Annotated in this window: 50 protein-coding genes (2 of these 50 cut by a window edge); 20 read left to right on the top strand and 30 right to left on the bottom strand. The window is 64.6% G+C overall.

What is annotated here, in order from left to right; genetic code table 11:
• The 14 genes from IVA81_RS02835 to IVA81_RS02770 form a co-directional block, all read right to left on the bottom strand.
• Positions 1 to 1,053, bottom strand: the 5' portion of a protein-coding gene (locus IVA81_RS02835) for a LuxR C-terminal-related transcriptional regulator (RefSeq protein ID WP_247311941.1). The gene continues 126 nt to the left of window position 1, outside the view; 1,053 of the gene's 1,179 nt are visible here — the first part of the coding sequence; its start codon is at positions 1,051 to 1,053; the stop codon falls past the left edge of the window.
• A 443-nt stretch (positions 1,054 to 1,496) separates the two neighbouring features.
• A complete protein-coding gene (locus tag IVA81_RS02830) occupies positions 1,497 to 3,806 on the bottom strand; it encodes a TonB-dependent receptor (protein ID WP_247311938.1) in 2,310 nt (769 codons plus the stop codon).
• Positions 3,787 to 4,866 carry a HoxN/HupN/NixA family nickel/cobalt transporter gene (locus IVA81_RS02825; protein ID WP_247311936.1) on the bottom strand — a complete coding sequence of 360 codons (1,080 nt, stop codon included), beginning with the start codon at positions 4,864 to 4,866 and terminating at the stop codon, positions 3,787 to 3,789. The genes IVA81_RS02830 and IVA81_RS02825 overlap by 20 nt, the downstream gene beginning before the upstream one ends.
• 261 nt (positions 4,867 to 5,127) lie before the next feature.
• Positions 5,128 to 7,419: a TonB-dependent siderophore receptor gene (locus IVA81_RS02820; RefSeq protein ID WP_247311933.1), complete on the bottom strand. Its 2,292-nt coding sequence runs from the start codon at positions 7,417 to 7,419 to the stop codon at positions 5,128 to 5,130.
• Between the two features lie 200 nt (positions 7,420 to 7,619).
• Positions 7,620 to 8,771: an acyl-CoA dehydrogenase family protein gene (locus IVA81_RS02815; protein ID WP_247311931.1), complete on the bottom strand. Its 1,152-nt coding sequence runs from the start codon at positions 8,769 to 8,771 to the stop codon at positions 7,620 to 7,622.
• A 31-nt stretch (positions 8,772 to 8,802) separates the two neighbouring features.
• On the bottom strand, positions 8,803 to 10,302 hold the full coding sequence (locus IVA81_RS02810; protein ID WP_247311928.1) for a tripartite tricarboxylate transporter permease: 1,500 nt from the start codon (positions 10,300 to 10,302) through the stop codon (positions 8,803 to 8,805).
• Positions 10,303 to 10,314: 12 nt separating this feature from the next.
• Positions 10,315 to 10,782: a tripartite tricarboxylate transporter TctB family protein gene (locus IVA81_RS02805; RefSeq protein WP_247311926.1), complete on the bottom strand. Its 468-nt coding sequence runs from the start codon at positions 10,780 to 10,782 to the stop codon at positions 10,315 to 10,317.
• Entirely contained in the window at positions 10,779 to 11,591 is an 813-nt protein-coding gene (locus IVA81_RS02800; protein ID WP_247311925.1) for a carboxymuconolactone decarboxylase family protein, read from the bottom strand. The genes IVA81_RS02805 and IVA81_RS02800 overlap by 4 nt, the downstream gene beginning before the upstream one ends.
• 13 nt (positions 11,592 to 11,604) lie before the next feature.
• Entirely contained in the window at positions 11,605 to 12,378 is a 774-nt protein-coding gene (locus tag IVA81_RS02795; RefSeq protein WP_247311921.1) for a glucose 1-dehydrogenase, read from the bottom strand.
• A 10-nt stretch (positions 12,379 to 12,388) separates the two neighbouring features.
• Entirely contained in the window at positions 12,389 to 13,414 is a 1,026-nt protein-coding gene (locus tag IVA81_RS02790) for an acyl-CoA dehydrogenase family protein (protein ID WP_247311918.1), read from the bottom strand.
• Positions 13,414 to 14,625, bottom strand: coding sequence for an acyl-CoA dehydrogenase (locus tag IVA81_RS02785; RefSeq protein ID WP_247311915.1), 1,212 nt, complete (start codon positions 14,623 to 14,625; stop codon positions 13,414 to 13,416). Before IVA81_RS02785 ends, IVA81_RS02790 begins: the two co-directional genes overlap by 1 nt.
• A 57-nt stretch (positions 14,626 to 14,682) precedes the next feature.
• Positions 14,683 to 15,900, bottom strand: coding sequence for an ABC transporter substrate-binding protein (locus IVA81_RS02780; RefSeq protein WP_247311912.1), 1,218 nt, complete (start codon positions 15,898 to 15,900; stop codon positions 14,683 to 14,685).
• A 64-nt stretch (positions 15,901 to 15,964) separates the two neighbouring features.
• Positions 15,965 to 18,097, bottom strand: a complete 2,133-nt coding sequence (locus IVA81_RS02775; protein ID WP_247311908.1) for an acetate--CoA ligase family protein — start codon at positions 18,095 to 18,097, stop codon at positions 15,965 to 15,967.
• 1 nt (position 18,098) lies between these two features.
• On the bottom strand, positions 18,099 to 18,869 hold the full coding sequence (locus IVA81_RS02770) for an enoyl-CoA hydratase/isomerase family protein (protein WP_247311905.1): 771 nt from the start codon (positions 18,867 to 18,869) through the stop codon (positions 18,099 to 18,101).
• 179 nt (positions 18,870 to 19,048) lie between these two features.
• Here IVA81_RS02770 and IVA81_RS02765 point away from each other — a divergent pair, with 179 nt between their 5' ends.
• The gene (locus IVA81_RS02765; protein WP_247311902.1) at positions 19,049 to 20,029 is read left to right on the top strand and encodes a tripartite tricarboxylate transporter substrate binding protein; all 981 of its coding nucleotides are present in this window, start codon (positions 19,049 to 19,051) and stop codon (positions 20,027 to 20,029) included.
• 21 nt (positions 20,030 to 20,050) lie between these two features.
• Here IVA81_RS02765 and IVA81_RS02760 read toward each other — a convergent pair whose 3' ends face one another.
• A complete protein-coding gene (locus IVA81_RS02760; RefSeq protein ID WP_247311899.1) occupies positions 20,051 to 20,725 on the bottom strand; it encodes a TetR/AcrR family transcriptional regulator in 675 nt (224 codons plus the stop codon).
• 108 nt (positions 20,726 to 20,833) lie between these two features.
• On the opposite strand from IVA81_RS02760, the gene IVA81_RS02755 reads away from it, so the two are divergent.
• Complete coding sequence (locus IVA81_RS02755; RefSeq protein WP_247311896.1) at positions 20,834 to 21,718, top strand: SMP-30/gluconolactonase/LRE family protein; 885 nt, start codon at positions 20,834 to 20,836, stop codon at positions 21,716 to 21,718.
• Between the two features lie 12 nt (positions 21,719 to 21,730).
• Here IVA81_RS02755 and IVA81_RS02750 read toward each other — a convergent pair whose 3' ends face one another.
• On the bottom strand, positions 21,731 to 22,645 hold the full coding sequence (locus IVA81_RS02750) for a LysR family transcriptional regulator (RefSeq protein WP_247311893.1): 915 nt from the start codon (positions 22,643 to 22,645) through the stop codon (positions 21,731 to 21,733).
• Positions 22,646 to 22,768: 123 nt separating this feature from the next.
• Here IVA81_RS02750 and IVA81_RS02745 point away from each other — a divergent pair, with 123 nt between their 5' ends.
• The 3 genes from IVA81_RS02745 to IVA81_RS02735 are packed head-to-tail and all read left to right on the top strand — an operon-like array spanning position 22,769 to position 24,746.
• Complete coding sequence (locus tag IVA81_RS02745) at positions 22,769 to 23,860, top strand: LLM class flavin-dependent oxidoreductase (protein WP_247311891.1); 1,092 nt, start codon at positions 22,769 to 22,771, stop codon at positions 23,858 to 23,860.
• Positions 23,861 to 23,912: 52 nt separating this feature from the next.
• Positions 23,913 to 24,407, top strand: a complete 495-nt coding sequence (locus IVA81_RS02740; protein WP_247311889.1) for a flavin reductase family protein — start codon at positions 23,913 to 23,915, stop codon at positions 24,405 to 24,407.
• A gap of 39 nt (positions 24,408 to 24,446) precedes the next feature.
• Positions 24,447 to 24,746, top strand: coding sequence for a hypothetical protein (locus IVA81_RS02735; RefSeq protein ID WP_247311887.1), 300 nt, complete (start codon positions 24,447 to 24,449; stop codon positions 24,744 to 24,746).
• A gap of 40 nt (positions 24,747 to 24,786) precedes the next feature.
• Here the strand turns inward: IVA81_RS02735 and IVA81_RS02730 are convergent, their stop codons facing one another.
• Entirely contained in the window at positions 24,787 to 25,782 is a 996-nt protein-coding gene (locus IVA81_RS02730; protein ID WP_247311884.1) for a tripartite tricarboxylate transporter substrate binding protein, read from the bottom strand.
• 224 nt (positions 25,783 to 26,006) lie between these two features.
• Here IVA81_RS02730 and IVA81_RS02725 point away from each other — a divergent pair, with 224 nt between their 5' ends.
• Positions 26,007 to 27,143 (top strand): GNAT family N-acetyltransferase, encoded by a 1,137-nt coding sequence (locus IVA81_RS02725; RefSeq protein WP_247311881.1) that lies wholly within the window; start codon positions 26,007 to 26,009, stop codon positions 27,141 to 27,143.
• Positions 27,144 to 27,170: 27 nt separating this feature from the next.
• On the opposite strand, the gene IVA81_RS02720 is transcribed toward IVA81_RS02725, so the two are convergent.
• The gene (locus IVA81_RS02720; RefSeq protein WP_247311878.1) at positions 27,171 to 28,394 is read right to left on the bottom strand and encodes an NAD(P)/FAD-dependent oxidoreductase; all 1,224 of its coding nucleotides are present in this window, start codon (positions 28,392 to 28,394) and stop codon (positions 27,171 to 27,173) included.
• A gap of 434 nt (positions 28,395 to 28,828) precedes the next feature.
• Here IVA81_RS02720 and IVA81_RS02715 point away from each other — a divergent pair, with 434 nt between their 5' ends.
• From IVA81_RS02715 to IVA81_RS02705, 3 genes are all read left to right on the top strand, one after another.
• Entirely contained in the window at positions 28,829 to 30,175 is a 1,347-nt protein-coding gene (locus IVA81_RS02715) for a polysaccharide biosynthesis C-terminal domain-containing protein (RefSeq protein ID WP_247311873.1), read from the top strand.
• Between the two features lie 239 nt (positions 30,176 to 30,414).
• Positions 30,415 to 31,590, top strand: coding sequence for a glycosyltransferase family 4 protein (locus IVA81_RS02710; protein WP_247311871.1), 1,176 nt, complete (start codon positions 30,415 to 30,417; stop codon positions 31,588 to 31,590).
• Positions 31,591 to 31,619: 29 nt separating this feature from the next.
• The gene (locus IVA81_RS02705; RefSeq protein WP_247311868.1) at positions 31,620 to 33,155 is read left to right on the top strand and encodes a hypothetical protein; all 1,536 of its coding nucleotides are present in this window, start codon (positions 31,620 to 31,622) and stop codon (positions 33,153 to 33,155) included.
• Here IVA81_RS02705 and IVA81_RS02700 read toward each other — a convergent pair.
• From IVA81_RS02700 to IVA81_RS02670, 7 genes are all read right to left on the bottom strand, one after another.
• Entirely contained in the window at positions 33,138 to 34,856 is a 1,719-nt protein-coding gene (locus tag IVA81_RS02700) for an FAD-dependent oxidoreductase (protein WP_247311865.1), read from the bottom strand. The two genes, IVA81_RS02705 and IVA81_RS02700, sit on opposite strands and share 18 nt — an antisense overlap.
• 67 nt (positions 34,857 to 34,923) lie before the next feature.
• The gene (locus IVA81_RS02695) at positions 34,924 to 35,403 is read right to left on the bottom strand and encodes a MarR family transcriptional regulator (protein ID WP_247311863.1); all 480 of its coding nucleotides are present in this window, start codon (positions 35,401 to 35,403) and stop codon (positions 34,924 to 34,926) included.
• A 159-nt stretch (positions 35,404 to 35,562) separates the two neighbouring features.
• A complete protein-coding gene (locus IVA81_RS02690) occupies positions 35,563 to 36,510 on the bottom strand; it encodes an ABC transporter substrate-binding protein (protein WP_247311860.1) in 948 nt (315 codons plus the stop codon).
• Between the two features lie 101 nt (positions 36,511 to 36,611).
• Complete coding sequence (locus IVA81_RS02685; protein ID WP_247311856.1) at positions 36,612 to 37,655, bottom strand: ribose ABC transporter permease; 1,044 nt, start codon at positions 37,653 to 37,655, stop codon at positions 36,612 to 36,614.
• Positions 37,648 to 39,171 carry a sugar ABC transporter ATP-binding protein gene (locus tag IVA81_RS02680; RefSeq protein WP_247311853.1) on the bottom strand — a complete coding sequence of 508 codons (1,524 nt, stop codon included), beginning with the start codon at positions 39,169 to 39,171 and terminating at the stop codon, positions 37,648 to 37,650. The genes IVA81_RS02685 and IVA81_RS02680 overlap by 8 nt, the downstream gene beginning before the upstream one ends.
• 130 nt (positions 39,172 to 39,301) lie before the next feature.
• Positions 39,302 to 40,747 carry a xylulokinase gene (gene xylB, locus IVA81_RS02675; RefSeq protein ID WP_247311851.1) on the bottom strand — a complete coding sequence of 482 codons (1,446 nt, stop codon included), beginning with the start codon at positions 40,745 to 40,747 and terminating at the stop codon, positions 39,302 to 39,304.
• Between the two features lie 12 nt (positions 40,748 to 40,759).
• Positions 40,760 to 41,683 (bottom strand): LysR family transcriptional regulator, encoded by a 924-nt coding sequence (locus IVA81_RS02670; protein ID WP_247311849.1) that lies wholly within the window; start codon positions 41,681 to 41,683, stop codon positions 40,760 to 40,762.
• Positions 41,684 to 41,790: 107 nt separating this feature from the next.
• On the opposite strand from IVA81_RS02670, the gene IVA81_RS02665 reads away from it, so the two are divergent.
• The 11 genes from IVA81_RS02665 to IVA81_RS02615 all read left to right on the top strand — a co-directional run bounded on the left by IVA81_RS02665 (position 41,791) and on the right by IVA81_RS02615 (position 52,671).
• A complete protein-coding gene (locus IVA81_RS02665; protein WP_212288609.1) occupies positions 41,791 to 42,114 on the top strand; it encodes a Dabb family protein in 324 nt (107 codons plus the stop codon).
• Positions 42,111 to 43,190 carry a maleylacetate reductase gene (locus tag IVA81_RS02660; protein WP_247311845.1) on the top strand — a complete coding sequence of 360 codons (1,080 nt, stop codon included), beginning with the start codon at positions 42,111 to 42,113 and terminating at the stop codon, positions 43,188 to 43,190. The genes IVA81_RS02665 and IVA81_RS02660 overlap by 4 nt, the downstream gene beginning before the upstream one ends.
• A 4-nt stretch (positions 43,191 to 43,194) precedes the next feature.
• On the top strand, positions 43,195 to 44,568 hold the full coding sequence (locus IVA81_RS02655; RefSeq protein WP_247311842.1) for an amidohydrolase family protein: 1,374 nt from the start codon (positions 43,195 to 43,197) through the stop codon (positions 44,566 to 44,568).
• Between the two features lie 20 nt (positions 44,569 to 44,588).
• The gene (locus IVA81_RS02650; protein WP_247311839.1) at positions 44,589 to 45,491 is read left to right on the top strand and encodes an NAD(P)-dependent oxidoreductase; all 903 of its coding nucleotides are present in this window, start codon (positions 44,589 to 44,591) and stop codon (positions 45,489 to 45,491) included.
• A 14-nt stretch (positions 45,492 to 45,505) separates the two neighbouring features.
• Positions 45,506 to 46,390 (top strand): intradiol ring-cleavage dioxygenase, encoded by an 885-nt coding sequence (locus IVA81_RS02645; RefSeq protein WP_247311835.1) that lies wholly within the window; start codon positions 45,506 to 45,508, stop codon positions 46,388 to 46,390.
• Positions 46,391 to 46,448: 58 nt separating this feature from the next.
• Complete coding sequence (locus IVA81_RS02640; RefSeq protein WP_247311832.1) at positions 46,449 to 47,843, top strand: FAD-linked oxidase C-terminal domain-containing protein; 1,395 nt, start codon at positions 46,449 to 46,451, stop codon at positions 47,841 to 47,843.
• A 10-nt stretch (positions 47,844 to 47,853) separates the two neighbouring features.
• Positions 47,854 to 49,377, top strand: coding sequence for a sugar ABC transporter ATP-binding protein (locus IVA81_RS02635; protein WP_247311829.1), 1,524 nt, complete (start codon positions 47,854 to 47,856; stop codon positions 49,375 to 49,377).
• The gene (locus IVA81_RS02630; protein ID WP_247311826.1) at positions 49,370 to 50,320 is read left to right on the top strand and encodes an ABC transporter permease; all 951 of its coding nucleotides are present in this window, start codon (positions 49,370 to 49,372) and stop codon (positions 50,318 to 50,320) included. The genes IVA81_RS02635 and IVA81_RS02630 overlap by 8 nt, the downstream gene beginning before the upstream one ends.
• Positions 50,317 to 51,294: an ABC transporter permease gene (locus tag IVA81_RS02625; RefSeq protein ID WP_247311823.1), complete on the top strand. Its 978-nt coding sequence runs from the start codon at positions 50,317 to 50,319 to the stop codon at positions 51,292 to 51,294. Before IVA81_RS02630 ends, IVA81_RS02625 begins: the two co-directional genes overlap by 4 nt.
• Positions 51,295 to 51,336: 42 nt before the next feature.
• On the top strand, positions 51,337 to 52,311 hold the full coding sequence (locus tag IVA81_RS02620; protein ID WP_247311820.1) for a sugar ABC transporter substrate-binding protein: 975 nt from the start codon (positions 51,337 to 51,339) through the stop codon (positions 52,309 to 52,311).
• 72 nt (positions 52,312 to 52,383) lie between these two features.
• Positions 52,384 to 52,671 carry a YciI family protein gene (locus tag IVA81_RS02615; RefSeq protein ID WP_247311817.1) on the top strand — a complete coding sequence of 96 codons (288 nt, stop codon included), beginning with the start codon at positions 52,384 to 52,386 and terminating at the stop codon, positions 52,669 to 52,671.
• 233 nt (positions 52,672 to 52,904) lie between these two features.
• Here the strand turns inward: IVA81_RS02615 and IVA81_RS02610 are convergent, their stop codons facing one another.
• The 5 genes in view from IVA81_RS02610 to IVA81_RS02590 are tightly spaced (at most 19 nt apart) and all read right to left on the bottom strand, a layout consistent with a single transcriptional unit that may run on beyond the window.
• Entirely contained in the window at positions 52,905 to 53,897 is a 993-nt protein-coding gene (locus IVA81_RS02610) for an oligopeptide/dipeptide ABC transporter ATP-binding protein (RefSeq protein WP_247311814.1), read from the bottom strand.
• The gene (locus tag IVA81_RS02605; protein WP_247311811.1) at positions 53,894 to 54,883 is read right to left on the bottom strand and encodes an ABC transporter ATP-binding protein; all 990 of its coding nucleotides are present in this window, start codon (positions 54,881 to 54,883) and stop codon (positions 53,894 to 53,896) included. The genes IVA81_RS02610 and IVA81_RS02605 overlap by 4 nt, the downstream gene beginning before the upstream one ends.
• A 19-nt stretch (positions 54,884 to 54,902) precedes the next feature.
• A complete protein-coding gene (locus IVA81_RS02600; RefSeq protein ID WP_247311809.1) occupies positions 54,903 to 55,826 on the bottom strand; it encodes an ABC transporter permease in 924 nt (307 codons plus the stop codon).
• On the bottom strand, positions 55,823 to 56,764 hold the full coding sequence (locus IVA81_RS02595; RefSeq protein ID WP_247311806.1) for an ABC transporter permease: 942 nt from the start codon (positions 56,762 to 56,764) through the stop codon (positions 55,823 to 55,825). The genes IVA81_RS02600 and IVA81_RS02595 overlap by 4 nt, the downstream gene beginning before the upstream one ends.
• A 17-nt stretch (positions 56,765 to 56,781) precedes the next feature.
• Positions 56,782 to 57,671, bottom strand: the 3' portion of a protein-coding gene (locus tag IVA81_RS02590) for an ABC transporter substrate-binding protein (protein WP_247311803.1). It continues 712 nt past the right edge of the window; the window shows 890 of its 1,602 coding nt (coding positions 713-1,602); its start codon lies off the right edge, out of view; the stop codon is at positions 56,782 to 56,784.

Here is a 57,671-nt window from a genome sequence, read left to right as displayed (position 1 = left end):
AGTGGCTATCTCCGGAACGCCGCCTACCTCGACGATCGCAAGCAGAACGCGAAGCTCGGTCGGCGTCAGTTTGAACGCGTTGCCGATCATCTGCGATGCGAATGGCAGCGCAAGCGACGCCTTTCGGACGAACAAGGCGGCAACGGCGGTACGGACCACGCCGGCGCGGCGGCGCGCACCTGACGTCAGAGGCAGCACATGGGCGACATAGCGTTCGCCGTCGCTGCCGGTCAGCGGCATGGCGATCCCCCTCGTGCCAAGCGCGGCGTCACCCTGCCCGGCGCTCGCAAAGACGTCCCGCAAGGCCCGGTCGACCTGCGCGTCACGCGCGACGAGCCGGCCGCCGACGGAATTCAGGACGGCAGATGTGGCGAGAATCGCGGTGCCGGCGGCATTTGCGTGAATGAGACGGCCGCCCCCATCGACGAGAAACATGCCCGCATCGAGCCCGTCCAGCGTATCGACAAACGTTGCGACCTCTGCCGCCCTGAACTCGAACATCCTGCCGATCAATACCGCACGTCGGATATGCGGGGCGATCAGCTTCATTTGCCGCCGCGCGTGCTCGTCGGCAATGCCATTTTCCCGATGACGAAAGACGCCGAATATCGCCGCGCTGACCGTCGTTCTCTCGACGACGGCGCTGAGAAAGTCGATCAAGCCTTGAGGTTCGGCCCACTGGCGATAGATCCCGGTCTGGGTGAGCTCGTCGAGCGGGATCAGATCTGCGGTCGCAATCGGCTCTTCGATGTCTCCCTGAAAATGCGCCGCTGCGGCCGGATAGATTTCGCCGAACAGCTCCACCGGTAGCGGCCTCTGAAATCCGAAGCTATGGGGAATGGCGGCGTGCTGAACGCCGACATCCTTGCAGAAAAGCCCGCCGGCGGTGCCACCGACGAACCGGGCGATCCTGGCGATCGCATCCTCCCACCGAGAAGGGTCGATCGCGGCGTCGTAGACGACGCCGATCAGATCGCTGAGCTCTCGCTGATCACTGAGATTGACTGGCAAGGACAGTGTCGGACCCGATCGCTGGTTTGGCACATGCTTCATGGGGTATCCCGAACGTGGTCACCGCATGCTCCGGAGCCTTCCAACCCTATCATCGTCTGCTCCTCTCAAGCCATATCGGCCGTTCATACTCATTTGGCGCGGAACTTCGGTCATCCTCCATTCGGAGGATGACTGTTGCTTGGCAGGTCGTCCGTGACGGGACGATTTGGATCATTCATGACAAGCCGGTCAGTCACCCGCTCCCGGGATGAGCGATGCGATGGGCGGCCGGCCGCCAACGCGTGCCGGCCTTCCCAACTACCACCTGCGAAGCAACTCCGCCTCCTGCAAACCTAGGAGGCAACCGCGCGCGACCATTCCTGTCGCGGCCGGCGAGACATTTCGTCAGATGTGGCCGATGTGTTCCTTTGTCGATTCCCGGACCGTTGTCCGATATCCGGAACAGGATTTTCGCGGCGCGATAGCGCACCAGCTCGGCAAACCTAGAACGCCCCGGCGATCGTGAGCCGGAACGTCAGCGGCTCCACGGGATGCAGCACGTAGTCCATCACGCCGTTCTGGCAGACTGCCGTGGGCGCGGTACCCGATGTGCAGAGGTTGTAGAGCGTGTCGGTCTTGAGCAGCGACCCATAGGCATAGGTGATCTGGTTCGCCCTTGTGTTGAAGAGGTTGAGCACGTCGAGCTGAAGGCGCCAGCCATTGTCGATGCGGTAGCCAACGCGGCCGTTGAAGATGCTGATCGCAGAGGAGCGGAACGCGTTATCCTCCGTCAGTGGGCTCGACGCCAGATAGCGCCAGCGCAAGGTTCCGAACCAGCCGGTCTTCTCGCCCAGCGTGACGCCGACTGACGTCACCATCGCCGGCGCGTTCGGAATGTAGTTGCCGGGCGCATTGCCTACTTGCGCCTCCGGATAGCCGGCGAGCGAGGCATAGACCTCCGCCTGCTCGCTGTCATAGCCGCGGAAGCGCGCATGGGTCATTGCGAGATCGGCGTCAATGTCGATCCAGGACCTGGGCCGGTAATGGTTGGTCCATTCAAAGCCGTAGCGGCGGCTGGCGCGGGTCGCCGACGTGTCGCCGGCGTCGCCGGCGAACAGGATCTCGGAATCCTGATCCAGCATGAAGACGCTGAGCGAGGTGTCGAGGCCGGGAACGATCCTGCTGCGAACACCGACTTCGGCGCCCCTGGTGCGGACCAGGAGTGGCGACGGCGTGAGTCTGGTGGCGGGATCGACGGGGTCTTCCGTCGTGGTCGCTCCGCGCGCATCGTTGGAGTGCATGCCGTAGCCGGCGCCGAGGAAGAGCTCGGTCTGGTTGAACGGACCAAGCACCATCCTGAATTTCGGGCTACCGAGCGCGGCATCCGCGCGGCCGGAATTGTTGGCGTTGAACCGCGACGTGACGTCGGCGGCATAATAATCGCCGCGCCATCCCACCGTCGTCCTGAGCCAGTCCGTCCAACGCACGGTGTTTTCGGCATAGACGCCGACGCTGCCCTCGCCGGCCTTGTCGCTGCGAATGTTGGAAAGAAAGTCGCGCCGGAACGTGTTGGTGAGCGCGAGATCGATCGCATCATAGCGCGACTGCAGGCCGAAGGTGGTTTGCACCGGCAGGCCGGCCAACGAACCGTTCAGCGTGCGCGAGATGTTGGCGCCGGCCATCAGGCGATCGTCGTGCTGGTGGAATTGGTCGCCGAGCACGGGATCGCTGAGGAAGTAGGTGAAATTGTTGAAGAGGTCGAGCTGGCTTTTCACGACATAGGCGTTGGCTTTCCACGAGCCGAGATCGTCGCTCTGCGCGATGCGGCCAGAAAGCGCAAAGCGGTTGGTATTGCCGCCGTCGCTCGGGTCTTCCGAACCGAACCGGTCAAGCAGGCCGCCGGTGATCGCGCGCTGCGGCACCTGGTCGGTCGAATTCCATCTGTTCGCATAGGCCATGCCGGTAACGGACACGCCGTCGGTCGCGGTGCCCTGGCTATAGCGCACGAGGCCGTTGAGCTTTCGCACATTGTCAGGATTGTCCCACGGGCCGTTGTAGGTGCCGATCTCGCCGGCCACGAGCAGTGCGCCGTCACCAACCTTCGCGGAATCCATGCCGAGCAGGCGGCGGTAGCCGAAGCTGCCGGCGCTCGCTTGCGCTATTCCCCTGGTGCGGTCGATCAGGCCGATATGGATGCTTCCGGCCGAGGCGAAATCGCCCTCCTCGGCGAAGTACGGGCCCTTGCGCACATCCACTGCGGCGATGGTTTCCGGGATCAGCCAGTTGAGATCGGCATATCCCTGGCCGTGCGCGTGGGTGCGCATGTTGACCGGGACGCCGTCGACGGTGATGGCAAGGTCGGTGCCATGGTCGAGATTATAGCCGCGCAAGAAATATTGGTTGGCTTTGCCCTCGCCGGAATGCTGCGTCACGATGAGACCGGGCACGGCTTCGAGCGCTTCGCCCGGCCGCGTGAACGGGCGTGCATTGAGCTCTTCGCCGGAGATCGTGATCTCGCTCGCCATGCCGGGCTGGCCCTTCGCACCCGAGGCGACGCTGCGCACATCCGGTGCCTGCGTTGCGGCTGGATACGCTGGGATGCGGTGCGCGGCCGGGAGCGGCTTGGTTGAGCGGCGCGATGCGACCGGCTTCTTGCGCGCCGCAGTCTCGCCGCCGACCTGGATCGGCGGCAGCTCGCGTAAGGTGTCACTGCTCTGCGCGAAGGCGCGGCCGTCATTTGCGAGCAGCACCAGGGCCGACAGTGCCGTCAGCGCGCCGCCGCCACGACAGGGCTCACGCCGCTTCGGTCGCATCGGCGTATTCCAAAGCTTTCGTCTCGGCCCGGCGCCGTCCGTCCGCGAAGACGCGGCGATAGAGCACGACCGAGACGAGCCAGGCGATTGCGAACAGCGCGATCACGGCGAAGCCGACATTGGCGAGCGACTCGTTGAGACCGTCGATCAGCGTCCACACGCCCCCGGACAGGCCGAGCCGGTCGGCGGCCAACCCGAGCGCCTCGATGCCGCCGATCAACAGCGCGACTGCCACGGAGGCGCCGGTGATCGTGAGGTTGTACCAGAGCTTTCGCAGGGGATCGACGAACGCCCATCGATAGGCACTGACCATCAGCGCGGAGTCGGCGGTGTCGACCAGCGCCATGCCGGAGGCGAACAGCGCGGGGAAAACCAGGATATCTGCAACCGATGCGCCACGCGCGGCTTCGGTTGCGGAGATGCTGAGCAGGCCGATCTCGGTCGCGGTGTCGAAGCCCAGTCCAAACAGGAAGCCGAGCGGAAACATGTGCCATGGTTTTGTGACCAGGCGGAACAACGGTCCGAGCAGTCGCGCGAAGACGCCGCGATTGGCGAGCAGCCTCTCGAGGCCTTCGGCGTCGTGAACGCCCTGCTCCCGTGCAGCGCGAAACGTCCGCCACAGGGCGACGAAGATGACGAGGTTGATGGCCGCGATCACGAGCAGGAACAGGGCCGACACCGACGTGCCGATGAGGCCGCCGATCTCCTTGAGCAGGCTGTCGCCGCCAAGGCTCACCACGCCGAGCGCGAGCAATATGGTCGCGACGATGACGACGGTGGAATGGCCGAGCGCAAAATAGAGGCCGACGCTGTGCGGCGCGCCGCCCGTCTGCATCAATTTGCGCACGACGTTGTCGATGGCGGCGATGTGGTCGGCATCGACGGCGTGGCGCAGACCGAACACCCAGGCCAGCAGCGCAGTCGCCAGCACCGTCGGCCGGTCGCCGAACAGCGCGAAGGCCCAGGCCCATGAGGCAATGTTGGCGGCAATAAGCCCCCCGAACAGCACCAGCGTTCCGGATTCGATCGCTCGTAAAGTCCGCCTCACCGCCTGCTCCATCCACTCCATCCCGCAGTATGATGTTTATCAAGAACCCTCATACTGGCAAGAGCAAGAGCCGCGCCGCTTTCGACCTTACGGCCGAAAAGCACACCGAAACGGAATTCACCTCATTGATTTAATGGAAGATTTTTCGTCCGGCGCTCATAGCGCCGGAGCGGGCTGCTTTGCTTCTATTGGCAAGCAACTATCCGCTTTGACGACCAACCTGACCGGTCTGCACACGACGGTCAGGGACATGCCTGCTGCAGGCTGCAGCAATTACATATCCACGGTCATCGACAGCAGATAGGTGCGTGGGGCTCCCAGGAAGAACGTTCCGAACGAAGCCACGCTGGACCAGTAGCTCTCGCCGGTCACATTCTGGATGTTTGCGCGGAAAACCGTCTTCTTGCCGTTGATCGCCGTGGTGTAACGGGCGCCGAGATCGAGCCGCGTCCAGTCCGGGATCGGCTGCTTGTTCGCGCTGTCGACGAACTGCCTGCCGGTGTAGATGACGGCGCCATTCAAGGTGAGATCTCTCATCCACGGCAGGTCCCACTCCGCCCCGATATTGGCCTGAATGTTCGGAACGCCGATGGGCGTGTTGCCCAGATTGGCCGCAACCGCGGTCTTCGTCAGGGTGCCATCCAGCAGTGAGATGCCTCCGAGGAGACGAACATCCGGCGTGAGTTCGCCGGAGACGTTGAACTCGAGCCCGCGGACCCGTTGCTCGGCGGTCGCCGCGAACCGCCCGGCGGACAGCTCGCCACTCGCCTTCGATATTTCGAAGGCACTGAAGGTGGTTGCGATGCGGCCGAAGTCCACCTTGATGCCGGCTTCGTACTGCTTGGCGACGTAGGGCTGCAGCACTTCGCCGAAATTGGACGCGGTCTGAGGAGCCACGTCGCCCCGGGCGAGGCCTTCGACATAGTTCGCGTACAAGGAGACATTGTCGAGGGGACGGACGACGAGGCCGACCACCGGCGTGACGGCGCTCTTGTCATAGGACGACGTCAGCGTGCCGACGTTGGAGGCATAGTTGTTCGCCTCGATGCCCTGGCGCCGGACACCCAAGGTCAACAGGATGCGCTCATCGAGCACGGACATGGTGTCGGCAATCGAAAGCCCCGTGAGCTGACTGTCCGAGAGTCGGGGGCGGTCGCTGATCTCGTTGGCAAACTGAGTTGGCGCGACGGTCGGATTGTAGATGTTCGAGGTGACCAGGCTGCCATTGGTCAGCCGCCGGTACAGCGCGTCATGGTAGACCGAGGCCTGGAAGGCAAGGGCATGGTGGACGAAGCCGGTATCGAAGCGGGCGCGGAGGCCGCCATCATATGTGGTTCGGTCAATGCTCAGCCCGAAGAACTGAGGCGTAGAGGTCGTGTTGCCGTTCGCGTTGACGATGGTCGGAAGACCGAAGAATCGCTCGACATTGGTCTTGGAGCCACCGACGTCCGCAAACAGCGTAACCTGGTCGCTGAGATCGTATTCGGTCCGCAGCAACGCCGATTTGTCGGTGATGTGCGACCATTCCCAGGGCTGCGTCACGTTCAACCGGCCGTCCGGTGCCTTCGGCACCTGCAGGCCGGGAGCCATGAGAAACGGACGTGACGGAGCATCGAACCGATCGGTTTGCGCGATGAGATAGAGCCAGGACCTGAATCGCTCGCCCTGATAGTCGAGCGCCAGCGATCCGACACCTGTCGTTTCGGATTGGCGATCGATCGGCGTGTCGCCGTCGCGGAGGCTTCCGCTGGCCCGTACGCCCCATTGCTTGCCGTCGCCGTAGCGCCTCGCCACGTCCCAGTGACCGCCGAAGCGTGCAACCGAGCCGTAGCTTGCGGTCAGGCGGGTCAAATCCTCTTCCGCACGCTTGGGCACGACATTGATGACGCCACCGACGCCGCCGTTGGGCGCCATGCCGGAGAGCGCGGCCGAGGGACCCTTGAGCACCTCGATGCGCTCGACGTAGTCCGTAAAGATGCGATATGTCGGCGCGATTCCGTAAAGACCCTCGAAGGCGAATTCACCGTTGTTGCCTTCGTTGATCGGGAATCCACGAATGGTGAAAGAGTCCACGATACCGCCCGTCGGGTGTGAACTTCGCACGGACGGATCGAGAATTAGGGCATCCGCACCCGTTGCCGCCTGCCGATCCCGAATGAACTTGTCCGTGTAGCTCGTCACGTTGAACGGTGACTTCATGGTGTCGGTATTTCCGAGCAGCCCCAGCCGCGCGCCTCGAGCGACCTCACCGCCCGCATAGGCGGGAGCGACACCCGATTGCGGTCGCACGGCCGCGGTTTCGACTTGCGGGGCGCCACGCGCCGGGGCGCGACGCGAATTCGATCGGGCTCGGACATCGTTTCGCTTGGTCGGCGCACGGCGGGCCGACTGTTGCGCCGGAGCATCGACGGTCACAGGTGGAATGGAACTGCCGCCTTGTGACGTTTGGGATCGAGCCGGCGATTCAAACCACGCGAGCAACGCCACTCCACCCAGCAGCGCCGCACCAAAGCGCGCTACCGTCTCAATTCCACCCATACGTCGCATTTCCAGAAAGCCCCTCATCGATGGCACTCTCTAGAAAGGCGCTATGATGACGGCAACGAAAATGCGTGCGCTGCGATTTAGAATGTCTCGATCATCGATGACCGCAGTGGAAAACGTATCTGGAATGATTCCAAGGATGCTTTGCGATCGCGCAGAAATGACGAGGCGCGGTTGAATCTGCGACAGCACGTCACTTGCAAAATGCCGAGCGAGCGAGGTTACGTATCTCTCGTCGCGAGACGGGCGATGTTGAGCTGGTGAATCTGGCTGGTGCCCTCATAGAGGCGGAACAGCCGCACGTCTCTGTACCAGCGCTCGATCGAGGAGTGATCGGCGATGTAGCCGGCGCCGCCGAACATCTGCACGCAGCGGTCGGCCACGCGACCGCACATTTCCGTTGCGAAATATTTGCACATCGACGCTTCGAGCGCGACGTCTTCGCCGCGGTCGCGCTTGCGCGCTGTTTCGAGGATCATCGATTGCGCCGCGAAGATCTCGGTGCGGCAGTCGGCGATCATCGCCTGCACCAGCTGGTGGTTAGCAACCGGCTCGCCGAACTGAACGCGGCTGCTGGTATGGCGGATGGCCATGTCGCGCATCCGGATCGCGGGTCCCGTCGACAGCGCGGCCAGATGTACGCGCTGCTTGTTCAACACCTTCATGATGGTCTTGAAGCCTGCGCCTTCGCGGCCGCCGATCAGATTGGCCGCAGGCACCCGGCACTGGTTGAAATAGACCGCGCTGACCGGCGAGCCCGCCTGCCCCATCTTGCGATAGGGCGCGCCGGTGGCAAGGCCCACGCTGCCGCGCTCGACGATGAAGGCCGAGACGCCCGCCGCTCCCTTCGAATGCGGATCGGTGCGCGCCGTGACGGTGAAGACGTCGGCCAGGGGCGCGTTGGTGATGAAGCATTTCTCGCCGTCGAGAATATAGCAATCGCCGTCGCGGCGGGCGGTGGTCCGCACGTTCGAGGCCTCCGAGCCGGCATCGGGCTCGGTCACGGCCAGGCAGCCGGTCCACTCGCCGCTGGCAAGGCGCGGCAGATAGGTCTGCTTCTGCTCCTCCGTGCCGTCGGCAACGATTCCCTCCGAGCCGATGCCGGTGTTGGTGCCGACGCGGGCGCGAAAGGCGACCGAACATTGCGACAGCTCGAACGCCGCCAGAACGAGCTCCTCCGTGGTGAGCCCGGCCCCGCCATAGGCTTCGGGAATGCTCCAGCCGAAGAATCCATCGGCCCGCATGGTGGCGACGATGTCCTCGGGGATTTCATCGCAGCTTTCGACACGCGTCTCGGCGGGAATGGCGATGTCGCGGACAAACCGGCGAACCCGCTCCAGCAAGGCCTCGAAGGCGGCAGGTTCACGAATCATGGGTGGCACCTTCCGATGCGTCTCATGCATCTCATTCCTGGAGCGCCTCCTCGCGCCGCGCGCGGATCGTGGGCAGCATGATCAGGAGGACCGCGATGGCGGCTGCGGCGAGCAGGCTCGCCGACAGCGGCGAAGTCAGCAGCGCGGTGACGTCGCCGCGCGACAGCACCATGGCGCGGCGGAAGTTCTCCTCGATGGCCGGTCCCAGAACCAGGCCGAGCAGCAGCGGCGCCGCTGGCAATTGCAGCTTGATCAGAACGTAGCCGAACACGCAGAACAAGGCGGCTTCGTACACCTCGAACGTCCCGCTGTTGATGGAATAGACGCCAATGGAGCAGAACACCATGATCGCGGGGAACAGATAGCGGTAGGGAATGGTGAGCAGCTTCACCCACAGCCCGACGAGCGGAAGATTGAGGATCAGCAGCATCAGATTGCCGACCCACATCGAGACGATCAGGCCCCAGAACAGAGTCGGGTTCTTGGTCATCACCTCGGGACCCGGGTGGATGTTGTGAATGTTCATGGCACCGACCATCAGCGCCATCACGACGTTGGAAGGAACCCCTAATGTCAGCAGCGGAATGAACGAGGTTTGGGCGCCGGCGTTGTTCGCCGATTCCGGACCGGCAACGCCTTCGATGGCGCCCTTGCCGAACTGTTCGGGATGCCGCGACAGCTTCTTCTCGAGCGTATAGGACGCAAAGGACGACAGCACCGCGCCGCCGCCGGGCAAGACTCCCAGCAGTGTGCCCAGCGCCGTGCCGCGCAACATGGCGGGCAGCATGCGGCGGAAATCGTCGCGGGTCGGAAACAGATTGGTGATCTTCTGCGTGACCAGCGACAACTTGTCGTCCTGCTCGAGATTCTTCACGATCTCGGCGAAGCCGAAAATACCCATCGCCAGCGGCACGAAATCGAGGCCGTCGAACAGCTGGGGAACGCCGAACGCAAAACGCTGGCTGCCGCTGTTCAAATCGGTGCCGACGAGGCTCAGCAGCATGCCGAGCACGACCATGCCGATGCCCTCGATGAACGGACCGCTCGACAGCACCGAGGCCAGGATCAAGCCCAGGATCATCAGCGCGAAGAATTCCTTCGGGCCGAACAGCAGGGCCGTCGCCGTCAGCGGGCCTGCAAGGGCGGCCAGCGCGAGCGTCGCCACGCAACCGGCGAAGAACGAGCCGATGGCAGCGGTTGAGAGCGCGACACCGGCCCGGCCCTGCTTCGCCATCTGATAACCGTCGATCGTGGTCACGACGGACGAGGACTCGCCCGGCAGATTGACGACGATGGCCGTGGTCGAGCCGCCATATTGCGCGCCGTAGTAGATCCCGGCGAGCATGATCAGCGCAGCATCCGGCGGCAGAGCATAGGTGATCGGCAGCAGCATCGCGATGGTTGCGAGCGGGCCGAGGCCGGGAAGCACACCGATCAAGGTCCCAAGCAGACAGCCGAAGAAGGCGTAGAGCAGGTTGGCCGGTTGGGCCGCCGTCGCAAAGCCAATCGCCAGATTGTGAAAGAGATCCATCGATCGGCTCGTTCAGTTGAGAAGAGACGGCCAGACGGGCAGCTGCAGCCCGAGACCGTAGACGAAGACGGCCAGGCACAGCGCGATGAGCACGGCTGCATTCGTCAGTGCGCCGATCCAGGTGAACTCGTGACTGGCCCTGCTCGACACCATGATCAGGACGAACAGCGCGCCGACGAGGCCGAGCGGAAACAGCAGGGCGCCGAACAGGACCACGGATCCGGTGACCCAGGCGAGCCCCTTGAAATCCCATCTGCGCAACGCCTGCGGCTCCGCACTCGACTTCATGGCGCCGAGGGTCACGACAAGACCGATGACGGCGAGCACGATCGCGAGCAGGCGGGGGAAATAGCCCGGTCCCATTCGCGCGACCGTGCCCGCCGGATAGTTGAGCGCCGCCACGAAGAAGAAGACCGCGAAGGCGAGGAACAGGACGCCTGACGCGAACGCCCTCTGATTGCGGATCGCCAATCCCTTCATTGCCGTCCTCCCTCGCCTGGTCCCATGCTCTCCGCGGCAGCCCCGGCCTTTGCGGCGCGCTCCTCGAGCGCCTCCATCAGAACGGGCACGCCGATGGCGCAGGCGTGGACGCCGAGATGGGCGGTCATCTGAAGAACCTGAAGGATCTCGCGCTGGGCGATGCCGAGCCGCAGGGCCCGCTTGATCTGCACCCGCAGCCCCTGCGGGTTGAGCGCCGTGAAGCAGGCGTTCAGCGCAATCGAGATCAGACACTGCGACCGCCGATTGAGACCCTCCCCGGCCTGTCCGCCTGCGAGGAGATCCAGCAAGGCTGCGAAATAGCCGGGATCGCGGCGCAGCCACTGCTCGCAGAAGTCGGGCCAATCCCCGAATTGCGTCACATAGGCATTTCGCAGCGCGCTCTGCTCGTCCGAAAGCGCGGACTGGTCAACCACCAGACCGGCCTCTGCCAATTCCTCGGCGAGGATGCCGATGCCGACATTGCAGCCGTCCAGCCCCTGCGCCGTCGCGAGCCGAAACACGTCGATGATCTCCCGTGCCGACGCCCCTTCCTGAAGCGCAAGCCGGAGGTGCAGGGCGAGCCCGGAGCGGAACAGATGCGTCGCCGAGCCATCCAGGGCGACGTAGATCAGCTCGCACATTTTGCGAGACAACGGTCCCTGCTCTGCGGCATAGCCCGCATATCTGCCATAGGTCTGAAGAAACTCGGGATCGAGGCGCAGCAGGCCTTCCGTCCAGGGCCGCCAGTAGCCGCGCGCCTTGATGTAGGCCTCTTTCAGCGTCTGTTGCTCCGGCGTCAGATGGGACATCGCGCGTGCACCGTCAGGCAATGTTGGTCAGGGTGATGCCGCCGTCGACGGTGAGCACCTGCGCCGAGATGAAGCTGCTCTCGTCACCGGCGAGGAAGCAGATCGCCTTGGCGATATCGTCGACCGTGCCGAGCCGCCCCAGCGGCGTCCGCGCGATCCGGCGTGCATCGAGCTCGGCGTTGCGGTTGCGCATCGTTCCTTCGGTCGGAATCGCCGAGGGCGCCACCGCATTGACGCGGATGTTGCGCGCGCCGAGCTCGGCCGCGGCCGCGCGCGTGATGCCCATGACGCCGGCCTTGATGCCGCTGTAGACGATGCTGTTCTTGGCCGAAAGCAGCCCGGCCACCGAGGCGACGTTGACGATCGCGCCGCCACGCTCGGCATCCATGACCTCCGCGGCGGCCTGGATACCCCACATCACCGCCTTGAAGCCGATGTTGAGCATGCGCTCGACCGTCTCCGGCGCGATGTCGGCGACCGACTGATAGCGGACCCAGGCCGCGTTGTTGACGAGGATGTCGAAGCGACCCTGTTGCTCGGCCAATCCAAGCACCGCCTGCCGCATGCCGTCGCGAGTGGACACGTCTTGCGTGACGGCAAGCGCTTCGCCGCCCGATGCCTTGATCGCATCGACCGTGCCGCCCACGAATTCCGGCTTCAGATCATTGACGCCGACGATGGCCCCACGCGCGGCGAGCTTGAGCGCCGTCGCGCGGCCGATGCCGTTTCCGGCACCCGTGACGAGCGCAACGCGGCCTGCGAGAGTTCGATCCTTGGTCTCGGTCATAGCTATCTCCTCACGCTCCCGTCTCTGCGAACGGAGCAACTTCCGATACGTAGCGGCGGCCGAACGCGCTGATCAGGCCGCTGGCATCACCCTGCGCCTGGAGCGTGCGGATACGGCGCAGATGGCGATGCACTGGGACGTCCCACGTAAAACCCATGCCGCCATGGATCTGCAACGCTCCTTCGCTGATCGAGCTGCCATAGCTCGCTGCTGCCAGGAACGCGGCATCGCGCTGCAGCGGACCGCCATCGCCGGTCAGGCTCCGCGTGATCGCATGGCGAATGCTCTCGAGCCCGAGTTTCTGCCGCGCCAACGCGTGACGGATGGCCTGGTTGTAGGACAGCGCATGGCCGAACTGGCGACGTGTCGAGGCGTGCTCCTGCGCGAGCGCCAGGCATGCTTCGGCAGATCCCAGGATCGCGGCGGCGCGGAGCACGTTGGCGTCCGAGCTGAGCATATCCCATGTGCTCGCCGGCAACATCGAGCCCACCGGAATTTCGACTTTCTCCAGCCGCACCACATGCTCCGGCACCGTCAGGTCGAGCCCCGCCGCTTCCTCCACCACGACACCTTCAGCATCGGTCGGGATCAATGCCGCCGCACCCGCGTCCATCCGCACCACGACGTAGTCGACCTTCGCGGCGCATGGCGCGCGCGCCACAGTGCCGCTCAGCACCAGCGCTCCGCCATCTCGCTCGGCGGCCGCTTCGCCCTGCCAGGCAATCGTTGCCAGCGTTTCGCCGGAAACGATCGCGGCGGCCAGACGCGTCAGCGAAGACTGGAGCAGGCGGCCGACGAGAACAGTCTCCAGCAGCGGAAATCCGAGCAATCCCGCATGAGCGGCCGCGATCACCGGCACCGCGAAGCCCAGCGGCAGGGCAAGTCCCCCAACCTCCTCATTCGCGATGACGCCGAGCAGACCGTCACCGGCGAGCTTTTGCGCCTGTTCGCGTACGTCCAAATTCGCACATGCCGTCACTGCGCGTGCCGCGGTTGCCGCGAACTCGTCGGACTGTAGTCCTTCGGCCATGGTCATCATTTGCCTCGCGAGAGCTGGAGGATCCGATCGGCGATGATGCCGAGCTGGATCTCGGTCGTGCCGGCGTAGATCGTCTCGGCGCGCGCCTGGAGATAGATCGCCTCGAAGCGGCGGCGCGCCACCTTGATCGCCGCGAGCTGCGGCAGGGATGCCTGCTGGAGCAGCTCGAGGGCAAGCGCGGCAAAGCGCTGATGGGACTCGCTCCAATAGAGCTTCGCGAGGCTGCCGCGCGCACCGATCTTGTCGCCATTGACGAGCGCTTCGACGGCCGTCTCGACATGGGCCTTCAGCACCTCGATCTCGACCGCGACCTCGCCGAGCCTGACCGCGGAGTGACGGTCGTCGACCATCTGCGACAGCACCGGATCGGCCTTGCAGGCCGAGATCAGATGGCGCAGCTCGTTCTCGAACCGCCAGGCGCGATACATGCGGTTGGTCGCGCGCTCGATTTCCAGCACACGGATGGCCGCGGCCCAGCCCTCGTCGGGCGCGCCGATCGCATCCGCTTGCGCGACCTCGACGTCGTCGAAGAAGACCTCGCAAAAGCTTTCACGGCCGTCGATCGATTTGATCGTGCGCACGCGCACACCCTTGGCATCGAGCGGCACCGCGAACATGGCAAGGCCGCGATGGCGGTCCTCCAGCGGTCCGGTGCGGGCGAGCACCAGGCAGCGCTGCGACCGATAGGCGCCGCTGGTCCAGATCTTCTGGCCGTTGATCCGCCAACCCTCACCGTTTCGCGTCGCACGCGTGCGGAGCCCCGCGAGATCGGATCCGGCTTCGGGCTCGGAAAATCCCTGGCACCAGATGTTGCGCATCTCGAGAATTGCGGGCAGGAAACGCCGCTTCTGCTCCTCGGTGCCGACCGCAAGGATAATGGGGCCGGCGAGCTCCTTGCCGATCGAGTTGACGCTCTCCGGCATAGCAAGCCGGCCGATCTCCTGATTGGCGATGAGATGTTCTCGCAAGGAGCGGCCGTGCCCGCCATAGGCTTGCGGCCAGGTGATCCCCGTCAGCCCGGCGCGATACATCGCTGCCTCCCAGGCCACGGACTGTTGCAGCGTCGGCGGCGCGAATGCGGCGCTGTCACTGCGGAAGCCGGCAGGCAGATTGGTATGCAGCCAGCGGCGCATCGCATCGCGATAGGCTTCACCGGTCAGGCTCTCACCCGCGCCGGCCTGCGTCGATACCGCTTCAAGTACACTCATCGCCCGTTTCCCGTCTTCGCCGTGCGGGCCAGCATGGCTGGCCCGGCTCCCCGTTCCCTACTGCGACTTGAGAAGATCGCAGGCGCTTTCCGATGCCGGCCGCCACGCATCCTCGGGCGCGATGGTGCCGGTGATGTCGTAATAGTCGTAGGCGTATTTGGATTCGGCCGGCGCCTTGATCCGCGCGACATAGAGCGGGCGCATGACCTGGCCATCGGCCCTGATGCTGACATTCTTCATCTCGAAATCGTTGATCGGCGTGTTCTTCATCTGCCGCATCACGGCGTCGCCATCGTCGGAGCCCGTGGCAGCGACCGCATTCAGATAATGCGTCAGGGCGCTGTAGGTGGCCGCCTTGCCCTCGTTGAGAAGCTGACCGCCCGTCGCCTCGGCATAGCGTTTGGCAAAGGCCCGGCTCTCCGGCGTCGTGTCCCAGTAGAACGGCGTCGTCAGCCGCACGTTCTGGAGATCCTTGAGGCCAATTCCATGCGTCTGGCTGATCATGAGGCCGAGAGGAACGAGCAATTGCTTCTTGGTCAGCCCGAACTCCTGCGCCTGCTTGATCGCGTTGGCGAAATCCGCGCCCGAATTGGCGAGCGCAATCGCCTTGGCGCCGCTGGCCTGCGCCGTCAGCAGGAACGAGGAGAGATCCGACGAGTTGAGCGGATGCAGCACGGAGCCGACCACCTTGCCGCCGCCCGCCTCGATGAACTTCGTCGCATCCGCCTGCCAGGCCTTGCCGAAGGCGTAGTCGACCGTCAGGAAGAACCAGCTGTCGATCCCCTGGGCGAGCAGGGCCTTCACCGTGGCCTTCGGCTGGGCGTAGGTGTCGACCATCCACTGCGTGGTCATCGGCGAGCATTTGTCGTTGGTGAAGAACGAGCCGGCCGTGCCGGCCAGCATGTACGGCTTCTTGCGGTTCTTCATGATGTCCTGCACGGCGAGCGCGATCGAGGAGGCCGAGCAGCCGACGATGGCGTCGACGCCCTCATTGTCGACCCAGCGCAATGCGATGGCGACGCCGATATCGGGCTTGTTCTGGTCGTCGGCGATCACGAGCTCGATCTTCTTGCCGCCGACTGTGCCGCCGAAATCGCCGACCGCGAGCTTGGCGGCCGCGACCGAGCCGAGGCCGCAATTGTCGGCATAGGGACCGTTCTGGTCGTTCATGATGCCGATCTTGACGACGTCGCTGGAGATACCCTGCGCGGACAGCGGCGCATTCGTCAGCAACAAGGCGATCATGCCGAGTGCAGTGATTGTCGATCTCTTCACCGTTTCCTCCTGCTTTTGCTTTGCGCGTTTCCTCTGGGCCGCTTGTGCGGCCTCTTATTTGAATTCAGTGATGCCCTTGGGTGGAAGTCTTGCCGTGCGGGATCAGCAGCGCGTCGAGCGCCACGGCCCCCTCGCCCTCCCTTCGCAGCAGCAGCGGATTGACGTCGATCTCCGCGACCGTGTCGGCATGCGCAGCGGCAAAGCGCGACAGCGCGGCAACGACCCGGGCTGCGGCTTCGAGATCGGCACGCGGCCGGCCGCGCGCGCCGTCGAGCACGGCGAACGCCTTGAGCGATCTCAGCATCGCCATGGCCTGCGCCTCGCTGACAGGCGCCATCTGCACGGCGGAATCCTGGAGGATTTCCGCGAAGATGCCGCCGAGGCCAACCATCACCACCGGCCCAAACACCGGATCGATGCGGCTACCGAGGATCAGCTCGGCGACGCCCTTGGCCATCGGCGCTACGATCACGCCGTCGATGGCCGCGTGCGGCGCCCTGGTGGCGACGCGATCGCGCATCTGGGCATAGGCGCGCCGAACTTCGGTGTCCGAGCCGACGCCCACGACCACGCCGCCGGCCTCCGTCTTATGCGGCAGATCGGGGGATGCGATCTTCAGCACCACGGGAAAGCCGATCTCGGTGGCCGCGCGCGCCGCTGCATCGGCATCCTGCACGAGACATTCGGCCAGGACCGGGACGCCAGCGTCGGCAAGCGCGCGCTTGGCACCAAGCTCGTGGCGGAAGGCCTCGGCTGCCAGCGGCTGCGCTCGCTCAACCGTCGCAGGCCTATCCTGCGGACGCGTCGACGCTGCCCGCAACCGCACCAGCGCTTCGACGGTCGCGCAACAGCCGTCGAAGCGTTCCACTGTCGGAAAGCCCAGCGCGTGCAGCTCGCTCAGCGCGTCCTCCGGACCGTCGACGCACAGGATGATCGGACGGTGGGGGAATTGCGCGCGGACGTTGCGCAGCGTGTCCATATAGATCGAGCGCAGGCGCGGCAGGTGCAGCGAGAACGGCAGCGGCAGAATCACGGTGTCGGCGCTCTCGTCCGCAACCACGGCGGACATGATCTTCTCCAGGAGGTCGGGCCGGCTCGACATCTGCGCGGTGGCATCGACGGGATTGCGGGCCGATGCGAACGGCACCAGCTCCAAAATCTTTCGCTGCGTCCCCTGCCCGAGCTCCGGCAGCGACAATCCGACGGCCTGCGCCGCATCCGCGATCAACACGCCGAAGCCGCCCGACGCCGTGAGGACCGCGACGCCGGTCCCCTTCGGCAACCGGTCCGGCAGCAGGATCGATGCCGCGTGACCGAGATCGATGAGCTCGTCGATGCTGCGCACGCGCACAGCGCCGCAACGGGTAAACAGCGCGTCGAAGACGGCGTCCGATCCCGCCATTGCTCCGGTGTGCGAGGCTGCGGCGGCCTGGCCTGCCGCCGACGTCCCGATCTTCATGGCGATGACGGGCTTGCCGGCATCGCGCGCCTCTTCGAGCGCTGAGATTAGCCGGCCCGCGTCGCGGCACGCTTCGAGGCAGCATAGGATGACTTTTGTGGCGGGATCACGCGCCATCCAGGCGATCCCGTCGGCAATATCGACGTCGCACTCGTTGCCCGTCGTGATGAAGCGGCTGACGCCGATGCCGCGCTCGCTGGCGAGGCGCATGGTGTAGCTGCCGAGATTGCCGCTCTGCGACACGATGCCGAGTGAGCCGGACGCCGGCATGCTGTGCTCGAGCACGATCGAGAACGTCGCGATGCTCTTCTCGGCGATGCTGACCGCGCCGAGGCAGTTCGGTCCGAGCAGGCGCATGCCGCCGTTGCGGGCAGCCACGCGCAGCCGCTCCTGCATGGCACGCCCCTGCTCGCCGAGCTCGGCAAAGCCCGACGAGAACACGACGACGCTGCGGACGCCGCGGGCGGCGCACTGCTCCACCGCCTCGCCCGCACGCTCGGCATCGACGGCGATGATGGCGAGATCCGGCGCCTCCGGCACATCAGCGACGGAAGCGTACGCCTTCAGCCCCTGCACCATCGCGGCCTTCGGATTGACCGGATAGATATGCCCGGCATAGCCGTGACGGCGCAGGAGATCGACCGGCCGACCGCCGATCTTGGTCGCCTCCTGCGAGGCGCCGATGATCGCGATCGACCGCGGCGACATCAGCGCGTCGAGACCTTCTCCCGGCCGCATCTCAGCGCCCCTTGAACACCGGCGCGCGCTTCTCCAGGAACGCCATCCGCGCCTCCTTGGCGTCCTCGGTCTTGGACAATGCCATGGTGATGTTCTGCTCGAAGCGGTAGGCATCGCGCGGCGGCATCAGCTCGACCATGTTCGCCGCGTTCTTGGCGTATTCCATCGCGATCGGGCTCTTCGAGGCGATTTCCGCGGCGATCTTCATCGCTTCGGGAATCAGATTTTCCTTGGTCGTGCAGGCCTCGATGATGCCGAGGCGGTAGAGCTCGGCGGCCGGCACGCGATAGCCGGTGAAGAACATGCGGCGCATCAGGGAGCGGCCGAACAACGTATTCAGCATGGCCGCACCACCGGCGAGCCCGACATTGATCTCGGGCATGCCGAACACGGCGTCCTCGCAGGCGTAGAAGATATCGCACGAGGCCATCAGGCCGACCCCCGCGCCCAGCGCAACCCCGTTGATCGCGGCAATGACCGGCTTCGAGCACTCGCGGATGCAATTGCCGGTCTCGCGCGTGATCCGGTTGTGACTGTGAAACGCGCCGATCTTGGTCGGATCTGGACGATCCTTCAGATCCGCGCCGCTGCAAAACACCTTTCCGGCGCCGGTGAGGATCGCGACCCTGACGTCGCTCCGCTCGGAAATCTCGTCGAACACGGCCACGATGCGGTCGCGCATGGCACGGTCGAGCGCGTTCACGGGAGGACGGTTCAGCGTCACCAGCGCGATGTGATCCGATACTTCGAGAGTGACGATATCTGCTGACATTGGCTTCCTCCTGGATTTCTGTTCGTCTTTATTGCTCCTGACCGATCGGTCAGCTTTCTGTGCTGATAACATCATCAGCGGTAGCTTGCAATATACAGCCAACTCCCTATTGACCGACCGATCGGTCAGCCGATAGATTTCACGGAAACCAAAGAACGATAGTGAGAGGAGGAACTCGCATGCTCAGGATCAGCCGACGCCAGGCGACAACCCTGATCGCCGGCGCCCTCGCCGCCCCGCTTGGCGCGCCTGCCATCGTGAGCGCACGCTCATCGCAGACAGTCTTCATCATCGTGCCCTATGCGCCGGGCGGCTCGATCGACAGCCTGATGCGCTCGATCGCGAAGGCGATGGCGGAAACCCTGGACCAGCCGGTCCTGGTCGACAACAAGCCCGGCGCCAACGGCATCGTCGGATCGCAATACGTGGCGCGCGCGCCGAAGGACGGGTCGGTCCTGCTTGCGGGCGGCACCGGCCCGATCTCGCTGAACGTCCTGTTGAGCAAGGCCCTGCCCTACAAGCTGGAGGACTTCGCCTCCGTCGCCATGCTCTGCAACGGACCGCTGTCGCTGACCATGAATGCGAAGACGCCCGCCGCCGACGTGAGGAGCTTCGTCACCTACGCCAAGGGCCGCGACAAGCCGCTGTTCTACGCCACGCTCGGCCCGGGCAGCGTCACGCATCTGTTCGGCATCATGATGGGCAAGTCGATGGGATTTGCCGTCACCGAGGTCGCCTATCGCAACAATCCGGCCTCGATCATGGAAACGCTGTCGGGAGAATGCGATCTCAACTTTGCGACGCCCGCCGCCGTCATCGAGCACGCGCGCGGCGGCCAGCTTCGCATTCTCGCGGTCTCCTCGGACAAGCGCATGGCGAGTTTCCCCGACATCCCGACGCTGGCCGAATCCGGCTATCCGGAGCTGACGGCTTCGTTCTGGACCGCGCTGCACGCGCCTGCGGGCACGCCGCGCGACGTCATCGCGCGGCTGAACGCAGCGGCCAACGCCGCGATGCAGAAGCCCGAGATCGCAAAGCAGCTGGAGACCGACGGCCTGATGGCCGATACCGGCGGACCGGAGCGGCTCGATGCCCAATTGACCAAGGACGCCGCGCTCTGGGGGCCGGTGATCAAGGCTCAAAACATCGTTCTGGAATGAGGCGCGGCTGCCGCCCGCCGGTCAGCGCGACTTGCGCCGGCCGGCCTTGGGCGGCTCCGCGCCGGGAAGCTCGACAAGGTCGCCGCTACGCAGGCCGTTGAAGATCATGTCGAAGAATATCTCCGCGATCTGCTCGGGCGTTGCGGATTTGTTGGGATTGTACCAGCGATGCATCCAGTTGAGCGAGGACAGGATCAGCCGACCGGTCATGGGAACGTCGACCTTGCGGATCTCGCCGGCATCGATGGCCTCCTGGATCAGGCCACGCAGAAAATTCTCGAAACGGTCGCGGCGCGTCAACCGTTCCTTGTGCCTTTGACGGTCGGGATCGTTCCAGAAGGCGGTCGTGGAGGCGATCCAGGCCCAGCGGTAGCGGCGGAAATATTCCGCCGTGGCGACCATGAAGGCGCGGATCTTCTGCGACGGCGGCCCGTCGGGAATGCGATCGCGCACGAACAGATAGAGTTCGAGCGTCGAGCCGACCGCGACGCGCGCGTAGATCTCGTCCTTGTTGGAGAAATGATGATAGAGCAGCGACTTGGAGATGCCGCAGGCGAGCGCGATGTCGCGCATCGAGGTTCCCTCGAATCCCTTGCTGGCGAACAGCCGTCCGGCCTCGGCGAGGATCTGAAGCACGCGGTCCGAGGCCTCGGCCTGGTTCGCAACGCCATCCTTCATCGTCGACAGTTCAGTCATGAGGTCCGCAATCCATTCGTCAGCCTGGCGGCAACAGAGAGCCTTTAGAATGAAACTAGTTTTTCACCGACCGATCGGTCAAGCCCGGCGATTGCCTTGCGAGCAGCCATGAGCGCGGCCCGGATCACGCGCGTCGGCGCGACAAAGGACCAGCTCGGCGAGAGCCCGGTGTGGGACGAGCGCGGGCAGCGCCTCTATTGGATCGACGCGCTGGCCGGATTGATCCGCGGGCTTGATCCCGTCACGGGTGCCATCGAGCAGTTCAGCGTCCCCGCGCCGATCGGTTCGATCGCCTTGCGAGACGATGGCGGCGCGATTGTCGCCCTGCGCAACCGATTTGCGCACTACGATTTCGGCCTGCGCGCACTGACGGAAGGCCCGTCGATCGGGCTGGACCACCCGAAGGTGCGGCTGAACGACGGCAAGGCCGATCCCTACGGATGCTTCCTCGCTGGCACGATGCACGGCGACCGCGCCCCGAATGAAACGGCACTCGGCGGGCTCTATCGTCTGGACCCTACGGGCGCGCTGGAACTGCTGGAGACGGACCTCGCCGTGAGCAACGGACCGTGCTTCAGCCCTGACGGCCGGACGTTTTATCTCGCGGACAGCGCGAGGCGGATCATCTGGGCCTATGATTACAAGCGCGACGGCCCCCTCGAGAACAAGCGCGTCTTCGTCGACACGGAGGCGCAGCAATCCGGTTGCGACGGCGCGACGATCGATTCGGAAGGATATGTTTGGTCCGTCCTCGTACGCATCGGCAAGATCGCGCGGTTTGCACCTGATGGGACGATCGCGCGCATCATCGACATGCCGATCGGTCATCCGACCAGTGTGACGTTCGGAGGGCCCGGTCTCGATATACTCTTCATGACATCGATCTCGCGCAGCCACGCTCTCAGGGACGATCATCCCGATGCCGGCGGCCTGTTCGCGATCGAAGGCCTCGGCGTTCGCGGACTGCCGGCGCACAGGTTTGGCCCCGGCTGACGGGTCTCTTCGCTACTGCGCCGATCTCTTGATCTGCTTCGGCACGTTCTCCGCCATGTAGTCCACGAAGACCCTGATCTTCTCCGGCAGATAAGCGCTCTGGAGAAACGCCGCATAGATCCCTTCGTCGAAGCTGGAATTCGTCACCCGGAAGCCCGGCAGCAGACGTATGAGGCGCCTGCTCTTCAACTCCTCCGCCACGGTGTAGTCGTCGAGCAGCGCGATGCCGTGCCCGGTGACGGCGAGATCGCACAGCACCACGCCGTTGTTGCTGCTGAAGGACGAAGGCACGACGATCTCTCGCAGCCTGTTCCTGCGCATGAACTTCCAGACCACGTCGTCGGGACCCATCCAGTAGGTCAGGCATTTGTGGCGGGTAATGTCCTCCGGCTCGCGCAGTTTCGGCATGCGCGCAACGTAGTCCGGCGAAGCCACGAGGATCCGCTCGCTCCTCAGGAGCCTTCGCTGCATGAGGCCGGGATCCTTCGGCGCCTGGATCTGGAAATCGACGTCGAATTCGTCCTCCCGAAGCAGGGCGTGCCGCTCGGACAGGCGCAACTCCACCTTCAGCTCCGGATAGAGCTTCTGGAATCCAGGGATCAGCGGCGAGAGCACCTTGATGCCGAACAGCGTCCGCGAATGCACCCGCAGCGTTCCGCGCGGCGCGGTCTGGAGCGAGAGCGCCGCGGCTTCGGCGTCCTCGATGCCGTGCAGCACCTGCTCGGTGCGCTGGAAGAAGATCTTGCCCGCGTCGGTCAACCCGAGATGGCGCGTGCTGCGGTTCAAAAGCTGCACGCCGAGCTGGGCCTCGAGTTCGCCGATATAGCGCACCGACGCCGGCGACAGCCCGACGCGGCGCCCGGCGGCCGAAAAGCTGCCCTCACGGACAGCGCTGACGAACAATTCCATGGCCTGAAGGCGGTTCATCGATCTTTTCAGATTCTGCAAAGGACATGCTCAGATTACGTCAATTGTTCGAAAAAGCTCAAGGCCATAACTTCATGAGAACGCGTCGCAAGAGCGACCGACTCAATGGGAAGGAAGCAACCGATGGAATTCGGCGTATTCATTCTGGCGCAGCAGCGCGGCTATCATCAGAGCTCGCAGCAGGTCATCAACAACGCCGTCGAGCAGACGGTCACGGCCGAGCAGGCCGGCTTCGATACGGCCTGGTATGCCGAGCACCATTTCAACAATTACAGCCTTTGTCCCTCGCCGTTGATGATGATCGCCCACTGCGCCGGCCTGACCAAGCGCATCCGCCTCGGCTCAGCCGTCTGCGTGCTGCCGCTGTACAATCCGGCGCGGCTGCTCGGCGAGATCGGTTTTGCCGACACGGTCTCTAACGGTCGCCTCGATCTCGGCATCGGCTCGGGCTACCAGAAATTCGAGTTCGACCGCTTCGGCGTCGACCTCGACCATTCGCATGCGCTGTTCGCCGAATTCTACGACGTGCTCCAGGCCGGCATGCGGGAGCGTATCTTCTCCTATTCGGGCGAGCACCTGAAGATGCCGCCGACCGCGATCGCCGTGCGCACGGTGCAGACGCCGATGCCGCCGATCTGGGTCACCTCCGGCCATGCCGAAACGCTCGGCCGCGCCGTTCGCGACAACCACAATCTGTTCGTCACCGCGCTGCTGAATGGCCTTGATGCGATCAAGGCTCTGCGCGAACGCCTCGAAGGGATCGCGGCCAAGGAAGGCCGCTCCATCGACGACACGCATTTCGGCTTCCTGCGCTGCGCCTATGCCAGCGACAATGACAGCGAGATCACCTCCTACCTCGACAATGCGCGCTTCCAGCGGCGCCTTTCCGAAAGCCTGAAATTCCGGCGCGCCCAGAGCGATGACGGCTATCTGATCAAGGAAGAAGCCGGCCCCAACGACATGAGCCTGGAGACGATGCGGAGCAACCTGCCGGTCGGCAGCGTCAACCAGGTGATCGACCGCATGCTGGAAGAGATCGACATCCTGAGGCCGACCCACATCGCGCTCCAGACCCAGCTTGGCGATTTCGATCAGCGCACGATGCTGCGCCAGATCGAATTGTGGGGCAGCAGGATCATCCCCGCGATCCGGAAGGAGCTGAAATCCAGCCGCACCGGGCGCGGCAGGACCGCGAGCGAGACGGTCTCGGCATAGCCCAGCACCAGCGCAAGCTCGGAGGTACGCCATGGGATGCCAAATCGCTCAAATGACCGATTTCCGCTCTGTCGAAGCCGCCGAATTCCGCTTGGCGATGCGCAACCTCGCGAGCGGCGTGGCAATCGTGGCGACGGGAACGGAGAGCACGCGGCGCGGGCTGACGGTCAGCTCCGTCACCTCGCTGTGCATGGATCCGCCCTGCCTGCTCGTCGGCGTCAACTCGAGCTCCGAAACGCACGCCGCAGTTCTCGCCAACGGCCGCTTCGGAGTCAGTCTGCTTAGCAGAGGTCAGGAGGATTTGGCGCTGCGCTTCGCCGGCGGCGCCAAGGGCATCGACCGCTTCGCAACGGCCCCATGGCAGCAAGGCGTCCTCGATGTGCCGCTGCTCGAACCGGCGCTCGGCGGTTTGGAGTGCGTGCTGCATCATCACCAATTGGTCGGCACGCACGGTCTCTTCATCGGCAGGATCGTGGCGACGCACGGCGGAAACGGCGATCCCCTCGTGAATTTTCAAGGCGAGCTGCGCGCCTTGCCGCAGGCGTAGCCGGCATCATCCCCGATATGCCAGAACAGGAGCAACGCTGTGATCATCGAATGCTTCGACGGCGGCATTGTCCGTCTGACCGAGCCGTCCGAGTTCGGCAAGTTCAAGCTGGTGCTGCATGCCGACACCCGGCTCGCGACGGAAGCCTGGAAAGGAATCACGCTTCTCGACGATCGTGATGCGCTCGTCTCCATCGATCTGGTCCCCACCCTGACGGGCCGCCCGGATGATGCAAGCTGGGATCAGCGCTATGCGGAGATGGTGGCCAAGGCCCGCCAGCATGGCTGGATCGATACCGAGCGACACGCGATTCGGGCTCATATCGAACGAGCGCTTTAAAGCCGTCATGATGACGCCGGCAAGCAAGTCCGGCGTGATCTCAATCGCGCTTGATCCCGATCGACTTGACGATGGGTGCCAGGCGGGCCAGCTCGTCCTCGACCAGGCGCTGAAACTTGTCAGGACCTGAATCGGCGTCCGGCTCCAGACCTTGCGAACGATAGTTTTCCTGCAACTGTGGATCGGCCATCGCCGTACGGGTCGCAGTAGCGATCCGCTCCACGATCACATCCGGGGTCGCCCTTGGAGCGAACAAGCCAAACCAGCCGGCATAGCTGAGGCCTGGCATGCCGGATTCGATGACCGTCGGAATTTCCGGCGCGCCGCTCAACCGCCGATCGCTCGTCACGGCGATCAGCCGCAGCTTGCCCGCGTGGTGCAATTGCAGGATCTGGCTCGAGACCACGGCAATGACCGAGGAGATCTGGCCGCTGACAAGGTCGTTGGTCGCGGGCCCCATGCCCCGATAGGGGACGTGGACGAAATCCCCTGCTAGGCCCGATTGCTGTCTGAACATCTCGCCGACGAGATGATTGCCGGTCCCAACGCCCGGCGTGCCGTACGAAAGCTTGCCCGGATTGACCCGCGCAAAAGCTGCCAGCTCTCGCAGGTCCTTGACCGGCAGGGAAGGATGAACCGCGAATGCCAGCGTGCTGGTGATCAGGCGATAGATGGCGCGGAAATCGCGTACCGTGTCGTAGGCCGGCTGCGCGGAGGACAGCGGAATCATCACCTGGGTGCTGCCATTGCCGAGCAGGAGCGAATAGCCGTCGGCTGCGCTCTGCGCCACCGCGGCGGTGCCGATCGCACCGCCAGCGCCGCCGATATTCTCGACATAGATCGGCCCCAGCAGCGAGCCGATCCTGTCGGCCCAGGGACGGCCGATCTGATCACCAGCGGCGCCGGCCGTGTAGGGAATGACCAGCCTGATGGGGCGGGAGGGGTATTCATCAGCGGCGACGCCACCGGGCCAGGCGGCCAGCGCCGAGATCCCCGCCGCCATATCGAGCAGTTCTCGCCGTGAGAGCAGGGACATCTTCTGCATATTCGGGACTGAGCTGGTCATCATACACGAATGTGGCGCCCGGAAAACGTGCGGGACGAGCGACTGCGGAATTAAGAATTTGGTAACGATACGAACGCGGTTCAGCGCATTAATGCAAATCGCACGCCGCCGGTGTCTAGCCGTAACGACCCTGCTATAAAGCGCAGTGACGGCTCGATGGATTTTCGCGAATTGTCCGGTTTCCCTGATTGCGCATGAACAAGCTTAGCAACACCTTCGACATCGTCATCGAGCAGGCGTTCGACTTTCTGTCTCCGGAATATGCCGAGCTGTTTGATCGCTCGGCCGCCACCGCGTTCCAGCACCCGATCTGGCTGCACTGCCTCTACACCAGGCTGGCGCCGGAAGCGGGTGCGGCACCTCTGGTCGTCGTGGTCCGCCACCGCGCGACGGAAGTGCTTGCGATGGTGCTGCCCCTGCTCCGGATCCGGCGCGGTCCGATCCGAACCGTCGAGTTCGCCGACCTGCGCGTCTCCGACTATCTGGCGCCGGTCTGCAGCCCGGACGTGTTTTCGCAACTGCTCGACGACGCGGCTGCGTGCGCGGAAATTCGGCGCCTCGTTCGTCCTTTCGATCTGCTCCGAATGACCAAGCTGCCCGACGGGCGGCTTCCGATCGAAAACCTGCTGGCTGCGTCGCGCCGCGTAGCGATGGACACCAACGCCTACGCGACGGTTCTGGTCGCGCCGTTCGAGCAATGGCGGGCCAGTGCGATCGATCGCTCCTATCAGAAGGAGCTCGCAAAGAAATATCGTCAGCTTCAGAAGAAAGGCGCGCTGAGCTTCTCATGCTGCAACGACAGCGCCTCCGTGATTGAGGCCATGGAGGTGATGAAGAAGTTTCGCGGTCCGCGCTTTCAGGCCCAAGGCGACGGAGATCTGCTGCAGCGCTCCGAGTATTTCGGCTTCTATTCCGACGTGGCCCTTCGTGGTCTCGGCGCCTTTGTGCGCCTCTATGCCATGACGATGGACGGCGAAGTGATCGCCGCGGTGCTCGGACTGTGCCATCGGGAGAGCTTCCTCATCATCATGAGCGCCTTCGACATCGCCGGGTACAAGAGCCAGTCCCTCGGCGCGCTGATGTTCGAGCAGGTGGCGCGGGATTGTATCGAGCGCGGGGATCAGATGCTCGATTTCACCATTGGTGACGAGCCATACAAGAAATTGTTCGGCGGACAGCCTTCGCCAATGTGGGCGGTCACGAAAGCCGGCAGCACCGCAGGCGCCCTCGCCCTGTTCGCGCTGAAGCAGGCTCCCTGGCTCAAACTGGCGGCCAAGCGGCTATCGGATCTGCGGCTGCTGCCCGCCCGCACCCCGACGCCCACGCGCTGACGGGCGGCAGGCGAAGGAACGCAGAGCTCAGGCGCGCAGCGCGCCGCGAACACGTCCAAGCCAGCCCGGATGCATTTGATCGACACGGTGTGCCAGGCTGCGCCGCAGGAAGTGCAGCCGCCGCCGGACATCCCAGCCGATATCGTTACGAGACGTCAGGGCCTGACGGAAGCGCGCCATCTTCAGGGACTGCTGGTCCGCCGCGATCTTGTCGCGATCGGAATAGAACTGCGAGATCTTCTCCTGGCCCATGCCTGATGTCATGAGCCATCGCGGCGCATATTCGGTGCAAAGACGATCGACGTCCACCAGCAGGCGCGCGACGCCCGTGCCGGCGGCGGGGCAATTGGTCTGGAACGCATCGCCGATGAGCACGACGCCCGGTTGGAGATGTCCCTCGACGACGGTCAGATCCATCACCCAGTTCTGGACCCGGTCGGTGACGCGGAAATCGCCGAGATAGGGCCGCAATCCCGGCAGCAGACGCAAGAGTGTCGCTTCCGGTTCGCGGCGCAGCTCGCGCATGATCGGATCGGTCGGGTCGCGGAACATGAAGAGATTGGCCCGCATGCCGGCGCGAACGGGAAACAGGCTGAGATAATCGATGCCGTCCGCCGTGCGCTCGCCATAGCAGGTCAGCGCCTCGAAATCGAACGGGTGACCGTCCTGACGCGCAATCGTGAAACCGAACGAAACCGAATGGCGCTCGGCCAGCACGCGCCGCCTGATCCCGAGTTTGTAGCCGAGAGCTCCCGCCATGCCCGTGGCTAGAACGACAAGGCGCGCGGTCACGCGCCGCCCGGAGGCCAGCTCGAGATGCTGGACGTCGTCGCTGCAGCTGATGGCGGTGACCTCATCGACGATCAGGCTGGATGGATCGGGTAGCTGGCTGCGCGCCATGGCGACGAGGTCGGCATAGGGAAATCCATAAGCCTGGCCGACGCTGACATCGACCACCTTGCCTTCCCGGATATTGAGCACCTGATCATATCGACAAGCGGCCTTATCGAGCGCATCGAGGAAGTCCAGCTTGCGGAGCATCTCCAACTGATGGCCGCCGATCTTTTCGACCCGGAACTCGTCCGGATGGACCGCCCGCTTGTCGATCAGGGCGATGCGATGCCCTGCCCGCGCCAGCACGGCCGCCGCGAGCGATCCGGCAAGACCGCCGCCGACGATCGCGATGTCCGCAACGGTTCTCGAAGTGCCAGCTGTGGCGATCGGCTCGGTCACAGTTCTGTCCGCCGTCATGATCCAGGCTCCCACGGTCAACCAAAGTCGCACGTGCAATTCCCTGGCCTGATGTCGCATCGCAGGGCCGAACGCGATCATTTCTCGATATCGAGGTTAACGGAGCGGAGAGCCGGCATCCCTGACGATAACCGGCACGCCTCTTGCTCGGGATTCTCCGTACATTTCGGTTTCGGGCAGCTCGGCGGCCGATCCCGGCGAGCCAACCCGCATTCAAACGGCTGATCTCGCCTCTGGTCCGGGCTGGGCCTTGCTCGATTTGAGACAATGAGGACGACGATGTTCCACAGTGAAGCAACCGGAGTAACCGCGATGTCGTCGCCGCCGACAAGATTCTGCATCCTGCCCATTAACACTCGCGGTTTTTGGGCATGCTAGGTTGTCGCCGATATCGGAACATGTCTCTTCAGGAGAGAGCAGCTCCTTAAACTTCCATGATCGGATCCATCCTCCAGTTCCTGCGGCGTGACGTCACGCGCGGTGTCGTCGGGACCATCCTCCTCAAGGTTGGTAGCGGCGCGCTTGCGTTTGCGTTGTTCTCGCTGGCGGCACGAACGATGTCGCCCGATGGCTTCGGCATCTTTGCGACCTGGCTTTCGGTTGCCCAGATCGCCGCTGTCGTGGGACTGGTCGGCCAGGAATCGTTGCTGGTGCGATTCCTGAACGAGTATCAGGTCGGCGACAGGCCGGATCTCACCAAAGGTGTCCTCCTCTCAAGCTTCAAGATTGCCTCGATCGCAATGCTGATTGTGATCGCCGGGATCGCCATCGTGGCGAACATGAGAGGCGACTGGTGGCTGCTCATCCTTGCGGTGTCGGCCTATACGGCCGTGAACGCCGGAGTGATGCTTGGCAGCCAGGTGGCTCGCTCGCTGGTCAGCATTCTCATGGGCGAAGGAAATCGCGAGTTCTTCTGGCGGGTCATCGTCGTTGTGTTTCTGCTCGCCATGCTGCTCGGCCATCGGCAACTCGATCCCGCCGAGCTGATCGCGGTGATGACCATCGCCATGTCGGTCGGCCTGGTTGCGCAGATCATTTCGATCGCGCGCGTGCTGCCAAATCTGCGCGGCACGGCGGCTCGCTCCGAAACGTCCCGCTGGCGGTCGAGCGCCCTTCACTTCTGGCTCGCATCCATCCTTGAAGTCGCGAACCAGTATTTCGACGTCATCCTGGTCTACTGGATGTTGGATCCGGCGACGGCCGGTATCTACTTTGCCGCCTCGCGTCTCGCCAACATCTTCGCCATGGTGTCCGCGGCGTTGTACACTTTCGGCGCGCGCCGGCTTCCCTCGCTGTATTTCAGCAAGAACCATCGGGAGTTCGAACGAACCTTGCGGCTGATGGCGGAAGTGACCGCGCTTTGCGTGGCCGCCGGGCTCGCCACGATCTGGATCGGCGGCCCCTATCTCCTCAACCTGTTCGGGCCCCATTTCACCGAGCAGCATTCGGTCTTGATCGTGCTTGCGATCGGAACGGCCATCCAGGCCGCGGGCGGCCCGTCTGCTGCGATCCTGCAGCTGACCGGCCATGAACGGATCTATGTTCCCGTCGTTGCCGCCAACGTCGCGCTGCGGTTCGCGGGATTTCTCATCCTCATTCCCTGGCTCGGCGTGCTTGGCGCGGCGGTTTCGGCCACAGTGTCGCTCGCGCTCGCGACTATTGCCCTGAACGTCCTCTGCCGCCGACGGACAGGGGTGGATCCTTCAATCCTGGTGCTCTTGCGCTTCACCGCCATGAAACGCGGCAATTATGCAGTCGGTGGCGCCGACTCCCGTGACTAGGCGTCAATCGCGCCGTCGCTCAGCGGGTCATCGTTCACGCGTCGGCGGTGCGCAAGACCGATTGGTTAACGTGCTTCCCGCGTACCATGCCGGAACCTGCGAAATGACCGCGCGAACGGCGCCGACAGTCGAGCCTCGCATTAACTCCGTTTGTTGCTAGTCGGTGTCCACGCCATGGGCGCATGTTAGGTACGGAGTTAAGAAGGTGAAGATTTCGTTTCTTTAGCGGGTCGGGATCCGTGCTCCACTATCAGCCGAACAAGGAATTGGGCGAGACGACCGCGACAGCACCCGCGCAGCCAGACGGCGGCGGACCAAAGCTGCGCGTGCTTCTCGCGCAAACCCAGGCCGAGAACGCCGGTGCGCAGGAGATCTCCAGGCTGCTCGGCGCCGGGCTGACCGCTCGCGGCTACCGGGTCACCAATCTGTTCTTCTTCCGTAAATCGGAATCGTTCGATGAGCCGCCCGATACGCTCTATTGCGCGCCGAGCCGGCCCGGAAATCCCGCGGCGCTGCTGCGAATGCTGTGGACGCTCGGCCGTCATATCAGCACCATCAGGCCTGACGCCGTCCTGACATTCCAGCATTTCGGCAACGTCATCGGCGGCGGCGTGACGCGCCTCGTCAGCCGCGCACCCGTCATCGCCAACCAGGTTTCATCCGCGCTGTCGATGAGCTGGCCGGTCCGCACCGCTGACATCGTCATGGGCAGTGTCGGCTTCTTCGACCGTATCACGCTCAATTCGCAGGACATGCAACGCGAATATTCGCGCTACCCCGCGGCCTATCGGTCACGCATGGTGCATGTGCCGCACGGCTTCGACGACAAGGCCCTCACCCTGTCGAAGGAGACTGCACGACAGAAATTCAATCTGCCGCCGGATCGTGTATTGCTCGGCTGCGCAGCGCGGCTGCATCCGCACAAGCGGCTCGACATGGCGATACGTCTGCTGCCGGATCAACCATCCTGGCACCTTGCGCTCGCCGGCCAGGGAGCGGACGAGGCCCGGCTGAGGCTGCTGGCGAATGAATTGAAGGTATCGGACCGGCTGCATTTGCTCGGGGAAATCCCCCCCAGCCGAATGGCGGATTTTCTCGCCTGCCTGGACGTGTTTGTATTCCCGACGCAGGCGGAAACCTTCGGTCTGGCCGCGGTCGAGGCTGCAAACGCCGGTGTTCCCTCCGTCGTTACGGATCTTCCCGTCCTGCGCGAAGTGTTGTCTTACGAAGGAAAACCGACTGCACTCTTCGTCGACGCCTCCGATCATACGAAGCTCGCGGCAGCCGTCTCCAGGCTGCTGACGGACCAGCATTTGAGCGATGAACTGCGACAAAATGCCAAAGGCCTCAGGTTGCGCTATTCGGTAGATGCCATGGTGGAGGAATACGTCCGAATTCTCGGCCAGGTCACTTGACCTGATACGTTGGAATAGATGGGCTCGACATGATCATCGAGTTTCGCTGTGAACGAGAGTACGCGCGGCGCTGGATGGGCCGCGACATGCTGTCGATCGACGGTCGCAACGTTCCGGTTCAAATCGCGTGGGCGACGACGGCCGAGCCACGGCCCGCAGGTCTCGACGCCCTGTTCGAGCTCGAACGCCTGGTGTTGCACAAGGGCAAGCACAGCGGCGCCAACGGGCTGAACATCGTTCCGGAACAGACGCAGATTCGCAACCAGACCGCCGACGTGATCGTCGATTTCACCGGCGGCGCGCGCGATCCGAGCAGCTCCGCACCGCTGTATCTCCGTCCGCTGTTCAATGGAGTTGCAGGCGAAAACGCTGCGCTCGCCGCCATCCTCGCCGGCGACCTGCCGGTGATCGACATCGTCAACGAGGTCGACGGTTCAGTCCTCGACCGCGGCCACCCATCCGGAGAAATTGCCGCAGGCCTCAGCGGCGCACTCGAAACCGTCATGGCGCGAACCCTGACCATGGTGGCGGCGATCCTGTCGGGACGGCCGCGCATCGTGCCGCAGCTGGCGCGCCGCGCCGGAAATGGCTCGCACCGCGGCCCCCTGGCCTACGTCACGCGCGGCCTTGCCGTCTCGATCGCCAAGGAGATCTATCGCCTCTGCTGCTATGCCCCGCATTGGCATATCGGATGGCGCTTCAACGACGGCGCGGGCGTCTGGCAGACCGGAGATCTATCGGGTCCGAGCTGGAACGTTCTGGGAGATCCCGGAAACCACTTCTACGCCGATCCTTTCCCCATCACGTGGCAGGGACGAACATTCGTCTTCTTCGAGGATCTCGATCACCGTGTCGGAAAAGGCATCATCTCGGCGATCGAGTTCAGTGATAGTGGACCGGTTGGCGAGGTCGTGCCGGTGCTGGAGGAGCCCTGGCACCTCTCCTATCCGTTTCTGATCGAGGACGGCGGCGAGTTGTGGATGATCCCGGAGAGTTCGACTCACGGGGACGTCGCCCTCTACAAATGCGTCCGGTTCCCGGACAAATGGGAGCGACACGCGACGCTCCTTTCCGGCCTCGAGCTGGCCGACGTCACGATCACGCGGCACAACGGCCTGCATTATCTGTTCGGAGCCTGGCGCGACGGAACGGGCGGCTATTCGGATTCGCTGGCGATCTATTATGCCGATCACCTTTTGGGTCCCTGGTTGCCCCATGCCAGCAATCCGGTCCTGATCGACCGCGCAAGCACGCGGCCGGCCGGGAATTTCGTCACGCTCAATGACAAATTGTGGCGCCCGGTCCAGAACTGCACCGACGGATACGGCGCGGCGCTCGCGCTGGCGGAAGTGGTCGAACTGTCGCCGACCGCCTTCAAGCAGATCGTGCACCATTCCCTGAGGCCCGGACCGGTATGGCCCGGCAGGAAGCTCCACACCCTGAACCGCTGCGGCCGGCTCGAGGTGATCGACGGATCGCGTGTCCAACCCAAGACCCGCGCCTTCGCGAGCAGACTTCCATCGGCGATTCAGTCTCCGCGCACCAGTTCATCCACGGCCAGTTGAAGCCGCCGGCGTGGTGCAAAGTAGAGCCGCGGCGTCGCTCGCATCGCGTCCGAGCGCGCGGGCAAGGACGTGCCCGATCGTTCCCACCTGCGACGCAGCACCGCGCCAGGCCACGATCTGGTCGGGACGTATCAAAGCGAGATCGGCATCGTAGAGATCGCGCAAGGCTGCCGGCAGCGTGACGATCTTCAAATCCATCCCGAGCGCGCGGACGGCGTCAGCGATTCCGGCGTGGGCCGACGCGGCCTCGCCGAACTGGAGCAGCGTCCATTCGAACCCGAACAGGTCATACAAGGACACGCCGTCGTCCAGCCACGCATGCGGTGCGCGGCCGCCGGGACAGGCACTGGGAATGTAGACGTTCGCAGCATCGGGCGGCGGCTGGCTGCCATCGGAGACGATGATCGGCGAGCCGTCGTAGCGCCCACCGAAGGTCACACCGGGGATGTTGAACTCGGCGCGGGCGTGCTGCTCGAGATAGGCGCCCGCAATCCGCCGCGCCTCGCGGCCCTCGTCCGTGGCGTCCTCGATGTCAGGCGTCGGCGAGAAAAGACCAAGGGAATCGGCAAAGCGCCGGGCATAGTTGGTGTTGCGGAGCGCCACCGGACGTCGCTCGATCTCGTAGCTGTCGAGCAGCGTTGCCGGGCTCAGACCCTTGACGACGCTTGCGAGCTTCCAGCCGAGATTGACCGCATCCTCGATCGCGGTGTTGTAGCCGAGCCCGCCGGTCGGCGTGAACAGATGCGCCGCGTCACCGCCGAGAAAGACCCTGCCCCGTTGCATGCCGTCCGCGACCAGCGCGTGACCGGCGGTCCAGGTCAGGAAGGACAGCACCTCGCAGTCGATCGGCGCGCCGCAGGCGCGCTGGAACGCGGTCTTGGCCTCGTTGGTCGTGATCGCACTTTCGTCTTCGCCCGGACGAAGCTGCGTGTGAAATGCGAATTCGTCGCGGCCGTTCACCGAGGCCATGAAAGCGCGGCGGTCGCCGTTGAAGCAATTGTACATCCAGGCCCTGGCATGCGGGATGCTCGCATAGAAGTCCGTCGAACGGAGATAGACAGCCAGCATGCGGCCGCCCATGAAATCGCGCTGCGTTCCCGTCTCGCCTCCGTAAGCGATCCCGAGCGATTGGCGCACCATCGAACGCGGCCCATCGGCGCCGACCAGGAAGTCGGCGCGAACCCGAAAACGGCTGCCATCATCGAGGCATTCGACTTCGCCCACGATGCCGTCATCGCTTTCGGCGTAGCTGATCAGCCGGTGACCATAGTTGAGCTTGATGCCGGCAAGCCGTTCGGCATGGCGGCGCAGCACCGCCTCGACATATTTCTGCGAGACCCGATGCGGCAGCTCCGCCGCGCTCCAGGAGCCCGACATGCCCCGGATCAGCTCGCCCGCGCGTGACGATGACGGCAATCGAAAACGCGCCAGCTCGTAAGCCGTGTAGCGCGTGAAGTACGCAACGTCGGTCGGATAATCGGCGGGCAGCCCTTCGCGCCTGATCTCATCGGCAAAACCCAGCCGCCGATAGTGCTCCATCGAGCGCGCCTGCGTCGCATTGGCTTGCGGATTGAACGCGGTGCCCGGCTTTTCGTCGACCAGGATGGCGGACACGCCGCGCCGGCCGAGCTCGTTGGCCAGCATCAGCCCGCAGGGCCCCCCGCCCACGATGAGCACCGAGGCTGTCAGACCTGTTTCCAAGACGCTTCTCCCTACGAGCAATATCTTGCATGGTAAGGAAGCATGACGATATCGTCAAGTAAACTGACTAATCGACATCGTCGAGCGTGACGAACTTCGCGCCGTAGACCGCCAGCCCCTTCAGGATCGCCTCCATCGTGGCCTTGCCGAGCTCGGTACGCATCTCATGCTCGGCGATGTCGACCGCATCGCGGAACGCATCGAGCCATCTGTGACCGGCCGGCGTAAACATGACGATGCGCGCGCGACGGTCGGTCGGGTCCGCGATGCGATCGACGAGACCGAGCTCCGCGCATTGATCGACCAGCTCGCCCATCGCCTGCTTGCTCATCGAGGCACGGCGGGCAAGCTCTGTGAGCCTCGTCCCCTCGACGTCGAGATTGCGGGTCAGGCTGACATGCGCAATGCGCGTCTCGTCGTGTCCCCGCTCGCTCATCAATTCGAGCACGCGGCCCTCGAAGCGCCGCACGGCGTTGTTGAGCAGGCGACCGATATTGGCATGCCGCCACGCGGTGCCGGATGCGGTGCCGGGTGTCTTGGCTTTCACGAGATCTGCTTCCGATTCGACCGATCGAGGTTGCGCGAAGCTAACACAACAGGCGGCCTGGCGCGCTCGGACAGCTGATCAGCGCGTGTTGGCGACGGGCGGCGTGGATCAAAACGCCGCCCGATATCCGTGGCTCGAGCGACCCCCGGCGAGGGGCGCTTACTGGGAGCGATCCGAGGTCCAGCCCTTGTACTCCGCGACGTTGTCCCTGGTCACGAGCTTGGACGGCAGCAGCTCGACGGTCGAGGCGGGCTTCTGGCCATTGAGAATGCCGACACCGACCTGCACGGCCCGCCGCGCCATGAAGAACGGGTCCTGCGAAGCCGAAGCATGGATCTGCGGCGACTGCGGATCTTTCAGCGCGGCTTCGATATCGGGCGCGCCGTCGACCGCCGTGATGACGATGCCGCTGCGGTTCTGCTGGCGCGCCGCAAGGTCGGTGCCGATCGCCTGCGGATCGTTGATGGCGAAGATGGCGTCGATCTTGGGAAAGCGGGTCAGATAGCCCTGCGCAATGGTGAGGCCGCCTTCGCGTGAGCCTTTGCCGTCCTGGTCGTTGGACAAAACCTTGATGCCGGGATTCTTCGAGAAGACGTTCTTGCAGCCGACAACACGATCGATCACGGCGGAGACTTGCGGCCCGTTCTCGATGATGACGTCGCCCTTGCCGCCCAGTTTGTCGACGATGTATTGGCAGGAGATCTCGCCGGCCTGGACGTTGTTCGTGGTCACCGTGGCATCGGCGCCTTCGGCCGCGGTGTCGACCGCAACGACGACGATGCCTGCCGCTTGCGCCTTCTTGATCGCCGGCCCGATCGCCTTGGGATCGCCGGGGTTCAGCAGGATCAGGTCGACGCCGGCGGCGATGAAATTGTCGATCTGGGTCACCTGCTTGCCGAGATCGTATTCAAAGCCGACCGTCGTGATCTTCACATTGGGATTGGTCTTCTTCGCCTCGAACTCGGCGCCCTTCGACAGCGCGACGAAGAACGGGTTGCCCATCGACCCCAGCGACACGCCGATCGACTTGAGCTCCTTGGCGAAGGATGGCGCGGTGCTTAGGGCTAGCGCCGTCGCGGCGCCGGCGAGCATGATCGTCTTCAACATGGGCTTCCTCCCTGGTCTGTCTTCGTCCCCGGCACGGCAGACCAGTTGCCGCAGCGGAATCCCGTATCACGCCATGCGCGCTCAGACGCGCGCAAGGTCCTTTAGGTTCTGGCGGAGCCTTGCAACCGGTAGCGATCAAGCGCCACGGCGCCGATGATCACCAGGCCCTTGATCACGTATTGCCAGATGTCGGAGACACCGACGAGGATCAGGCCGTTCGACAGCACGGCGATGATCAGCGCACCGACCAGCGTGCCCCAGATCGAGCCGATGCCGCCGACGAACGAGGTGCCGCCGAGGATCACGGCGGTGATCGCGTCGAGCTCGTAGGACTGGCCGAGCTGCAGGCCGTTGGCCGCATAGAGCCGCGCTGCCTGCATGGCGCCGCCGAGCCCGGCGAAAAGCCCGGAGATGCCATAGACAAAGATCAGGACGGCCCAGACCTTGATGCCGGCAAGCCGCGCCGCGCTTTCATTGCCGCCCACCGCATAGATGTGCACGCCGAGCACGGTCCGGCGCAGCACCAGCCAGGAGACCAGAATGACGAGCAAGGCGATCACCGAGAGCCACGGGATCGACGCGACGCCGGGGATGAGCGTCAGCGAGCCGTTGCCGATGAAGGCGTAGGGAATGGAGGGATTGAAAACGGTGGTGTCGGCCCCGAGCAGCCGTGCCAGGCCGCGCACGGCAGTGAGAGAGCCGAGCGTGACGATGAAAGGCGGCAGGCGGAGCAGCGCAATCAGCGCGCCGTTGACGATACCGAAGCCAAGGCCGGTGAGCAGCGCGGCCGGCAGCCACAGCATTCCGAGCTCCGGCAGCTTGGAGATCGTCAGTCCGGCCATCGCGGAGGCCGCCAGGATCGAGCCGACCGAGAGGTCGATGCCGCCAGTGAGGATGACGAAGGTCATGCCCGCGGCGAGCACGGTGTTCACTGCGGCCTGCTGCAACACGATGCCGAGATTTTGTCCGGTGAAGAAACGTCCCTCGGACAGGAAATGGAAGCCGACGCAGAGAATCAGCAGCACCGGCAGCATGCCGAGCGCGCTGATCAGCATCCTCACCCGCTGGCGCTTTGTCTCGGCGGCAGCGCCGTTGGTCGTCCTGGTTGGGGCGGGCTGGGCCTGCGAGGCACCATTGTCAGGCATCGAGATGCTCCATCCCCGTGGCAAGCGCCATGATGTCTTCTTGTGTCAGTGGCGAATTGGGGCCGCGCGTCACCTCGCCGGCGATGCGCCCGGCACGCATGACGACAACCCGGTCGCAGATGCCGATGATTTCGGGCAGATCGGACGAGATGACGAGGATCGCGGTGCCGGCCTTGGCCAGATTGTCGATGATCGAATAGATCTCCGACTTGGCGCCGACATCGACGCCACGCGTCGGCTCGTCGAGGATCAGCACCCTTGGTGCAATCGCGAGAAGTCGCGACAGCAGCAGCTTCTGCTGATTGCCGCCGGACAGGCCGCCTGCGGGGACGCTGACATTGGCGGCGCGGATGCTGAGGCCAGCGAAGGCCCTGTCGGCGCGCTCGCGCGCCTTGTCGCGATCCAGGAACCAGCAGAGCTTCGCATCGCGCGCGAGCACCGCGAGGTTGATGTTATCAAGACATGACATGTCCAGGAACAGGCCGAGCGCCTTGCGGTCCTCGGTCAGATAGGCGATCCCGGCCTCGAGCGCCTCACCGGGGCTGCGGATCTCGACCGGCCGTCCCTCCAGCTCGAGCCGGCCGGAGGTTTTGGGCGACGCGCCGATGATGAGATGCGCAAGCTCGGTGCGGCCGGCGCCGATCAGACCGGCGAGACCAACCACCTCGCCCGCATGCACGGTGAGCGAGCACCCCCTGACGCGCTGACCATCGGCCATGTCGATCGCTGCGAGCACGGGATGTCCCCGCCCCGCCTTGGGATCGTGGTCCTTCTTGTAGAACGATGAGACGTCGCGCCCGACCATCAGCCGAACGATGGTATCGGCACGGATCTCCGGCTTGTCGAGCGAGCCGACCAGCCGGCCGTCGCGCAGCACGGTGACGCGGTCGCCGAGCGCGTAAACCTCGTCCATGCGATGCGAGATGTAGATGATGGCAAGCCCTTCGGTGCGAAGCTGGCGGATCAGCGCGAACAGCCGCGCGCTCTCGCCGGCCGACAGCGCCGTGGTCGGCTCGTCCATGATCAGGATCTTTGACCTCGCATGCAGCGCACGTGCGATCTCGACCAGTTGCCGCTGGCCCATCGACAGATGCGCCACCAGCGTCGATGGCAGGAAGTCTGCGCCCAGCCGTTTCAGGATGGGGCCGACGCCCTCGCGCATGGCACCGCGCGCCAGCATTCCCGAGCGCGAGATCTCGCGTCCGAGATAAATATTCTCGGCGACGCTGAGATTGGGGGCGAGCGACAGTTCCTGATAGATGATGGAGATGCCTGCGTTGCGGCCGCCGAGCGGGCCTTCGATCCGCACCGAGCTTCCTTCGATACGGATCTCGCCGCCGGGATCAGGCCTGTAGGCGCCGGACAGGATCTTCATCAGCGTCGACTTGCCGGCGCCGTTCTCCCCCATCAAGGCATGCACTTCGCCGGCATAGACGGTGAGATCGACGGCACGCAGCGCCTTGATGCCAAAGAAGGATTTTGAGACCCCGCGCATCTCGAGGATCGGATCGTTCATCGTGCCTCCCGGCGCACAATGCGTTTCCCACCCGCGTCTCGATCTTTTTGTCAGCGCGGTTCACGCATTAAACAAAAGGCCGAAGGCCAGAGCAATACCGAACACACGAGAATGCAACATCGAGGCGATGCTAGTGGCGCGGCCGATACAGTTCGCGCCACGCGGGAAGCCGCTTGGCATAAGCATCCGTCAGCTCGGCGTCAGGTTCGAACGTCTCGATGCGCTGCGGCCGTGTGCATACGACATCGATTGCCTCACCGGTGACAGCAAGCCGCCCCAATCTTGCCGCACCGAACGCCGCGCCGGCCTCACCTCCGGCGAAGCAATGGACTGGAACATTCAGCACGTTTGCCAGCACCGAGAGCCAGAACGGGGATCGCGATCCGCCGCCAATGACATCGGCTTCCGCGATCGCAATGCCGGCACTCGCGAGCGCGTCGCGGCAATCGGCAAGCGCGAAAGCAACGCCTTCGAGCACCGCCTGCACGATCGCTGCGCGATCGGTGCCATGGCTCAAACCATCAAGCATGCCGCGCACGACGGGATCGTCATGCGGCGTCCGCTCACCTGCGAGATAAGGCAGGAAGCTCACCGGCGACGGCGCCTGCGGGCGCGATCCGAGCGGCGCCAGCAGCTCGGCCTCGGTGACGCCGAGCAAGCGAGCGACCCAGGCGAGGCAGGAGGCGGCCGAGAGGATCGCGCCAGCCTGAATCCACATGCCGGGAATGGCGTGGCAGAATGTATGCACCGCGCGGTCCGGGTTGGCGGCAATTGTGCTGGTCGGTGCCAGCAAGGCACCCGAAGTTCCCAGCGACACGAACGCGGTTCCCGGCCGGATCGCACCGATGCCGACCGCCCCTGCCGGATTGTCCCCCGCGCCGCCCGCAATGATCGGCTGCCCGGCCATGCCCCAGCGCCGCGCGAGCTCGCCGCGCAATGTCGTTGCGGGCGCGCATCCCTCGACGAGACGGGGCATGTGATCGCGCGACAGGCCGGTCGCGGCCAGTGCGGCGTCCGACCAGTCCCGGCGCGCGGCGTCGAGCCACAGCGATCCCGATGCATCCGAGACGTCCTCGATGGCCTCGCCTGACAGCACCAGGCGCAGGTATGCCTTAGGAAGCAGCACGAGTTTCGTCGCCGCAAAGATGTCAGGCTCATGCGCCGCGATCCAGAGCAGCTTCGGCGCGGTGAAGCCCGGCATCGCCTTGTTGCCCGTCGTCGCACGCAACGCGGGCCAGCGTAGCTCCAGGATACGACACTCAAGGGCCGCGCGTCCGTCGTTCCAGAGGATGCAGGGCCGCAAGGGTCGCAAGCTCGCATCGAGCAGCGTGGCGCCATGCATCTGGCCGGACAGTCCAATGCCTTCGACGGCCGCCAACTCGCCGGGATGCGTTGCCTTCAGAGCATCCAGCGTGGCGAAGGTCACATCGATCCACTGCGCGGGATCCTGCTCGGAATAGCCAGCTTGCGGCGAGACGGTCGCAAGCGACCGGCTCTCGCTTGCAATCACGCGCTGGGCATCGTCGACGAGAACGGTCTTGACCGCGGAGGTACCGAGATCGATGCCGAGATACATGGATGCTCCCGCTCATTTCGCCGCGTCGATCCAGATCCCCGGCCGCGAATGCTCGCGAATATAGCCGACCAGGAAGTCGGAGAAGACCCTGATCTTGGCGGGCAGCCTGACGCGGTTTTGATAGGCGATGTTCATGGTGAGCAGCGGCAGCTCCCAGCCCATCAGGACCGGCACCAGCCGGCCAGCGGCGATATCGGCTTGAACGATATAAAGCGGCTGGATCAGGATGCCGAGCCCTGCGCGGGCTGCACCACAGATGATCTGGCCGTCATTGCTGTCGAGCGTCGGCGCGATCCGGACCGTCTGCATCGTGCTGCCCTGGCTCAGCCGCAACGAATAGGGATCGTTGGCGAGATTGTAGATCAGCATGTTGTGGCGGGCGAGATCGGCGGGATGCTCCGGCCGACCGTGCCTCTCCAAGTAGGCGGGAGCTGCCGCGAGCACACGATGCATCTGGCCGATGCGGCGGACGATGATGTTGGAATCCGGCTCGTGCTCCCGCGTGCGGATCGCGACGTCGATACCGGCTTCGATGAAGTCCAGATAGCGATTGGCGCTGATGATCTGCACGCTGAGATCTGGATAGAGCGCGCGGAAGGCAGGCAGCATCGGCGCGAGGTAGATCATTGCGAAGGACAGCGAAGACGTCACGCGCAGCATGCCCTTCGGCGACAGCGCGCGGTCGGAGACGGCGTCCTCGGCTTCGGCGAGCTCGTTCAAGAGTGTGCTGCAACGCTGCAGCAGTTCCTGCCCGGCTTCGGTCAGCCATTGCCGGCGCGTGTTGCGCTCGATCAGCCGGACGGCAAGCCGCTCCTCCAGCGCGCTGAGATGACGGCTCGCGGCCGCGTTCGACATCCGCAGGATTTCGGCAGCTTTGGAAAGACTGCCGAGTTCAGCGGTTTTGGAGAAAACCTCGAGTTGGAGCAGCCGATCCATTTTTGCTAAAATAGGAAAAGAGACTTACAAATTTTGACCTTTATTTCCGCTTTCTGCAAGGCAAAATGAGCCCAAGAAAAGAGAATGGCAGGCGAGGAAATCAGGAAATGTCGGGCCCGATCAGGCACATCGTGATGTGGCGGCTGCGCGGGGAGACCCCCGAGGAGCGCTCCGCCGCTCGGGTCAAGGTCAAGACCCTGTTCGAGGGCCTCAAGGGCCGGATCGACGGCCTCACCCATATCGAAGTCGGCATGGACGTCAGCGCGGTCGATTACGCCTGCGACGTGGTCCTGTTCTCCGAATTCACCGACCAGGCAGCGCTCGCCGCCTATGCCAACCATCCGGAACATCTGCGCGTACGCGAGGCGCTGGGTGACTTGCGGATCGGGCGCTTCCAGGTCGATTATCCCATCAAAGAGACCGGCGCATGATCGGTTCGTTCACCTTTGAGAACCTGCCCTGCCGCGTCGTGTTCGGCAGCGGAACGCTTGCGTCGGCTAAGGCCGAGGTGGAGCGGCTCGGCGGCAAGCGCGCGCTGGTGCTGACGACGCCGCAACAAGATGCGCAAGGCAAGAGTCTGGGGGCGGCGCTCGGTCCGCTCTATGCCGGACTGTTTTCCGGCGCCACCATGCATACGCCAGTCGACGTCACGGAGCGGGCGCTCGCAGCGATGAAGGCGTGCGAGGCCGATTGCGTCGTCTCGCTCGGCGGCGGCTCGACCACGGGCCTCGGCAAGGCTTTGGCCTTGCGCACCGGCGTCAATCAGCTCTGCATTCCCACCACCTATGCCGGCTCGGAAATGACGCCGATCGTCGGCCAGACCGAGAACGGCCTGAAGACCACGGTGCGCGATGCGGCGATCCTGCCCGAGACCGTGATCTACGATGTCGATCTGACCCTGACGCTGCCGGTGAGCTTAGCCGCAACATCCGGCATCAACGCAATCGCCCACGCCGTCGAAGCACTTTACGCGCGCGACACCAATCCGGTGACCTCGCTGATGGCGGAAGAAGGCATCCGTGCGCTCGCGCGCGCCCTGCCCGCGATCGCCGCCAAGTCCGACGACCGCGAGGCCCGCACCGAGGCGCTCTATGGGGCCTGGCTGTGCGGCGTCTGCCTCGGCACCGTCGGCATGGCGCTGCATCACAAGCTCTGCCACACGCTCGGCGGCACTTTTGATCTGCCGCACGCCGAGACCCACACCATCGTGCTGCCGCATGCGCTGGCCTACAACGCACCGGCGGTGCCGGATGCGATGGCACGGATCTCGCGCGCAATCGGCTCGGCAGATGCATCACAGGGACTTTTCGAACTTGCGAAGCGCTTGGGCGCGAAACTTGCGCTGCGCGACGTCGGCATGCCCGAAAGCGGCATCGACAAGGCGGCCGATCTCGCCGTCACCAACGCGTACTGGAATCCGCGCCCTCTCGAGCGCAATGCCATCCGCGACCTGATCGCGCGCGCCTGGGTCGGCGAGCCGCCGGCCGCGACCAAAGCGGCGGCTTGATACGATGCGGCGCACGCTGATCAAATCCGCGACGATCATCAGCATGGATGACGCGATTGGCGATCTCGCGACCTGCGACGTGCTGGTCGAGGGCAACCGTATCGCCAGCATCCGTCCGTCGATCGACCTCGGCAGCGGCGCGGATGAAACCGAGATCATCGACGGCAAGGGCCGCATCGTCATCCCGGGCCTGATCAATGCGCACATGCACACCTGGCAGACGGGCTTGCGCGGCTATGCCGCGAACTGGACGCTGCTCGAATATTTCCGCCGCATGCATGCCGGCCTAGCCACCGTATTTCGGCCCGAGGACATCCATATCGCCACCCTCGTCGGCGCGCTGAACCAGATCAGTTGCGGCACCACCACGCTGGTCGACTGGTGCCACAACAATCCGACCCCCGATCATACCGACGCTGCCGTGCGCGGCCTGATCGAGAGCGGCATCCGGGCCGCCTTCTTCCACGGCTCGCCGAAGCCCGAGCCGAAGCCGGGCGAGCCGCATTTCTCGGAAGTGCCGCATCCGCGCCGCGAGGTCGAGCGCCTGCTCGCAGGTCCCCTTGCCAATCGCGACGGCCTCGTCACGCTGGGGCTCGCCATTCTCGGCCCGCATTATTCGACGCTCGATGTCGCCATGCACGATTTCAGTCTGGCCCGCGAACTCAAGCTGATCGCCTCCATGCATCAGGGTGGCGGTCCGGCCAAGACACCCGGTGGCTGGAAGATGCTGATCGAGGCCGGGCTCGTCGGCGCCGGCATCAACATCGTCCATGGCAACGATCTGCCTGATGATCTCCTGGATCGGATGGTCGATCTCGGCGTGTCCTTCTCGGTGACGCCCGAGAACGAGATGATCCAGGGCCATGGCTTTCCGATTACTGGTCGGCTGCTCAAGCGTGGCGTTCGCCCGACGATCGGCATTGACCTCGAATCCATACTGGCCGGCGATCTCTTCTCCGCCGCTCGCGTCGCGCTGTCGATGCAGCGCTCGCTCGACAATGCAGAGTCGCGCAAGACCAGTGGGACCATCCCGGCAACGACCACGGTCCCCGTCCGCGAGGCCCTGCGCTGGATCACGACGGAAGGCGCCCGCATGCTCGGTCGCGAGCACCAGATTGGGTCGTTGACACCGGGCAAGCTTGCCGACCTCGTCATCATCAACGCCTCCGATCTGAACCTTGTCCCGGTGCACGATCCCGTCGCAACCGTCGTGATGCAGACGAGCCTCGCCAATGTCGAGGCCGTCATGATAGGTGGCGCCTGGAAGAAGCGGAATGGCCAGTTGCTGATTGACGGCCTGGAAACGAAGAAACAGCTGCTGGCGCAATCCGGCCGGCGGCTGGTGCAGGACATCGAACGACAGGGACGCGCCGCCTGAAGGCGCCAACGGACAACACAATGACAGATGCTTCGAAAAATGTCGCTTTCATCGGGATCGGCAAGATGGGCTTGCCGATGTCGGTGCTCGTTGCCAAGGCTGGCTACACGGTCACCGCATTCGATCAGAGCGCAGCGCGGCTCGACGAAGCCCGCGCACAGGGCATTTCGATTGCCGCATCGCCGGCCGAGGCCGTGAGCGGCAAGGCCGCGGTCGTCACGTCCCTGCCCGATGACACGGCCTTGCGCGGCGCCTTGCTCGGCCCGACCGGCCTCGTCGCCGCGATGGCGCCCGGAGCCATCTTGGTCGAGACCAGCACCGTGAGCGTTGACGCTTCCAACGAAGTCGCGGTCGCCGCCCAGAGTCGCGGCATCGCCTATTTGCGTGCGCCGGTCTCCGGTAACGCCAGCATCGTTCATACGGGTGCGCTGACCTGCTTCGTCTCGGGCCCGAAAGACGCTTTCGAAAGCGCAAAGCCGCTGTTCGCCGCCTTCACCCGCGCGCAGACCTATCTCGGGCCGGCCGAGGAGGCGCGTTACGCCAAACTCTCGGTCAATCTGATGATCGCCGTGTCGGCCGCGATGATGGCCGAGAGCCTGGCGCTGGCGCGCAAGGGCGGCATCGCCTGGCCGGACATCTTGAAGGTGCTGGACGACAGCGCGGTCGCCTCGCCGATGGTGAAGTACAAAACCGCGCCGCTGCGCAACCGCGATTTCGAGTCCACCTTCTCTTGCAAGCAGATGGCCAAGGATCTCGACCTCATTCTCGGTGCCGGTCACGCCGTCGGCGTGCCGCTTCAGCTCGCGGCCCAGGTGCGCGAGACCTATGGCTCGCTGGTCGCACAAGGCGACGGCGACACCGACTTCATCGCGACGGTCAAACATCTCGAACGGCTGTCCGGGCTCGGCGAGCCCAAACTCTGATCGGCGGAGACACCATGCGCAATTTCAACGAGACCACGATCACCGATGCGGTGCTGGAGCGGATCGCGGGCGCGACCGATCCGCGGATCAAGCAGGTGAGCGAGGCGCTGGTGCGCCACTTGCACGCCTTTGTCCGCGAGGTGCGGCCGACCCAGAAGGAATGGGAATACGGCATCGATTTCCTGACCCGGACCGGGCACATGTGCGACGACAAGCGCCAGGAGTTCATCCTGCTGTCGGATACGCTCGGCGTCTCCATGCTGGTCGATGCGATTAACCATCCGGTGCCGGAGGGCGCAACCGAGACCACCGTGCTCGGGCCGTTCTTCGTCCAGGCCGCGCCAGAGAAGGACAGCGGTGCCGATATCTCCGGCCCGATGGAGGGCGATCCGATGCTGGTCACCGGCTCGGTCTCGACCGTCGACGGCAAGCCGCTCGCAGGCGCCGTCGTGGACGTCTGGCATTCCGACGATGACGGCTATTACGACGTGCAGCAGCTCGACGACATCGGCGATCTCGCGATGCGCGCGCGCTTCCACACCGATGCCAACGGCCGTTTCCATTTCTGGTCGATCAAGCCGGCCGCCTACCCCGTCCCGCATGACGGCCCGGTCGGCCAGATGCTGGAGGCGCAGGGCCGCCATCCCTGGCGCCCGGCGCATGTGCATTTCATGATCTCGGCGCCCGGCTTCGAGCAGCTCGTGACCCATGTGTTCGTCGCCGGCGACCAGTATCTCGACAGCGACGTGGTCTTCGGCGTCAAGGACAGCCTGATCCGGGAGTTCGTCCGTCAGCCCGCCGGCCGTGCGCCGGATGGTCGCATGGTGGAGCGCGACTATTTCCACCTCAATTACGATTTCGGCTTGAAGCAGGTCGCGAGCAACGCAAGAGCCGCTTAGACTTATGCGGCGACGGGCCAACAAGAGTCCGGCAACAGGGAGCAGACGGGAGCTGAGGATGGGACCGCGGGTCAGCACGGCAGCATTGGCCGATCGCCTCACAGGCATGATCGGTCCGCGGGCGAGCGTTGCGCGCGGCGTGCTCGATCAGCATGGGCAGAGCGAGTCGCATTATCGCAACTTGCCACCCGACATCGTCGTCTTTCCTGAAACCACGCAGGAGGTCGCCGAGATCGTCAAGCTGTGCGCCGGCGCGGGCATGCCGATCGTCCCGTTCGGCGCCGGCACCTCGCTCGAAGGCAATGCGGCGTCTGTCGCGGGTGGTGTCTGCTTCGACTTCGCGCGCATGAACAAGGTGCTGACGCTGCACGACAGCGACATGGATGTGGTGGTGCAGCCCGGCATCTCGCGCAAGCAGCTCAATGCTGAGCTGCGTAATACAGGCCTGTTCTTCCCGATCGACCCCGGCGCGGATGCCTCGATCGGCGGCATGACCTCCACCCGCGCTTCCGGCACCATGGCGGTGCGCTACGGCACCATGAAGGACAACGTCATGGCGCTCGAGGTGGTGCTGGCCGACGGCCGCATCATCCGCACTGCCAGGCGCGCGCGCAAGTCTGCGGCCGGTTATGATTTAACGCGCATGTTCGTCGGCGCGGAGGGCACGCTGGGCGTCATCACCGAGATCACGCTGAAGGTGCATCCGGTGCCGCAGGCGATCTCGGCCGCAGTCTGTAGCTTCGACACGCTGCACGACGCCGTCGATACCGCGATCTCCGTGATCCAGTCCGCGATCCCCGTTGCACGCATCGAGCTGCTCGACGACGTCATGATGCACGGCATCAATGCCTATGCCAAGCTCGGCTATCGCGAGGCCCCTACCCTGTTCTTCGAATTTCATGGCTCCGAAACATCCGTCGCCGAGCAGGCCGAGGCCGCGCAGGCGATCGCCGCCGACCATGGCGGTCACGGCTTTGCCTGGGCCAAGGCACCGGAGGACCGCAGCCGGCTCTGGCACGCCCGCGACAACACGCTCTATGCCGGCCTCGGCCTGCGGCCCGGTGCACGCGCCGTGATCACCGATGTCTGCGTGCCGATCTCGCGGCTGGCGGAGTGCCTGACCGAAACGCGCCGCGATGCGGACGAGCACGGCTGTGTCGCTCCTATCGTCGGCCATGTCGGCGACGGCAATTTCCACATGCTTATCCTGATCGACCCGGCAAAGCCCGAGGAGGCCGAAGGCGCCAAGGCGCTGCAGGCCCGCATGGTCGCCCGCGCCATCGCCATGGACGGCACCTGCACCGGCGAGCACGGCATTGGTCTCGGCAAGATCGATTATCTCACCGACGAACTCGGCGAGGCCGTCGATGTGATGCGGTCCATCAAGACCGCGCTCGATCCGAATGGTCTGATGAACCCCGGAAAGATCTTTGCGAGCGGAGCCAAGACATGAGCGACATGGCATGAGCGACGCGCTCCCAATCGAAGTCACCTCGCCGACGCCGCTGCTGGAGCTGCGCGGCATCAGCAAGGAATTTCCCGGCGTCAAGGCGCTGGACGACGTGTCCTTTGCCGTCTATCCCGGCGAGGTCCATATGCTGCTGGGCGAGAACGGCGCCGGCAAGTCGAGCCTGATGAAGGTGCTGTGCGGCGCCTACAGCGCCGATACCGGCGAGTTCTACTACAAGGGTGACAAGGTCGCGATCTCCTCGACTGCCGATGCGCAGAAGCTCGGCATTGCCGTGATCTTCCAGGAATTCTCGCTGGTCCCCTATCTCGACATCGCCCAGAACATCTTTCTTGGCCGCGAGCCTGGGGGACGCATCCCCGGCACCATCGACCGCCGCAAGATCCTGGCCGATGCCAAGCGCGTGCTCGGCACCATCGGCTTCGACATCGATCCTTCCACCATTGTCGACAAGCTCGGCGTCGCGCAGCAGCAGATGGTCGAGATCGCGAAGGCGATCAGCCAGAACGCGCGCATCCTTGTCATGGACGAGCCGACCGCCGCGTTGTCCGACCGCGAGACCGAGCTGCTGTTCGAACTGATCGCGCGGCTGAAAGCCGATGGCGTGTCCATCGTCTACATCTCTCACCGCATGGCCGAAGTGTTCGCGCTCGGCGACCGCATCACCGTGCTGCGCGACGGTCGCCGCATCGACGGCGTCAGACCGGCCGACGTCACGCCGGACCAGCTCGTGCGCATGATGGTCGGCCGCAACGTCGACATGACCTATCCGCGCAACTTTGCCGACAAGCCCGGCGAGCTGCTGCTCGAGGTCAAAGGCCTGACGTCCTCGACCGGCATCTCCGACATCAACATCGAGGTACGGCGGGGCGAGATCGTCGGCCTGTGCGGTCTCGTCGGCTCGGGCCGCAGCGAGGTCGCCCGCGCCATCTTCGGCGCCGATCCCGTGACATCGGGCGAGATCATGTTCGACGGCAAGACCATCTCCGGTGAGCCCGATCTTGCCGCCCGCCGCGGCATCGCGCTGATCCCGGAAAGCCGCAAGAGCGAGGGCCTCGCGCTGCTGCGGTCGGTGAGCGACAACCTCGTGGTGTCGGCGCTGCGAAAGCTGTTCCCGAGTGGCCTGTTCGACCAGCGCGCCGCGCAACGCACCGCCGACGGCCTGATCCGGCAACTGCGCATTGCGACACCGAGCGCACGCCAGACCGTCGGTCTGCTCTCGGGCGGCAACCAGCAGAAGGTCGTGATCGGCAAATGGCTTGCGGCCGGCTCAAAGCTGTTCATTTTCGACGAGCCGACCCGCGGCATCGACATCGGCGCCAAGTCGGAGATCTTTGCCCTGATCGACCGCCTCGTCGCGGAGGGCGCGGCCGCCTTGATGATCTCGTCCGAGCAGATCGAGATCTGCCACGTCTGCGACCGCGCCTATGTGATGCGCGAGGGGCGCATTGCCGGGCACCTGACGCGCAACGAACTGACCGAGGAGAATATCGTGCGACTGGGGATGCATCATGCGTGAGGCCGCGGTCGTTTCACAGCCCAATCCGCTGCAACGCATTCCCGGCGTTGCAATTGTGCTGGTGCTCCTGGTCGCGCTGTTCAGCGCAATCGCACCCGGCTTCCTGTCGGTCGCCAACCTCTCCAACGTGCTGGTGCAGTCGACCATCCTGACCATGCTCGCACTGCCGATGACGCTGATCATCATGACCGAGGGGCTGGACCTCTCGATGGGGGCGGTGCTGACGCTGACCTCGCTCTGCGTCGCCATTGTGTCGCTCGCGACCAAATCGATGTTGCTGGGCCTCGGCGCAGGCCTGCTGGTCGGCACGGCCTTCGGCGTCGCCAATGGCTGGCTGGTCGCTATCCTGGGCATTCCGCCCTTCGTTGCGACGCTGGGCACGCTCGGCATGGCGCAGGGCCTGTCGCTTATCGTCAGCGACGGCCAGAGCGTGGTCGGCATTCCCCACAGCGTGCGCGACATCTATTCAGCGACGCTTCTCGGCATCCCCGTGCCGATCGTGATGGCGCTGGTGACTTATGCAGCCTTCCACGGCCTGCTCTATCACACCCGCTTCGGCACCTACATCTTCGCCCTCGGCGGCAACCGCGAGGCCCTGCGTTATGCCGGGCTCTCGCCGAACAAGCTGCTGATCGCGGTCTATGCGATCGGCGGCGCCATGGCCGGCATCGCCGGCCTGTTAATGACCGCGCGGATGAATTCCGGCCACCCCACCGCCGGCCTCGGCCTCGAGTTCGACGCGATCGCGGCGGTCGCCGTCGGCGGCACCTCGTTCGAGCGCGGCAATGGCTGGCTGCTCGGCACGCTGCTCGGCGTCCTCTCAGTCGGCGTGCTGCGCAACGGGCTGAACCTGATCTCGCTGCCGTCCTCGGTGCAGGTCGCGAGCGTCGGCGTGCTCGTCATCGTCGCCCTGTTCCTCGACGGCCTCAGGAGCCGCGCATGACCGACATCGCCAAGGACGCCATCGCCCCGCCCCGCTCCTTCCTGTCGCAGGATGCGATCCAGGTGTTCTATCGCCTGCTGGCGGCGTTTCTGATCTGCGCGGTGCTCGCCGTGCTCAGCGATTCCTTCCTGAGCCTCGGCAACATCCTCAACGTGCTCCGCCAGGCGAGCCTGACCTTCTTCATCGCCTCCGGCCTGACGCTGGTGGTGCTGACCGCCGGCCTCGATCTCTCTGTCGGCGCCAATGTCGCGCTGTCCGCCTGCATCGCCGGGACCGTGATCCACAAGACGGGCTCGCCGGCGCTCGGCATCCTCACCGGGCTCGCCTGCGGCGGCATCGTTGGCCTGCTCAACGGCATCATGGTCACCGCGCTGCGCATCCCCTCCTTCATCGCCACCTATGGCATGCTCTGGGTGCTGAACGGCCTCACCTATTGGTACATGGCGGGCGAGACCCTGCACGGCTTCCCGGCGGGCTTTCGCCAGATCGGCAGCGGCTATCTGTTCGGCCTGCCCATCCCGGTCTATCTGCTGCTGGTGTTCCTCGGCATCGGGACGCTGTTCGCGCAGCGAACGATCTGGGGCCAGGAGATCTATGCGATCGGCGCCAATCCGGTCGCGGCCCGCCTCTCCGGCATTCCCGTCGCGCGCCGCCTGCTGCTGGTCTATGCGGTCTCAGGCACCATGGCGGGGCTTGCCTCGATCATCTTCCTGTCGCGGCTCAATTCGGCGGAGGCCGATATCGGCGAGAGCCTGACGTTGCCGGCGATCGCGGCCGTGCTGATCGGCGGCACCTCGCTGTTCGGCGGCGTCGGCACCGTGTTCGGCACGTTCATCGGCGCGCTGATCCTGACGCTGGTGCTGAACGGCATGAACCTGCTCTCGGTCAGCGCCAACTGGCAGCCGCTCGTCACCGGCATCATCGTCATTCTCGCGGTCTGGCTCGACATGAAGACGCGCCGCCGCGCGCAATGAGCACTTAGAGTTCCAACAAGCAAAATGAGGGATGGAGGCAACATGAAACGGAAACTGGGCTATCTGGCGCTGCCGCTGCTGATGGCGGCCGCGTTCACCACTGGGGCACATGCGGACGGCGAGACCATCGCCGTCTTCACCAAGAACCAGACCAACCCGTTCTTCCAGACGGTGCGGGTCGGCGCCGACAACATGGCGAAGACGCTGAACGCGAAGACGCTTCAGTATATCCCGACCAAGCCGGACTCGATCCCCGAGCAGCTCAGCCAAATCGAGGACGTCGTGGTGAAGAAGCCGAGCGCGATCGTCTTCACGCCGGTCGACTACAAGGCGATGGTGCCTGGTGTCGAGAAGATCAACGAAGCCAAGATCCCCGTCGTCAACATCACCGACCGCTCGGCGGGCGGCAAGTTCCTCTCCTTCGTCGGCGCCGATGATTACAGCCTTGGCCTCGAGACCGCGCGCTTCCTGCTCAAGACGCTGGGCGGCAAGGGCAACATCGTCATCATCGAGGGCGTCAAGGGCTCGCTGACCAATGTCGACCGCGTCCGCGGCTTCAACGACGCGCTAAAGGAGGCTCCCGGCGCCAAGCTCTTGGCCTCGCAGCCCGGCAACTACCAGCGGCTCCAGGCGCTCCAGGTGATGGAGAATTTGATGCAGTCGAATTCGCAGATCGACGGCGTGTTAGCTGCCAACGACGCCATGGCGGTGGGCGCGATCGAGGCGCTCGACGGCGCCAACCGCAAGGCGCAGGTGATCGGCATCAACGGCACCAAGGAAGCGATCGACGCGATCAAATCCGGCAAGCTGCTCGCGAGCGGCGACTACAACGGTTTTGCGCAAGGCTGCCTCGGCACCATGATGGCGATCCGCTCCTTGCGCAATCAGCCTGTTATCGCCGAGATCGTGCTGAAGCCGACCGTCATCACCAAGGACAATTACCAGCCGTTCGACGTGCCGCTGGAGCAGCGGACCTGCCCGACCTTCGAGGACGCCAGCAAGCTCAGTGCGAAGTAAGCTGACCGATCACAAATCCGGACGGCCGTCGCGGCGGCCGTCCCAACAACCGAGTCAAGAAACGGAGACACCATGCTGTTCGCCATTCACGCCGTCGACCGCGCCGGCGCGCTGCCGATCCGGCTTGCCAATTACGACGCGCACAAAGCTTTCCTGAGCGACACCTCGCCCTTCGGCGTCAAGATCGTGATGTCGGGGCCGCTTGTCTCCGACGATGGTCAAACGATGATCGGCAGCCTCTTCCTGATCGAGGCGCCCGGCCGTGGCGAGGTCGAGGCCTTCAATCGCGCCGATCCCTTTGCCGCGGCCGGCATCTGGGAAAAGGTCACGATCACCGGCTTCCTGCGCCGGCAGGGTTGAGGCCCACCACATCAAAAATGCGAAAACAACCCCATGCACAGTAGAATGGGGTTGTTTCTGCTTACGAATTTCCGTCGCGCCAGGCGCGATCGGGATGGCCTCGTTGACGAAGCCAATGCCAGGGCAGTCGCGCTTTGACACGTCGGGCAAAACAGGGACATAATGCCATTATCCCGAAATCGTCGCCCCTCCGCCCCCAGGCCTGCCGCCAACGCAGGGCGCTGGCGCAGCTGCTATCCTGACGTCGCGGGCGCAGCCTCTTCGAGATGACAGGCCACCAACTGTTCGGGTCCAGCTGCGCGAAGCACCGGCTCCTCGATCCGGCAGCGGTCGAACACCAGCGGGCAGCGGGTGTGGAAGCGGCAGCCGCGCGGCGGATTGATCGGGCTCGGCACGTCGCCCTTGAGGATGATGGGATTGCGCTGGGCGCCGGGCTCAGGCAGCGGCACCGCGGAGAGCAGCGCCCTGGTGTAGGGATGCCTTGGTGCGGCAAAGATCTCGCGGCGCGGGGCGACCTCGACGATCTTGCCGAGATACATCACGGCGACGCGGTGAGTCATGTGCTCGACGATCGCGAGATCGTGGCTGATGAACAGCAGCGCGAGGCCGAACTCGCGCTGGAGATCCTGCAGCAAATTGACGATCTGCGCCTTGACCGAAACGTCCAGCGCCGAGACCGCCTCGTCGCAGACGATCAGCTCGGGCTCGGCCGCAAGCGCCCGCGCAATGCCGATGCGCTGGCGCTGGCCGCCGGAGAATTCGTGCGGCCGGCGGTTCAATGCCTCGCGCGGCAGGCGGACGGTGTCCATCAGCGACGTGACCCGCACCTCGAGATCTTCCGCTGATTTGGCGAGGCCGAAATTGCGGATCGGCTCGGCGAGGATGTCGCGCACGCGCATGCGCGGATTGAGGCTGGAGAACGGATCCTGGAACACCACCTGCACGCGGCGGCGCATCTGCCGCATCGTGCTCGGATGCGCGTCGTCGATGCGCTGGCCGTCGAGGATGACCTGCCCCGCGGTGATGTCGAACAGCCGCAGAATGGCGCGGCCGACCGTCGACTTGCCGCAACCGGACTCGCCGACCAGCGACAGCGTCTCGCCGCGCGCGATCTCGAAGGAGACACCGTCGACCGCATAGACGAATTCGGACTTGCGGCCGAACAGGCCGGTCTTGACCGGAAAATGCTTCTTGAGGTCGTTGACCTGGAGCAGCGGAGGACTCATGCCGCGACGGCTCCCTTGGCCGCATAGTGGCAGGCGGCGATGTGACGAGGCCCTTTCTCTTCGAGCCCCGGCGCGTATTGCCGGCACAGATCGGTCGCGAGCGCACAGCGGCCGGCAAAGACGCAGCCGGTGATCGGCTTCCTGAGATCGGGCACCTGCCCGGGAATCTCGGCAAGCCGTCTTGCCGCGCCTGATAGCGACGAACCGAGCCGCGGCACCGCGCCCAGCAAGCCCTGCGTATAGGGATGCCGTGGCGAGCGGAACAGCTCGGCCACCGGCGCCTCCTCGACCTTGCGGCCGGCGTACATCACCATGACGCGCTCGGCGATCTCGGCGACGACGCCGAGATCGTGAGTGATGAGAATGATCGCCGCGCCGACCCGGCGCTTCAGGTCCAGCATCAGCTTCAGGATCTGCGCCTGGATCGTCACGTCGAGCGCGGTGGTCGGCTCGTCCGCGATCAGGAGCTTCGGATTGCAGGCGAGCGCGATGGCGATCATGACGCGCTGGCGCATGCCGCCGGAGAGCTGATGCGGATATTCCCGCACGCGGCGCTTCGGCTCGGGAATGCCGACCAGCGTCAGCATCTCGATCGCGTGCGCTTCGGCGGCGGCCTTGTCGAGGCTCTGATGGATCACCAAGGTCTCGCGGATCTGGCGACCCACGGTGAGGACCGGATTGAGGCTTGTCATCGGTTCCTGGAAGATCATCGAGATGTCGTTGCCGCGGATGGCGCGCATCTCGCGATCGGAGAGTTGCAGCAGGTCCCTTCCCGCAAAGCGGATGGTGCCCGCGATCCTGCCCGGCGGCTCCGGGATCAGCCGCATCAGCGACATCGAGGTCACCGACTTGCCGCAGCCGGACTCGCCGACGATGGCGAGCGTCTCGCCTTCGTTGACATGGAAGGACACGCCGTCGACCGCGCGGTTGATACCGCCAGGGGTGCGGAAATGGGTCTGGAGGCTTTCGACTTCGAGCAAAGCCATCGCGATCAACCCCGATCCATCAGAGGCTCTTGGCCATGCGCGGGTCGAGCGCATCGCGAAGGCCGTCACCGAGCAGGTTCACGGCGAGAACCGTGACGGAGAGGAAGGCCGCCGGAAAGAACACGATGTAGGGCTTGACCTGCCACAGCGCGCGGCCCTCGGCCATGATGTTGCCCCAGGACGGAATGGTCGGCGGCGTGCCGGCGCCGATGAAGGACAGGATCGCCTCCGTGATCATGGCGCTGGCGCAGATATAGGTCGCCTGCACCAGCATCGGCGCCACCGTGTTGGGCAGGATATGGCGCAGAATGATCATCGGCGTGCGCGTGCCGCAAGCCACCGCCGCATCGACATAGGGTTGCTCGCGCAGCGACAGCACCACGCTGCGGACGAGGCGCGAGACGCGCGGAATTTCGGCAACGGTGATGGCGAGGATGACGTTGCCGACGCTGCCGCGCGTCAGCGCCATCAGCGCGATCGCCAGCAGGATCGGCGGGATCGACATCAAGCCGTCCATGAAGCGCATCAAAATGCCGTCGGCCCAGCGGATGAAGCCGGAGACCATGCCGATGGCGAGACCCGCCGCGGATGCGAAGATCGCCACCGACAGACCGACCGTGAGCGAGACCCGCGCGCCAAACAGCACACGCGAATAGATGTCGCGGCCGAGCACGTCGGTGCCGAACCAGAAAGCAGCCGACGGCGCGCGGGTGCGTTTTGCGGGCGCAAGCGCAGTCGGATCCACCGTCCCGAGATAGGGCGCGAAGATCGCGATCAGAACCAGCGCCAGCAGCAGCGCGCCACCGATCGCAACGGTGGGATGGCCGCGCAAAAGCCCGATGAAGCCGCGCCGGATCGTGACCGGCCGCAAGATCTCGGGCAGTTGCGGCGCCAGGACGAGGCCGGCCGGGAGCGATTGCGGATTGACGGTCGTATCGGTCAATAGCGGATCCTCGGGTCAACGAGCGTGTAGATGACGTCGATCATCAGATTGACGAGGACGTAGACGAAGCTGAACAGCAGCACGATGCCCTGGATCACGGGATAGTCGCGGCGCAGGATCGCATCGATCGTGAGCCGGCCGAGGCCGGGGATCGCGAACACGCTTTCGGTGACCACCGCGCCGCCGATCAGGAGCGCGATGCCGATGCCGATCACGGTCACGATCGGAACCGCCGCGTTCTTCAGCGCGTGAATGAACAGGATGCCGCCCTGCCCGAGGCCCTTGGCCTTGGCCGTGCGGATATAGTCCTGCTGCAGCACTTCGAGCATGGCGGCGCGGGTGATGCGCGCGACCAGCGCGATATAGACGCAACCTAGCGCGATTGACGGCAGGATCAGGTTCTCCAGCCACGGCCAGAAGCCTTGCGTGAGCGGCGTATAGCCCTGCACCGGGAGCCATTCCAATTCGAGCGCGAAGATGTAGGCGAGCATGTAGCCGACCACGAAGACGGGCAGCGAGAAGCCGAACACGGCAAAGCCCATGATGATTCGGTCGATCAGGCTGCCGGCTTTCCACGCCGCCACCACGCCGAGCGGCACCGCGACCACGATCGTCAGCAGCAACGTGACGATCATCAGCGACAGCGTCGGCCCAAGCCGCTGTCCGATCATCGCCGACACCGGCAGGTTGGTGAAGATCGAGGTGCCGAGATCGCCGTGCAGGATGCGCCAGACCCAGCTGCCGAACTGGATCAGGAAGGGCCGATCAAGGCCGAGGCTCTGGCGGATGCGCTCCACATCCTCCGGGCTTGCCTGGTCACCCGCGATCACCACGGCGGGATCACCCGGCGCGATGTAGAGCAGGCTGAACACGAACAGCGCGACGATCGCCATCACCGGCAAGGTCGCGACGATGCGACGGAGGATGTAAGAGAGCATCTGGCCTCAGCGCAGCATCATGCAGATTTCGACACGCCCCAGAAGAACGGCAGCGGCCCCTTGGTGATGCCCGAAACGTTCTTGCGCCAGGCCGTGTAGGTCAGGAAGAAGCCGGTCGGCGCGTAGACGACGTCGTCGATCGCCGCCTTGTTGACCCGCCCGATCGCTGCCTTCTCTTCCTCGACACTCTTGGCGTCGAACCAGGATGTGATTTCCTTCTCGGTGTTCGGGCTGTTGGGCCAGCCGAACCAGGCCTTGTCGCCGTTGGCGCGGATGGCCGTGTAGGCGGCGGGCGTGATGCAATCGGCGCCGGCATGCCAGCTGTGGAACATGTTCCAGCCGCCCTGGCCCGGCGGTGTCTTTGCGGCGCGACGGGAGCCGACCGTGCCCCAATCGGTGGCGACGAAGTCGACATTCATGCCGAGCTTCTTCAGGAGGTCCGCGGTGACGTCGCCTTGCGCCTTCGTGATCGGCTGATCCTGCGCGACGAGGCACGTCACCGGCTGACCGGAATAGCCGCTCTCGGCCAGCAGCTTCTTGGCCGCGTCGAAGTCGCGCTTGCCCTTCAGGATCTCGCCGCCCATCTCGTTGTAAACAGGTGTGTCCGGCGTGAAGAAGCCGGGCAACGACTTCCACAATGCGTCGTCGTCGCCGACGATGGCGCGCATATAGTCTTCCTGGCTGAGCGCCATCAGCACCGCGCGCCGCGCCCGCACATCGTTGAACGGCGCGAACAGATGGTTCATGCGGAACGAGCCGATATTGCCGAGGGGATCGCCGATATCGACGCTGATGTTCTTGTTCTTCTTCAGCACGGGCACGAGATCGGCGATCGGGTTCTCCCACCAGTCGACCTCGCCGTTCTGCAATGCGGCGGCGGCAGTGGCCGGATCCGGCATCACGATCC

The sequence above is a fragment of the Bradyrhizobium sp. 141 genome (assembly GCF_023074055.1).
Taxonomy (GTDB): Bacteria; Pseudomonadota; Alphaproteobacteria; order Rhizobiales; family Xanthobacteraceae; genus Bradyrhizobium.
Note: the sequence above shows the minus strand (reverse complement) of the source record. Positions and strands in the feature narration are given on the sequence as shown.

Bases quoted from the DNA above. Each gene is read 5' to 3' on its own strand.
- IVA81_RS02830 (WP_247311938.1), bottom strand. From the start codon at position 3,806: ATGCGACCGAAGCGGCGTGAGCCCTGTCGTGGCGGCGGCGCGCTGACG.
- IVA81_RS02825 (WP_247311936.1), bottom strand. From the start codon at position 4,866: ATGGAGCAGGCGGTGAGGCGGACTTTACGAGCGATCGAATCCGGAACG.
- IVA81_RS02820 (WP_247311933.1), bottom strand. From the start codon at position 7,419: ATGAGGGGCTTTCTGGAAATGCGACGTATGGGTGGAATTGAGACGGTA.
- IVA81_RS02815 (WP_247311931.1), bottom strand. From the start codon at position 8,771: ATGATTCGTGAACCTGCCGCCTTCGAGGCCTTGCTGGAGCGGGTTCGC.
- IVA81_RS02810 (WP_247311928.1), bottom strand. From the start codon at position 10,302: ATGGATCTCTTTCACAATCTGGCGATTGGCTTTGCGACGGCGGCCCAA.
- IVA81_RS02805 (WP_247311926.1), bottom strand. From the start codon at position 10,782: ATGAAGGGATTGGCGATCCGCAATCAGAGGGCGTTCGCGTCAGGCGTC.
- IVA81_RS02800 (WP_247311925.1), bottom strand. From the start codon at position 11,591: ATGTCCCATCTGACGCCGGAGCAACAGACGCTGAAAGAGGCCTACATC.
- IVA81_RS02795 (WP_247311921.1), bottom strand. From the start codon at position 12,378: ATGACCGAGACCAAGGATCGAACTCTCGCAGGCCGCGTTGCGCTCGTC.
- IVA81_RS02790 (WP_247311918.1), bottom strand. From the start codon at position 13,414: ATGACCATGGCCGAAGGACTACAGTCCGACGAGTTCGCGGCAACCGCG.
- IVA81_RS02785 (WP_247311915.1), bottom strand. From the start codon at position 14,625: ATGAGTGTACTTGAAGCGGTATCGACGCAGGCCGGCGCGGGTGAGAGC.
- IVA81_RS02775 (WP_247311908.1), bottom strand. From the start codon at position 18,097: ATGCGGCCGGGAGAAGGTCTCGACGCGCTGATGTCGCCGCGGTCGATC.
- IVA81_RS02770 (WP_247311905.1), bottom strand. From the start codon at position 18,869: ATGTCAGCAGATATCGTCACTCTCGAAGTATCGGATCACATCGCGCTG.
- IVA81_RS02765 (WP_247311902.1), top strand. From the start codon at position 19,049: ATGCTCAGGATCAGCCGACGCCAGGCGACAACCCTGATCGCCGGCGCC.
- IVA81_RS02760 (WP_247311899.1), bottom strand. From the start codon at position 20,725: ATGACTGAACTGTCGACGATGAAGGATGGCGTTGCGAACCAGGCCGAG.
- IVA81_RS02755 (WP_247311896.1), top strand. From the start codon at position 20,834: ATGAGCGCGGCCCGGATCACGCGCGTCGGCGCGACAAAGGACCAGCTC.
- IVA81_RS02750 (WP_247311893.1), bottom strand. From the start codon at position 22,645: ATGAACCGCCTTCAGGCCATGGAATTGTTCGTCAGCGCTGTCCGTGAG.
- IVA81_RS02745 (WP_247311891.1), top strand. From the start codon at position 22,769: ATGGAATTCGGCGTATTCATTCTGGCGCAGCAGCGCGGCTATCATCAG.
- IVA81_RS02740 (WP_247311889.1), top strand. From the start codon at position 23,913: ATGACCGATTTCCGCTCTGTCGAAGCCGCCGAATTCCGCTTGGCGATG.
- IVA81_RS02730 (WP_247311884.1), bottom strand. From the start codon at position 25,782: ATGTCCCTGCTCTCACGGCGAGAACTGCTCGATATGGCGGCGGGGATC.
- IVA81_RS02725 (WP_247311881.1), top strand. From the start codon at position 26,007: ATGAACAAGCTTAGCAACACCTTCGACATCGTCATCGAGCAGGCGTTC.
- IVA81_RS02720 (WP_247311878.1), bottom strand. From the start codon at position 28,394: ATGACGGCGGACAGAACTGTGACCGAGCCGATCGCCACAGCTGGCACT.
- IVA81_RS02715 (WP_247311873.1), top strand. From the start codon at position 28,829: ATGATCGGATCCATCCTCCAGTTCCTGCGGCGTGACGTCACGCGCGGT.
- IVA81_RS02705 (WP_247311868.1), top strand. From the start codon at position 31,620: ATGATCATCGAGTTTCGCTGTGAACGAGAGTACGCGCGGCGCTGGATG.
- IVA81_RS02690 (WP_247311860.1), bottom strand. From the start codon at position 36,510: ATGTTGAAGACGATCATGCTCGCCGGCGCCGCGACGGCGCTAGCCCTA.
- IVA81_RS02685 (WP_247311856.1), bottom strand. From the start codon at position 37,655: ATGCCTGACAATGGTGCCTCGCAGGCCCAGCCCGCCCCAACCAGGACG.
- IVA81_RS02680 (WP_247311853.1), bottom strand. From the start codon at position 39,171: ATGAACGATCCGATCCTCGAGATGCGCGGGGTCTCAAAATCCTTCTTT.
- xylB (WP_247311851.1), bottom strand. From the start codon at position 40,747: ATGTATCTCGGCATCGATCTCGGTACCTCCGCGGTCAAGACCGTTCTC.
- IVA81_RS02670 (WP_247311849.1), bottom strand. From the start codon at position 41,683: ATGGATCGGCTGCTCCAACTCGAGGTTTTCTCCAAAACCGCTGAACTC.
- IVA81_RS02665 (WP_212288609.1), top strand. From the start codon at position 41,791: ATGTCGGGCCCGATCAGGCACATCGTGATGTGGCGGCTGCGCGGGGAG.
- IVA81_RS02660 (WP_247311845.1), top strand. From the start codon at position 42,111: ATGATCGGTTCGTTCACCTTTGAGAACCTGCCCTGCCGCGTCGTGTTC.
- IVA81_RS02655 (WP_247311842.1), top strand. From the start codon at position 43,195: ATGCGGCGCACGCTGATCAAATCCGCGACGATCATCAGCATGGATGAC.
- IVA81_RS02650 (WP_247311839.1), top strand. From the start codon at position 44,589: ATGACAGATGCTTCGAAAAATGTCGCTTTCATCGGGATCGGCAAGATG.
- IVA81_RS02645 (WP_247311835.1), top strand. From the start codon at position 45,506: ATGCGCAATTTCAACGAGACCACGATCACCGATGCGGTGCTGGAGCGG.
- IVA81_RS02640 (WP_247311832.1), top strand. From the start codon at position 46,449: ATGGGACCGCGGGTCAGCACGGCAGCATTGGCCGATCGCCTCACAGGC.
- IVA81_RS02635 (WP_247311829.1), top strand. From the start codon at position 47,854: ATGAGCGACGCGCTCCCAATCGAAGTCACCTCGCCGACGCCGCTGCTG.
- IVA81_RS02630 (WP_247311826.1), top strand. From the start codon at position 49,370: ATGCGTGAGGCCGCGGTCGTTTCACAGCCCAATCCGCTGCAACGCATT.
- IVA81_RS02625 (WP_247311823.1), top strand. From the start codon at position 50,317: ATGACCGACATCGCCAAGGACGCCATCGCCCCGCCCCGCTCCTTCCTG.
- IVA81_RS02620 (WP_247311820.1), top strand. From the start codon at position 51,337: ATGAAACGGAAACTGGGCTATCTGGCGCTGCCGCTGCTGATGGCGGCC.
- IVA81_RS02615 (WP_247311817.1), top strand. From the start codon at position 52,384: ATGCTGTTCGCCATTCACGCCGTCGACCGCGCCGGCGCGCTGCCGATC.
- IVA81_RS02610 (WP_247311814.1), bottom strand. From the start codon at position 53,897: ATGAGTCCTCCGCTGCTCCAGGTCAACGACCTCAAGAAGCATTTTCCG.
- IVA81_RS02605 (WP_247311811.1), bottom strand. From the start codon at position 54,883: ATGGCTTTGCTCGAAGTCGAAAGCCTCCAGACCCATTTCCGCACCCCT.
- IVA81_RS02595 (WP_247311806.1), bottom strand. From the start codon at position 56,764: ATGCTCTCTTACATCCTCCGTCGCATCGTCGCGACCTTGCCGGTGATG.